At 60.3% G+C, this 56,856-nt stretch carries 55 protein-coding genes, 3 tRNA genes and 1 pseudogene (1 of these 59 only partly in view); 26 read left to right on the top strand and 33 right to left on the bottom strand.

Annotation, left to right across the window (positions count from 1 at the left end; genetic code table 11):
• Nucleotides 1–4: 4 nt before the first annotated feature.
• Nucleotides 5–412 carry a hypothetical protein gene (locus RH950_RS08200; protein WP_350055525.1) on the top strand — a complete coding sequence of 136 codons (408 nt, stop codon included), beginning with the start codon at nt 5–7 and terminating at the stop codon, nt 410–412.
• A gap of 16 nt (nt 413–428) precedes the next feature.
• Here the strand turns inward: RH950_RS08200 and RH950_RS08195 are convergent.
• The 9 genes from RH950_RS08195 to RH950_RS08155 form a co-directional block, all read right to left on the bottom strand.
• Nucleotides 429–504 (bottom strand) — tRNA-Val (locus tag RH950_RS08195).
• Nucleotides 505–594: 90 nt separating this feature from the next.
• The gene (gene hbs, locus RH950_RS08190; RefSeq protein ID WP_350055523.1) at nt 595–867 is read right to left on the bottom strand and encodes a non-specific DNA-binding protein Hbs; all 273 of its coding nucleotides are present in this window, start codon (nt 865–867) and stop codon (nt 595–597) included.
• Nucleotides 868–1,136: 269 nt separating this feature from the next.
• The gene (gene lon, locus RH950_RS08185) at nt 1,137–3,536 is read right to left on the bottom strand and encodes an endopeptidase La (protein ID WP_350055521.1); all 2,400 of its coding nucleotides are present in this window, start codon (nt 3,534–3,536) and stop codon (nt 1,137–1,139) included.
• Between the two features lie 112 nt (nt 3,537–3,648).
• A complete protein-coding gene (gene clpX, locus RH950_RS08180; protein ID WP_350055519.1) occupies nt 3,649–4,926 on the bottom strand; it encodes an ATP-dependent Clp protease ATP-binding subunit ClpX in 1,278 nt (425 codons plus the stop codon).
• Nucleotides 4,927–5,099: 173 nt separating this feature from the next.
• On the bottom strand, nt 5,100–5,741 hold the full coding sequence (clpP, locus tag RH950_RS08175; RefSeq protein ID WP_350055517.1) for an ATP-dependent Clp endopeptidase proteolytic subunit ClpP: 642 nt from the start codon (nt 5,739–5,741) through the stop codon (nt 5,100–5,102).
• A 71-nt stretch (nt 5,742–5,812) separates the two neighbouring features.
• A complete protein-coding gene (gene tig / locus RH950_RS08170; protein WP_350055515.1) occupies nt 5,813–7,279 on the bottom strand; it encodes a trigger factor in 1,467 nt (488 codons plus the stop codon).
• 64 nt (nt 7,280–7,343) lie between these two features.
• Nucleotides 7,344–7,428 (bottom strand) — tRNA-Leu (locus RH950_RS08165).
• A gap of 86 nt (nt 7,429–7,514) precedes the next feature.
• Nucleotides 7,515–8,933, bottom strand: coding sequence for a malonyl-CoA decarboxylase (locus RH950_RS08160; RefSeq protein ID WP_350055513.1), 1,419 nt, complete (start codon nt 8,931–8,933; stop codon nt 7,515–7,517).
• Between the two features lie 31 nt (nt 8,934–8,964).
• Nucleotides 8,965–10,473: an NAD(P)H-hydrate dehydratase gene (locus RH950_RS08155; RefSeq protein ID WP_350055511.1), complete on the bottom strand. Its 1,509-nt coding sequence runs from the start codon at nt 10,471–10,473 to the stop codon at nt 8,965–8,967.
• A 114-nt stretch (nt 10,474–10,587) separates the two neighbouring features.
• Here RH950_RS08155 and RH950_RS08150 point away from each other — a divergent pair, with 114 nt between their 5' ends.
• Nucleotides 10,588–10,998, top strand: a complete 411-nt coding sequence (locus RH950_RS08150; RefSeq protein WP_350055509.1) for a DUF423 domain-containing protein — start codon at nt 10,588–10,590, stop codon at nt 10,996–10,998.
• Here the strand turns inward: RH950_RS08150 and RH950_RS08145 are convergent.
• Both RH950_RS08145 and RH950_RS08140 read right to left on the bottom strand, forming a co-directional pair.
• Nucleotides 10,987–11,063: transfer RNA gene (locus RH950_RS08145), tRNA-His, on the bottom strand. The two genes, RH950_RS08150 and RH950_RS08145, sit on opposite strands and share 12 nt — an antisense overlap.
• Before the next feature lie 93 nt (nt 11,064–11,156).
• A complete protein-coding gene (locus RH950_RS08140) occupies nt 11,157–12,320 on the bottom strand; it encodes an aminotransferase (protein ID WP_350055507.1) in 1,164 nt (387 codons plus the stop codon).
• Between the two features lie 203 nt (nt 12,321–12,523).
• Between RH950_RS08140 and RH950_RS08135 the strand changes: the two genes are divergently transcribed.
• The 3 genes from RH950_RS08135 (at nt 12,524) to glnA (ending at nt 15,858) form a co-directional block, all read left to right on the top strand.
• Nucleotides 12,524–13,690 carry a pyridoxal phosphate-dependent aminotransferase gene (locus RH950_RS08135; protein ID WP_350055505.1) on the top strand — a complete coding sequence of 389 codons (1,167 nt, stop codon included), beginning with the start codon at nt 12,524–12,526 and terminating at the stop codon, nt 13,688–13,690.
• 213 nt (nt 13,691–13,903) lie between these two features.
• Nucleotides 13,904–14,242 (top strand): P-II family nitrogen regulator, encoded by a 339-nt coding sequence (locus tag RH950_RS08130; protein WP_350055503.1) that lies wholly within the window; start codon nt 13,904–13,906, stop codon nt 14,240–14,242.
• Between the two features lie 206 nt (nt 14,243–14,448).
• Nucleotides 14,449–15,858 (top strand): type I glutamate--ammonia ligase, encoded by a 1,410-nt coding sequence (gene glnA, locus RH950_RS08125; protein ID WP_350055501.1) that lies wholly within the window; start codon nt 14,449–14,451, stop codon nt 15,856–15,858.
• A gap of 137 nt (nt 15,859–15,995) precedes the next feature.
• Here glnA and RH950_RS08120 read toward each other — a convergent pair whose 3' ends face one another.
• From RH950_RS08120 to RH950_RS08105, 4 genes are all read right to left on the bottom strand, one after another.
• Nucleotides 15,996–16,871, bottom strand: coding sequence for a DMT family transporter (locus RH950_RS08120; protein ID WP_350055499.1), 876 nt, complete (start codon nt 16,869–16,871; stop codon nt 15,996–15,998).
• A gap of 119 nt (nt 16,872–16,990) precedes the next feature.
• Nucleotides 16,991–17,626 carry a nucleotide-binding protein gene (locus RH950_RS08115; protein ID WP_350055497.1) on the bottom strand — a complete coding sequence of 212 codons (636 nt, stop codon included), beginning with the start codon at nt 17,624–17,626 and terminating at the stop codon, nt 16,991–16,993.
• A gap of 57 nt (nt 17,627–17,683) precedes the next feature.
• Complete coding sequence (locus tag RH950_RS08110; RefSeq protein WP_350055495.1) at nt 17,684–18,076, bottom strand: hypothetical protein; 393 nt, start codon at nt 18,074–18,076, stop codon at nt 17,684–17,686.
• Nucleotides 18,077–18,125: 49 nt separating this feature from the next.
• Entirely contained in the window at nt 18,126–18,518 is a 393-nt protein-coding gene (locus RH950_RS08105; RefSeq protein ID WP_350055493.1) for an acyl-CoA thioesterase, read from the bottom strand.
• Between the two features lie 107 nt (nt 18,519–18,625).
• On the opposite strand from RH950_RS08105, the gene parE reads away from it, so the two are divergent.
• The 3 genes from parE (at nt 18,626) to RH950_RS08090 (ending at nt 22,738) form a co-directional block, all read left to right on the top strand.
• A complete protein-coding gene (parE, locus tag RH950_RS08100; protein ID WP_350055491.1) occupies nt 18,626–20,632 on the top strand; it encodes a DNA topoisomerase IV subunit B in 2,007 nt (668 codons plus the stop codon).
• A gap of 235 nt (nt 20,633–20,867) precedes the next feature.
• Nucleotides 20,868–22,403 carry a DEAD/DEAH box helicase gene (locus RH950_RS08095; RefSeq protein ID WP_350055489.1) on the top strand — a complete coding sequence of 512 codons (1,536 nt, stop codon included), beginning with the start codon at nt 20,868–20,870 and terminating at the stop codon, nt 22,401–22,403.
• 92 nt (nt 22,404–22,495) lie between these two features.
• Nucleotides 22,496–22,738, top strand: a complete 243-nt coding sequence (locus tag RH950_RS08090) for an Lrp/AsnC ligand binding domain-containing protein (RefSeq protein WP_350055487.1) — start codon at nt 22,496–22,498, stop codon at nt 22,736–22,738.
• A 6-nt stretch (nt 22,739–22,744) separates the two neighbouring features.
• Here the strand turns inward: RH950_RS08090 and RH950_RS08085 are convergent, their stop codons facing one another.
• The 5 genes and pseudogenes from RH950_RS08085 to RH950_RS08065 all read right to left on the bottom strand — a co-directional run bounded on the left by RH950_RS08085 (nt 22,745) and on the right by RH950_RS08065 (nt 28,225).
• Nucleotides 22,745–23,611: a pentapeptide repeat-containing protein gene (locus RH950_RS08085; RefSeq protein WP_350055563.1), complete on the bottom strand. Its 867-nt coding sequence runs from the start codon at nt 23,609–23,611 to the stop codon at nt 22,745–22,747.
• Between the two features lie 36 nt (nt 23,612–23,647).
• Nucleotides 23,648–23,962, bottom strand: a pseudogene (locus tag RH950_RS08080) (pentapeptide repeat-containing protein); the annotation flags it as partial.
• A 125-nt stretch (nt 23,963–24,087) separates the two neighbouring features.
• Nucleotides 24,088–24,750 (bottom strand): aspartate/glutamate racemase family protein, encoded by a 663-nt coding sequence (locus RH950_RS08075; RefSeq protein WP_350055485.1) that lies wholly within the window; start codon nt 24,748–24,750, stop codon nt 24,088–24,090.
• Nucleotides 24,751–24,762: 12 nt separating this feature from the next.
• Complete coding sequence (pepN, locus tag RH950_RS08070) at nt 24,763–27,444, bottom strand: aminopeptidase N (protein ID WP_350055483.1); 2,682 nt, start codon at nt 27,442–27,444, stop codon at nt 24,763–24,765.
• A gap of 10 nt (nt 27,445–27,454) precedes the next feature.
• Nucleotides 27,455–28,225 (bottom strand): SDR family NAD(P)-dependent oxidoreductase, encoded by a 771-nt coding sequence (locus tag RH950_RS08065; RefSeq protein ID WP_350055481.1) that lies wholly within the window; start codon nt 28,223–28,225, stop codon nt 27,455–27,457.
• Nucleotides 28,226–28,325: 100 nt separating this feature from the next.
• Between RH950_RS08065 and RH950_RS08060 the strand changes: the two genes are divergently transcribed.
• A complete protein-coding gene (locus RH950_RS08060; RefSeq protein ID WP_350055478.1) occupies nt 28,326–29,279 on the top strand; it encodes an NAD(P)H-dependent flavin oxidoreductase in 954 nt (317 codons plus the stop codon).
• A gap of 26 nt (nt 29,280–29,305) precedes the next feature.
• Here the strand turns inward: RH950_RS08060 and RH950_RS08055 are convergent, their stop codons facing one another.
• Nucleotides 29,306–29,689: a GcrA family cell cycle regulator gene (locus RH950_RS08055; protein ID WP_350055477.1), complete on the bottom strand. Its 384-nt coding sequence runs from the start codon at nt 29,687–29,689 to the stop codon at nt 29,306–29,308.
• A 304-nt stretch (nt 29,690–29,993) separates the two neighbouring features.
• On the opposite strand from RH950_RS08055, the gene RH950_RS08050 reads away from it, so the two are divergent.
• The 3 genes from RH950_RS08050 (at nt 29,994) to RH950_RS08040 (ending at nt 34,341) form a co-directional block, all read left to right on the top strand.
• Nucleotides 29,994–30,938 (top strand): UDP-glucuronic acid decarboxylase family protein, encoded by a 945-nt coding sequence (locus tag RH950_RS08050; protein WP_350055475.1) that lies wholly within the window; start codon nt 29,994–29,996, stop codon nt 30,936–30,938.
• Nucleotides 30,939–31,336: 398 nt separating this feature from the next.
• On the top strand, nt 31,337–32,296 hold the full coding sequence (locus tag RH950_RS08045) for an ABC transporter substrate-binding protein (protein ID WP_350055473.1): 960 nt from the start codon (nt 31,337–31,339) through the stop codon (nt 32,294–32,296).
• 74 nt (nt 32,297–32,370) lie between these two features.
• Nucleotides 32,371–34,341 (top strand): methyl-accepting chemotaxis protein, encoded by a 1,971-nt coding sequence (locus tag RH950_RS08040; protein ID WP_350055471.1) that lies wholly within the window; start codon nt 32,371–32,373, stop codon nt 34,339–34,341.
• 161 nt (nt 34,342–34,502) lie between these two features.
• Here the strand turns inward: RH950_RS08040 and RH950_RS08035 are convergent, their stop codons facing one another.
• The 3 genes from RH950_RS08035 to RH950_RS08025 all read right to left on the bottom strand — a co-directional run bounded on the left by RH950_RS08035 (nt 34,503) and on the right by RH950_RS08025 (nt 38,298).
• The gene (locus RH950_RS08035) at nt 34,503–36,257 is read right to left on the bottom strand and encodes an AAA family ATPase (protein WP_350055469.1); all 1,755 of its coding nucleotides are present in this window, start codon (nt 36,255–36,257) and stop codon (nt 34,503–34,505) included.
• Between the two features lie 125 nt (nt 36,258–36,382).
• Nucleotides 36,383–37,543: an acyl-CoA dehydrogenase family protein gene (locus RH950_RS08030; protein ID WP_350055467.1), complete on the bottom strand. Its 1,161-nt coding sequence runs from the start codon at nt 37,541–37,543 to the stop codon at nt 36,383–36,385.
• 47 nt (nt 37,544–37,590) lie between these two features.
• On the bottom strand, nt 37,591–38,298 hold the full coding sequence (locus RH950_RS08025; protein ID WP_350055465.1) for a nitroreductase: 708 nt from the start codon (nt 38,296–38,298) through the stop codon (nt 37,591–37,593).
• Between the two features lie 23 nt (nt 38,299–38,321).
• Here RH950_RS08025 and RH950_RS08020 point away from each other — a divergent pair, with 23 nt between their 5' ends.
• From RH950_RS08020 to RH950_RS07985, 8 genes are all read left to right on the top strand, one after another.
• Complete coding sequence (locus tag RH950_RS08020) at nt 38,322–39,551, top strand: CaiB/BaiF CoA transferase family protein (protein ID WP_350055463.1); 1,230 nt, start codon at nt 38,322–38,324, stop codon at nt 39,549–39,551.
• 140 nt (nt 39,552–39,691) lie between these two features.
• Complete coding sequence (locus tag RH950_RS08015) at nt 39,692–40,249, top strand: PAS domain-containing protein (RefSeq protein ID WP_350055461.1); 558 nt, start codon at nt 39,692–39,694, stop codon at nt 40,247–40,249.
• Between the two features lie 124 nt (nt 40,250–40,373).
• Nucleotides 40,374–41,291: an AAA family ATPase gene (locus tag RH950_RS08010; protein WP_350055459.1), complete on the top strand. Its 918-nt coding sequence runs from the start codon at nt 40,374–40,376 to the stop codon at nt 41,289–41,291.
• A 7-nt stretch (nt 41,292–41,298) separates the two neighbouring features.
• The gene (locus tag RH950_RS08005) at nt 41,299–42,615 is read left to right on the top strand and encodes a vWA domain-containing protein (RefSeq protein ID WP_350055457.1); all 1,317 of its coding nucleotides are present in this window, start codon (nt 41,299–41,301) and stop codon (nt 42,613–42,615) included.
• 58 nt (nt 42,616–42,673) lie between these two features.
• Nucleotides 42,674–43,015 carry an XdhC family protein gene (locus tag RH950_RS08000; protein WP_339849898.1) on the top strand — a complete coding sequence of 114 codons (342 nt, stop codon included), beginning with the start codon at nt 42,674–42,676 and terminating at the stop codon, nt 43,013–43,015.
• A gap of 1 nt (nt 43,016) precedes the next feature.
• Nucleotides 43,017–43,724, top strand: coding sequence for an XdhC family protein (locus RH950_RS07995; RefSeq protein WP_350055455.1), 708 nt, complete (start codon nt 43,017–43,019; stop codon nt 43,722–43,724).
• A 7-nt stretch (nt 43,725–43,731) separates the two neighbouring features.
• On the top strand, nt 43,732–45,387 hold the full coding sequence (locus RH950_RS07990) for an NTP transferase domain-containing protein (protein WP_350055453.1): 1,656 nt from the start codon (nt 43,732–43,734) through the stop codon (nt 45,385–45,387).
• Between the two features lies 1 nt (nt 45,388).
• Nucleotides 45,389–45,826, top strand: coding sequence for an iron-sulfur cluster assembly scaffold protein (locus RH950_RS07985; protein ID WP_350055451.1), 438 nt, complete (start codon nt 45,389–45,391; stop codon nt 45,824–45,826).
• On the opposite strand, the gene RH950_RS07980 is transcribed toward RH950_RS07985, so the two are convergent.
• Nucleotides 45,823–46,260, bottom strand: a complete 438-nt coding sequence (locus tag RH950_RS07980) for a flagellar basal body rod protein FlgC (protein WP_350055449.1) — start codon at nt 46,258–46,260, stop codon at nt 45,823–45,825. The genes RH950_RS07985 and RH950_RS07980 overlap by 4 nt on opposite strands.
• A 153-nt stretch (nt 46,261–46,413) precedes the next feature.
• Here RH950_RS07980 and RH950_RS07975 point away from each other — a divergent pair, with 153 nt between their 5' ends.
• Entirely contained in the window at nt 46,414–47,187 is a 774-nt protein-coding gene (locus tag RH950_RS07975; protein WP_350055447.1) for a hypothetical protein, read from the top strand.
• 11 nt (nt 47,188–47,198) lie between these two features.
• On the opposite strand, the gene RH950_RS07970 is transcribed toward RH950_RS07975, so the two are convergent.
• Nucleotides 47,199–48,134, bottom strand: a complete 936-nt coding sequence (locus RH950_RS07970; RefSeq protein ID WP_350055445.1) for a putative metalloprotease CJM1_0395 family protein — start codon at nt 48,132–48,134, stop codon at nt 47,199–47,201.
• Between the two features lie 366 nt (nt 48,135–48,500).
• On the opposite strand from RH950_RS07970, the gene RH950_RS07965 reads away from it, so the two are divergent.
• Both RH950_RS07965 and RH950_RS07960 read left to right on the top strand, forming a co-directional pair.
• Nucleotides 48,501–49,718 carry a multidrug effflux MFS transporter gene (locus RH950_RS07965; protein WP_350055443.1) on the top strand — a complete coding sequence of 406 codons (1,218 nt, stop codon included), beginning with the start codon at nt 48,501–48,503 and terminating at the stop codon, nt 49,716–49,718.
• Nucleotides 49,715–50,296 carry a pyridoxamine 5'-phosphate oxidase family protein gene (locus RH950_RS07960; RefSeq protein ID WP_350055441.1) on the top strand — a complete coding sequence of 194 codons (582 nt, stop codon included), beginning with the start codon at nt 49,715–49,717 and terminating at the stop codon, nt 50,294–50,296. The genes RH950_RS07965 and RH950_RS07960 overlap by 4 nt, the downstream gene beginning before the upstream one ends.
• A gap of 12 nt (nt 50,297–50,308) precedes the next feature.
• On the opposite strand, the gene RH950_RS07955 is transcribed toward RH950_RS07960, so the two are convergent.
• On the bottom strand, nt 50,309–50,653 hold the full coding sequence (locus tag RH950_RS07955; RefSeq protein ID WP_350055439.1) for a DOPA 4,5-dioxygenase family protein: 345 nt from the start codon (nt 50,651–50,653) through the stop codon (nt 50,309–50,311).
• Nucleotides 50,654–50,809: 156 nt separating this feature from the next.
• Between RH950_RS07955 and RH950_RS07950 the strand changes: the two genes are divergently transcribed.
• Together RH950_RS07950 and RH950_RS07945 are read left to right on the top strand one after the other, a co-directional pair.
• Complete coding sequence (locus tag RH950_RS07950) at nt 50,810–51,367, top strand: thioredoxin family protein (protein ID WP_350055437.1); 558 nt, start codon at nt 50,810–50,812, stop codon at nt 51,365–51,367.
• Nucleotides 51,368–51,489: 122 nt separating this feature from the next.
• Nucleotides 51,490–51,933 (top strand): PAS domain-containing protein, encoded by a 444-nt coding sequence (locus RH950_RS07945; protein WP_350055561.1) that lies wholly within the window; start codon nt 51,490–51,492, stop codon nt 51,931–51,933.
• Between the two features lie 28 nt (nt 51,934–51,961).
• On the opposite strand, the gene gcvA is transcribed toward RH950_RS07945, so the two are convergent.
• Nucleotides 51,962–52,876, bottom strand: coding sequence for a transcriptional regulator GcvA (gene gcvA, locus RH950_RS07940; RefSeq protein WP_350055435.1), 915 nt, complete (start codon nt 52,874–52,876; stop codon nt 51,962–51,964).
• A gap of 125 nt (nt 52,877–53,001) precedes the next feature.
• Between gcvA and RH950_RS07935 the strand changes: the two genes are divergently transcribed.
• Nucleotides 53,002–53,253 (top strand): DUF1127 domain-containing protein, encoded by a 252-nt coding sequence (locus RH950_RS07935; protein ID WP_350055433.1) that lies wholly within the window; start codon nt 53,002–53,004, stop codon nt 53,251–53,253.
• 53 nt (nt 53,254–53,306) lie between these two features.
• On the opposite strand, the gene paaE is transcribed toward RH950_RS07935, so the two are convergent.
• The 5 genes in view from paaE to paaA are tightly spaced (at most 55 nt apart) and all read right to left on the bottom strand, a layout consistent with a single transcriptional unit that may run on beyond the window.
• Entirely contained in the window at nt 53,307–54,401 is a 1,095-nt protein-coding gene (gene paaE / locus RH950_RS07930; protein WP_350055431.1) for a 1,2-phenylacetyl-CoA epoxidase subunit PaaE, read from the bottom strand.
• 11 nt (nt 54,402–54,412) lie between these two features.
• Complete coding sequence (paaD, locus tag RH950_RS07925; RefSeq protein ID WP_350055429.1) at nt 54,413–54,922, bottom strand: 1,2-phenylacetyl-CoA epoxidase subunit PaaD; 510 nt, start codon at nt 54,920–54,922, stop codon at nt 54,413–54,415.
• 9 nt (nt 54,923–54,931) lie between these two features.
• Nucleotides 54,932–55,699: a 1,2-phenylacetyl-CoA epoxidase subunit PaaC gene (gene paaC, locus RH950_RS07920; protein ID WP_350055427.1), complete on the bottom strand. Its 768-nt coding sequence runs from the start codon at nt 55,697–55,699 to the stop codon at nt 54,932–54,934.
• Between the two features lie 24 nt (nt 55,700–55,723).
• On the bottom strand, nt 55,724–56,014 hold the full coding sequence (paaB, locus tag RH950_RS07915) for a 1,2-phenylacetyl-CoA epoxidase subunit PaaB (RefSeq protein ID WP_350055425.1): 291 nt from the start codon (nt 56,012–56,014) through the stop codon (nt 55,724–55,726).
• A gap of 55 nt (nt 56,015–56,069) precedes the next feature.
• Nucleotides 56,070–56,856: the 3' portion of a 1,2-phenylacetyl-CoA epoxidase subunit PaaA gene (gene paaA / locus RH950_RS07910; RefSeq protein WP_350055423.1), read on the bottom strand. It continues 197 nt past the right edge of the window; 787 of the gene's 984 nt are visible here — the last part of the coding sequence; its start codon lies off the right edge, out of view; the stop codon is at nt 56,070–56,072.

Raw genomic sequence — 56,856 nt, 5'->3', positions numbered from 1 at the left:
CCCGATGATGACAGAACGCGATTACAGCCGACTCACAAAGCTCATCGCCATGCTCTCGAGCAAGAGCGATGGAGAGGTGCTGAACGCGGTCGATGCGATCAGCAACACCCTGAACCAGTACGGGCTCTCCTGGACCGACCTGCTGCTGCCCAGGAAGTTCCTCAAGGTGCGCAGCACACAGGAAGACGATCTCCCTGCGCAGCAGACGAGCAGCGAGCCCCTGGACCCCACACAGGCATCACCGAAGCAGATGTACGACGCGCTGATGGCGAGTCCCCGAGTCTCTATCGAGACCAAGCGGGATATCCGTGACTACGCCAAGGAGATTGCAGAAAATCGGGTGAGTCCGAAAACCAGGGCCGATGTGCAGGCCATGTACCGGTATGCCATCATGCAGGGGCGGCACATATAGCGTACCGGATCGGGAATGGTGGGCGCTGACGGGATCGAACCGCCGACCCTCTCGGTGTAAACGAGATGCTCTGCCAGCTGAGCTAAGCGCCCTTCCCGTCTGAAAGGGATATCCCTTTCAGACGAAACGCCGCCCCTTCTATCAGGGACGGCGTCACGCGAAAAGACAAGAAATCTATAGCGTCAGTTCAGGGCGTCTTTCAGCCCCTTGCCTGCCTTGAATTTCGGCTGCTTCGAAGCAGCAATTTTAATTTTCTCTCCGGTCCGAGGATTGCGGCCCTCACTCGCGGCACGCGATGCCACACTGAAAGTACCGAATCCAACCAGCCGAACCTCGTCACCGGATTTCAGCGCCGTGGTAACGGATTCGAGGACAGCATCGACAGCGGACGCCGCATCAGCTTTCGTCATGTCAGCAGAACCGGCAACAGCCGCTACGAGCTCATTCTTATTCACGTTATAGCCCCCCCTATCAAGAGATAGAATCACCCAGGAATTGGCCGGATTACCGACCCAATTGGTTTTCTACTCTAGATCGCAGGAAACGCAGGCGTCAATCTCACAACCGGCGGGTTTCCGCAGAATTACGGGGATCTTTTCACATTCATTCAATAATTTACCGACAATTTACCAGAAAATTTTACTGATTAGCGCAAAAAACCCCGGCTCTTGAGCCGGGGTTTTTCTGTTTTAGTGGTGACCGGTCGGTATCTTGGCCATTCAACCTAATGTGTTGTCAGTATTTTCTCGTTCTTCCCGTCCGGTGCAGCCACCGGCTCGATGACGGTCTCCTCCGGCTCAATCGGCACCAGAGGCTTCGTCAGCGCGGCCGCGAGCACCTCATCGACAGACGAGACCGGGATGATTTCCAGCCCCTGCTTGACGTTGTCCGGAATTTCAACGAGGTCCTTCTCGTTGTCCTTCGGGATCAGGACAACCTTCAAGCCGCCGCGCAAGGCCGCAAGGAGCTTCTCTTTCAAGCCGCCGATCGGCAGCACCCGCCCGCGCAATGTGACCTCACCGGTCATCGCAACGTCACGTCGGACCGGGATACCGGTCAGTACAGATACGATCGACGTCACCATGCCAACGCCGGCCGAGGGGCCGTCCTTCGGCGTCGCGCCTTCCGGTACATGCACGTGGATATCCCGGTTTTCGATGCTTTTCAGAGGAATGCCGAACATGAAGGAGCGGGATTTCACGAAGCTTTCGGCCGCCTGGATCGATTCGCGCATGACATCGCCGAGCTTGCCGGTCGAAATCACCTTCCCCTTTCCGGGCACAGTCACCGATTCGATGGACAGCAATTCGCCACCAACTTCGGTCCAGGCCAGACCGGTGGTCACGCCCACCATGTCGATTTCCTCGGCCTCGCCATACCGGTACTTCCGCACGCCGGCGTATTTTTCCAGATTCTCCGGTGTCACCTCGACGAGCTTGACCCCGTCCATGAGGATTTCCTTGACCGACTTGCGCGCAAGATTGGCCAGCTCGCGCTCAAGGTTCCGCACACCGGCTTCCCGCGTGTAATAGCGGATCAGGTCACGGAGACCGTCGTCGGTGATCGACCATTCGCCTTTCTTGAGACCATGCTGCTCGACCTGCTTGTTGATCAGGTGGCGCTTGCAGATCTCCAGCTTCTCATCTTCGGTATAGCCGGAGATCCGGATGATCTCCATCCGGTCGAGAAGCGGCTGCGGCATCCGAAGTGTGTTGGCCGTGGTTACGAACATCACGTCGGACAAGTCGTAGTCGACTTCCAGATAATGGTCCTGGAAGGACGTGTTCTGCTCAGGGTCGAGTACCTCCAGCAAGGCAGAGGACGGGTCGCCCCGATAGTCGTTGCCAAGCTTGTCGATCTCATCGAGCAGGAACAGCGGATTGGAAGTCTTTGCCTTCTTCATCCCCTGAATGACCTTGCCCGGCAATGAGCCGATATAGGTCCTGCGGTGCCCGCGGATCTCCGCCTCGTCACGGACGCCGCCAAGCGACATGCGGACAAAGTTGCGACCGGTCGCTTCCGCCATGGACTTGCCAAGCGAGGTCTTGCCGACACCGGGAGGGCCCACGAGACACAGAATCGGACCCTTCACCTTGCCGGTACGCAGTTGCACGGCGAGATATTCCAGGATCCGTTCCTTGACCTTCTCGAGTCCGTAATGGTCCCGATCAAGAACCGACTGGGCCAGCTTGATGTCTTTCTTGACCCGCGAGCGCTTCTTCCACGGAATGGAAAGCATCCAGTCAAGATAATTGCGCACCACGGTCGCTTCGGCGGACATCTGGCTCATGTTGCGCAGCTTCTTCAGCTCCGCATCGGCCTTCTCGCGTGCTTCCTTGCTGAGCTTGGTCTTGCGAATGCGCTCTTCAAGCTCGACCAGTTCATCGCGGCTGTCGTCGGTTTCGCCAAGTTCCTTCTGAATGGCCTTCATCTGCTCATTCAGATAATACTCGCGCTGGGTCTTCTCCATCTGCCGCTTGACGCGGTTGCGGATGCGCTTCTCGACCTGAAGAACGCCGATCTCGCCTTCCATGAAGCCATAGACCCGCTCGAGCCGCTCGTTGACCGTCTCGCTTTCGAGCAATTCCTGCTTCTCGGCGATCTTCAGCGCCAGGTGAGAGGCAATGGTGTCCGTCAGCTTGGCCGGGTCTTCGATCTGATTGACCGAAACCAGAACCTCCGGCGGGATCTTCTTGTTCAGCTTGATATATTGCTCGAACTGGGAGACCACGGCGCGGGCAAGCGCCTCCTGCTCCGGCTCTTCGCTCTCTTCGTCGACCATCGGTTCGGCGAAAGCTTCGAAGAAATCTTCATTTTCCTTGAACGCTGTAATGCGCGCGCGCTGAACTCCCTCGACCAGAACCTTCACGGTTCCGTCCGGGAGTTTCAGGAGCTGCAGCACGGTTCCGACCGTGCCGACGGTATAGATGTCATCCGGAGACGGATCGTCGTCCGCTGCATTCTTCTGAGTCACCAGAAGGATCTGCTTGTCGTCCTTCATCACGTCTTCGAGGGCGCGCACCGATTTGTCGCGGCCGACGAAAAGCGGGACGATCATATGCGGAAAGACAACGATGTCACGCAGCGGAAGGACGGGGAAACTCGAGGTGCCTGTCTCTTGCATCAGTCTTTCAATTCTCTCCCCTGTGCAAAAACGGTTGCCCGGATGGGGAAAGTGCCCGGCAAACCTCTATTCAGATGGCCCCGCCCCCGACACCGTTCAAGTCGGGAGTGGTTCAGGCACTGGTGCCGACATCCTCGCGCTTGTCCGAATGGACCATGATCGGCGCGGCGCCGCTATCGACCACCTCGCCATTGATAATGATCTCTTCGACATCATCCATGCCGGGCAGATCGAACATCGAATCCAGCAGGATGCCTTCCATGATGGAACGCAGGCCACGTGCCCCGGTCTTGCGCTCAATGGCCTTCTGCGCGATCGACTGCAGGGCCTCCTCGCGGAATTCCAGATTGACGTTCTCCATCTCGAACAGCCGCTGGTACTGCTTGACCAGCGCGTTCTTCGGCTTGGTCAGGATGTCGACCAGGGCGTCGTTGTCGAGATCCTCAAGCGTCGCGACAACCGGCAGCCGGCCGACGAACTCGGGAATCAGGCCGAATTTCAGCAGATCCTCGGGCTCGACCTCGCGCAGAACCTCACCGGTCCGGCGATCGTCCGGTGACTGTACATCAGCACCGAAGCCAATGGAGGAGCCCTGCGAGCGGTTCGAGATGATCTTCTCGAGCCCGGCAAAGGCACCACCACAGATGAACAGGATGTTTGTCGTGTCGACCTGCAGGAACTCCTGCTGCGGATGCTTCCGGCCGCCCTGCGGCGGAACCGATGCGACAGTGCCTTCCATGATCTTCAGCAAGGCCTGCTGCACGCCCTCGCCCGACACATCGCGGGTGATCGACGGGTTGTCCGACTTGCGGCTGATCTTGTCGACCTCGTCGATATAGACGATGCCGCGCTGGGCCCGCTCGACATTGTAGTCGGCCGCCTGCAGCAGCTTCAGGATGATGTTCTCGACATCCTCGCCGACATAGCCGGCTTCGGTCAGGGTCGTGGCGTCCGCCATGGTGAACGGGACATCGATGATCCGGGCCAGTGTCTGGGCCAGCAACGTCTTGCCGCAACCGGTCGGACCGACCAGCAGGATGTTGGACTTCGCCAGCTCGACATCGTTGTTCTTGCTGGAATGCGAGAGGCGCTTGTAGTGATTGTGCACCGCGACGGACAGGATCCGTTTCGCATAGGGCTGGCCGATCACATAATCGTCCAGCACCTCCATGATATCGCGCGGAGTCGGAACCCCGTCGCGCGACTTCACCAGCGTGGTCTTGTGCTCTTCACGGATGATGTCCATGCAGAGCTCGACGCATTCGTCGCAAATAAAGACCGTGGGGCCCGCGATCAGTTTGCGGACCTCGTGCTGACTCTTGCCGCAGAACGAGCAGTACAAGGTGTTCTTCGAATCACCACCGTTCGTGCTTCCGCCGGATTTGCTCATCTTATCCACATTCGTTACGGGACGGCTGATTGGTCATGTTAGCCAAAGGCGCCGAAGCCGCACAACGTCAAAAAATCACGCGATGTCAGGCAACGGAAATATGGCTTGGTGCGAACTGGCCGCTTAGTGGCCCCGTCAGCCGTCACCGGCGGGGCCATTTACCTCGGATCGGATCAGCTTTTAGCGCCGTCTTTTTTCTCGTCGAGCGGCCGCTTATCAACGACTTCATCGATCAGGCCGAACGCTTTTGCTTCCTCGGGAACCATGAAATTATCGCGTTCCATGCCGGCTTCAACCTCTTCGATCGAACGGCCGGTATGTTTCACATAAATCTCGTTCAGACGCGCACGCGTCTTCAGGATTTCCCGGGCGTGAATCTCGATATCGCTCGCCTGCCCCTGGAATCCGCCGGACGGTTGGTGGATCATGATCTTTGCCTGCGGCAGACTGTAGCGCTTGCCCTTGGCTCCCGCGGTCAACAGCAGGGAGCCCATGGACGCGGCCTGCCCCATGCAGACGGTCGAGACGTCGGGGCGGATATATTCCATCGTGTCATACATCGCCAGGCCCGAGGTCACGACCCCTCCCGGCGAATTGATGTACATGGCGATGTCCTTCGTCGGATTCTCGGCTTCAAGGAAAAGAAGCTGAGCGCATACGACACTGGAAATGGCATCATTGATCGGGCCGACAACAAAGATGATCCGCTCTTTCAGCAAGCGGGAATAGATATCGTAGGCCCGCTCACCACGGTTGGTCTGTTCGACCACCATGGGGACCAAGGAGTTCATATAGATCTCTGCGGGATCATGCATTGTGTCGGCCTTCATCGGGTTACGTCGCAATCGGTTGGAAACCAGCATATGGGGATTGCATCCCCATACGGCTAGCCTTCCGCAGCGTCGTCTGTTTTTTTGCTTTTTGCAGCAGGCTTTTTCGCCGGCGCCTTCTTTTTCGCGGCCGGCTTCTTGGCTGCGGCCTTCTTCGCCGGTTTTTCCTCGGCAGCCTCTTCGTCGTCGTCCTTGAAGAGCTCTTCCGCGGTCACTGTCTTCTCGGTGACCTTGGCCATCTCGACAATGAAATCGACAATCTTGTCCTCAAGCAGCGGTGCCCGGATGTTGGCCTGGGCCTGGGCGTTCTGCTGGTAGAACTGCACGACCTGCTGTTCCTGGCCCGGATACTTCGTGGCTTCCTGATAGATCGCCCGGGCGACTTCCTCGTCACCGATCGAAATATTGTTCAGGCGGCCGACTTCCTGCAGCAGGAGGCCGAGGCGGACCCGGCGCTCGGCGATGCCGCGATATTCGGCCTTGTCCTCATCGCTGAGGGCCTCGTCGGCGGCGTGCTGGTGCGCATGATCGTGGTCGTGATCATGGTCGTGATCATGCTGCTGCGGATTTACCGCCTGGCAGATCGCGTCATATTCCGCCTGCACCATGCCATCCGGCACTTCGAAGGAATGCTTCTTCTCAAGCGTGTCGAGCAGCGTCCGCTTCAGCTTGTTCCGGGCGGCACCAACATATTCCTGGGCCAGCTGGCCCTTGATGGCTTCCTTCAGGCTGTCGAGATCGTCCATGCCGAACAGCTTGGCGAACTCGTCATCGATCTTCGGATCGGACGTCTCGCGGATTTCCGTGACTTCGGTTTCGAAGATCGCTTCCTTACCGGCAAGGCTGGCCTGACCGTAATCTTCCGGAAAGGTGACCTTGACGTCGACCTTGTCGCCGGCATTCACGCCGACCAACTGCTCCTCGAAGCCCGGGATGAAGGTGCCGGAACCGAGCTCGAGCTGGTGACCTTCAGCGCTGCCGCCGTCGAATGCCTCACCATCCACCATGCCCTTGAAGTTGATGACGACGATGTCACCGGACTTGGACTTCCGCTTGCCCTTGATCGGCTCGGAGCTCTTGTGCTGGGAGGCCAGCTTGCCAATCGCCTCGTCCAGATCTGCTTCGCCCGGCTCTGCGGTCAGGCGCTCGATCTCGAGAGTCGAGAAATCGATCGGGGTGATTTCCGGCATGATGTCGACCACCATGCTGAATTCGAGATCACCGCCTTCTTCGAATTTGGTGATTTCGATCTGCGGCTGCGTCGCGGCGCGCAGTTCCCGTTCCTCGAGCGTCTTCTGGGACGTCTCGTTTACGGTTTTCTCCAGCACTTCGCCCATGACCGACGGGCCGTAGCGCTTCTTCAGGAGCGCGACCGGAACCTTGCCCGGTCGGAAACCGGGCATGTTGATGGTCGGGGCTAGCTGCGTCAGACGCGCATCGACCTCGCCGTTAATGGTATCGGCGGGAATCAGGACCTGGAATTCGCGCTTCAGGCCTTCGGAGGAAGTTTCGGTAACCTGCATTGGTTTTCGCTCAATCTGCTTCGTCTGCGTACGCCCACGATACTCGCGCCATGGCCTAATCCGATGGTGCGGGTGAAGGGACTTGAACCCCCACGGCTTTCGCCACCAGAACCTAAATCTGGCGTGTCTACCAATTCCACCACACCCGCGAGCCTCTTGGCGTCCATGGAGGCGCCATGTCATATAGGACCGGCATGGCTATCCGAACCGGCCCGGCGCGTCAACAGTTATGGCGTCAGTCGCGAAGCAGCGGTTTCACAGAGGAAGAGACCGCTATTTTCCCGGAGGAGGAATAGGCACCGCTATTACTCTCGATGTCGCTCACACGGTAAAGATAATTGATCATCATCCCGTGCGCCTGGGCCAGGCCTTTCTCGGATGTGTCCCCGAGCCAGTTGAGCCGCTCCATGCGGGCGCCGTTGGACAGGTGGAAATGCGCGACCGGGTCCCTGGCCTTGCCGTCCGGACGGCGCTCCCCGTGGACATATTGCGCCGCCAGCCGGCTCACAGGGCCTTTCAAGGCCGCTGCAAGCTGCTCGTCCCTGAACCAGCCCGGGCGCCCCAGCGCGGACTTCAGCCGTTCGCCATCACTCTCGCCATCGACAAGCGGCGACAGGGCCTTGCGCTCCGTGTTGGTCAGCTCGAACGCATCTTCGTCCAGGATCTTCGCCGACCATTTTCCGAAACCGGGGATTGGCGACAGGGTGGCGAATTTCTTCAGGTTAGGCACGTCGTGCTTCAGCAGATCGACGACTCGCTTGATCAGGAAGTTGCCGAAACTGATACCGACCAGCCCCTTTTGCGCATTGGAGATCGAATAGAAGATCGCCGTGGTCGCCGCCGCGACATCCCCCATGGGCGCGTCGGCATCAAGAATGTCGTGCACATTGGCCGCCATCTCGGGCACCAGCGCAACTTCGACGAAAATAAGCGGCTCCTGCGGCATGGCCGGGTGAAAATAGGCAAAGCAGCGGCGATCGGAATCAAGCCGGTTCTTCAGGTCATCCCAGGAGCGGATTTCATGCACCGCCTCGTAAGCGATCAGCTTCTCGAGGATTGACGCAGAACTCTCCCAGGTGATCTGGGTCAACTCCAGCAGCCCGACATCGAACCAGGCACTCAACATCTCGCGCAGATCGTCGGAAAGCGCCTTTATCGCCGGCTCGGCACGGGCGTATTCCAGCATCACGACCCGCATGTCGACGAGGAACTTCACCCCTTCCGGCAGCGTCGTGAAACGCTTCAGGAGCCGGCGCCAGCGCGGCTCGAGCGCGCGCCGCAGGGTGGCTTCCGCCTTCGCCCGCGCCTCATCGCTTTTCGCGGCCCTGAGCCCGTCGACAGCCGCATCGACGGCCTCGCGGTCAATTCCGTAATTTTCGGCCAGCAGCTTGAGAAAGCGCAGCTGCCCGGCCGGCTCAAGCTCCAGATACATCCGTCCGAGATCCGCAGCACGGGCGCGGGCAGAAACCTCGTCCGCCCGCACCGTCAGGCAATTTTCCATCTGCTGACGGACGCGCTCCAGATCCTCATCCGGAAGATCGGGACGCGGCAGGTCGGAGAACATATGGCGCGTGGAATCCGAAAGCCCCGACCATGCCTGGCGCAGGTTGCTGAGGGTTCGGTCGATAAGACTGGTCGGTTGATCGTTTGGCATGATTTAAAGATGGCCCAGCTACGCGTTGCCTTCAACGCTCTCTTGATGAAGAATTTCTGGATATCGCCGACCATCCAAGATCGTCGACGAAAATCTTCGGAAAAATCTCTGGCAGGTCCTCGGCTATCAGGCCCGGCCCGAAGCGCGCGGCCGCAGCGCCATTCATCCAGACCGCGGCGGCGGCGGCTTCGAATGCCGGAATCCCCTGTGCCAGAAAGCCGAGAATGGTGCCGGCCAGGACGTCCCCGGTTCCGCCGGTCGCAAGCCACGGCGGTGCGTTCGCATTGATTGCCGCCCGGCCATCCGGTCCGGCAATCACCGTATCCGGCCCCTTCAGAACGACCACAGCCCCGACAAGGCTGGCGGCGGCGCGGGCCCGCTCCAGCTTACTGCCGGAGAAACCGGGAAACAGTCTGGCAAACTCTCCCTGATGCGGGGTCATAACGACCGGCCCTTCGATCACTCGGGAAAGCGTTTCTGCCTCCCCTGCGAAGACAGTCAGGGCGTCAGCATCCAGAACGACGGCTTTTCCCGACCGCAGAACCATTTCCGCAATCCATCGCGTGCGGTCCGAGATGCCGTGTCCCGGTCCAACGAGAACCGCATTCTTTCGCGAATCTTCAAGAAGTGCCGCGAACAGGTCCGGCGAATCAGCGGGGGTTGTGATGATGCCCGGCGCGTCGGCCGCAAATAACGGGCACAGGGATTCCGGCGCGGCAACGGTCAGCAACCCTGCCCCCGCCCGGCGTGCGGCCCTCGCCGCCAGACGACCGGCCCCCGTCATGGGGCCGCCGCTGATCACGGCATGGCCGCGCGTGTATTTGTGACTGTCGGCACCGGGACGCGCCAGACTTGCCGACCAGAGGTCCGGTGCGTTCTCGAAGGTTTTTGGCTCGATCTCGGCAAGAACGTCAGCGTGAATGCCGATATCGGAAACGACAAGCTCACCCGCCAGTGCGCGCCCGGGATACAGCAGATGTCCCGGCTTCTTGCGGAAGAAGGTCACGGTCAATGCGGCAGGAGCGGCAATGCCCCGGACGGCACCACTATTGCCGTCCACACCGCTCGGCATGTCGACTGCGACCGACGCCAGTCGCCCTGTCTTCACTGCGGCCTCTGCGTGCGAAAGGAAATCAAGGGCATCGCCCTCGATATTTCGGGTCAGTCCGGCTCCGAACAGCGCATCGACCAGCAATGCCGCGCCCTCCAGCAGATCAGGCTGCAGCGATTCGACCGGCCCGTTCCAATTGGCGAAAGCCAGCGCTGCGTCATCGCTCAGACGGTCGCTTGCGCCCAGCAGCGCCAGCGAGATGTCCCAGCCCCTGTCCCTCAACACGCGGGCGACCACGAATCCGTCGCCGCCATTGTTACCCGGCCCGCAGGCGACCAGTGTCCGGCGCGGCGCAAATCGGGCGGCGATCGCGTCGGCAATGGCCAGACCGGCATTCTCCATCAGCGCAATGCCGGGCACACCGTTCCGGATGGTGATCCGGTCCGCTTCCGCCATTTCCGCGACGCTCAGCAGCGTCAGATCGTCCACATGCGCCTCCCGACCTTGAGTCGGGCGGAGGATAGGGCGAGAGTGCCGGTCGTGAAATGCGATAAATCAGTACCGCCAGAAACCTGCACGCCGAAACACGTCCGGAAACGCGCGATGATCCTCCTGAACCGTGGTCTCTGGATCGCTCTTGGCCTGGCCGGTCTCGTTGCCGTCGGCATCGGCGCCTACGGCGCGCATGCCGCCGGATTCGACGCGGTCGCGCATGAACGATTCGCCAGTGCCCTGCTTTATCACCTGGTGCATCTCGCCGGTATTGCCGCAGCGCTCGTCATCAGCGGACGCCGACACGCAAGGCTGGCGACGGCAAGCGCTATTCTGTTTCTGACCGGGATAATGCTGTTCTCGGGGTCGCTCTATGCCAGCGCGTTCACCGCCGGGGCGACGCCGACCCTGCTCGCCCCCTATGGCGGCATGAGCTTCATGCTCGGCTGGCTGGCGCTCGGCATTGCCGGTGCCCGGTCAGTTGGTCGACGGAATCAGGAAGAGGGGGAGTGGGGCGAGTGATGGGTCTTGAACCCACGACCTCCAGATCCACAATCTGGCGCTCTAACCAGCTGAGCTACACCCGCCACAAGTCCGCTCGCACATTCGCGAGGGCCGTTTACCTACTGTAACATTGCAGGCCCGTCAACCGGTTTACCGTGCCGCAATGCCGGTTCTTTTCAGCCGCCGAAATGGGCAGCCAGACGGGCGACGGCTTCGTCCAGAACGGCATCTTGCTTGGCAAAGCAAAAACGAATGAAGTTCTTGGACGCCGCGCCGGAATAAAAGCCGCTGACCGGCAGGGCAGTTACTCCTGCTTCGGTCGTGATATGGCGGCAGAAGGCGGCGTCATCGCCGTCAAATCCCAGCCCTGAGATATCGACAAACTGGAAATATGTGCCTTCACACTCAACGCACTCGACCCCTTTGATACGGCTCAGCCCGTCCGCCAGGCGATCACGCTTGGCCTGCATCGTATCCCGGAGTCCGGTGAAATAACTGTCCTCCTGGCCCAGTCCGAAGGCAACCGCGCGCTGCAGGTTCGGCGCCGTTGTGAACACCAGGAACTGGTGCGCCTTTGAAATCGGCTGCAGCAAGTCCGCCGGCGCGGTGACATACCCGACCTTCCAGCCGGTCACCGAAAAGGTCTTGCCGGCAGAACCGATCCGGACCGACCGCTCGCGCATGCCCGCCAGGGTCATCAGCGGGTGGTGCCGCCGGCCGTCGAAGGCCATGTGCTCGTAAACCTCATCGCATACCGCGTAGCAATCGAACTCGATCACAAGTTCGGCGATCGCTTTCAACTCCGCCTCGGTGAAGACCTTCGATGCCGGGTTCATCGGCGAGTTCAGCACCAGCAGCTTGGTTTTCTCGCTGAAGGCCGCCCTCAGGGCGGCGATGTCGAGCTTCCATTCCGGCGGGCGCAGGGTCACGATCTTCGGGATTCCCCCTGCCCGCCTGATGATCGGCTGATAGCAGTCATATGTGGGCTCGATCAGCACCACTTCGTCGCCCGGCTCGATCAGGCCGAAGAAGCATGCGGCCAGACCTTCCGTCGCCCCGGTCGTGACCATCACCTCGGATTGCCAGTCCACATCCAGATCGTAGAACCGCTTGTTATGGGTGGCGACCGCCTGCCGCAGTTCCGGCACACCGAGCATCGGCGGATACTGGTTCGGCCGGTCGAACAGGAAGTTCGAGGCCTGTTGCAGAACCGCGTCGGGGCCGCTGTCGTCGGGGAACCCCTGGCCCAGATTGATGGAGCCGTGCTCGATCGCCAGACGCGACATGACCTCGAACACGGTTGTTCCGAACGAGGACAAGAGGCTGTTTGCAGGCTTCATCGGCGCGGCTCCGAGGGATTCCGGGAAAAGAGTGGCATCGCGCTTAGCCTAAGGTTGCGGCCAATGCAAGGCTCCCGCGACAGTGCTGCAGCGCAGCACACTTTGCGCGCGGCGAAACTGCCAATTGAGCGTCCCATTTAGCACCGCTATAAGGACGGCACGGAAATTAATAAATTCCCGATAAAATCGGAAGGAACAGGGTGATGACCAGGCTCGCGGAACGACTGAACCATCTCGGCACGGAAACGGCTTTCTCCGTTCTGGCGCGGGCCAACAAGCTGGCCGCCGAAGGCCGCAGCATCATCAATCTCGGCATCGGTCAGCCCGACTTCCGGACCCCGGACAACATCGTCGAGGCGGCGGTCAAGGCGCTGCATGACGGGCATCACGGCTACACCCCGGCAAACGGTATTCCGGCCCTGCGCGAGGCCGTCGCCGCCAATCTTGAGAAACGGCACGGGGTTGCCGTCGATCCGGGCCGGGTTCTGGTTGTTCCGGGCGGCAAGGTGACCATGTTCCTCGCCATGATGATTTTCGGCGAACCGGGCGCGGAGATCATGTTCCCGGATCCCGGCTTTCCGATCTATCAGTCCGCTATCGAGTTTTCCGGCGCGAAAGCTGTTTCAATCCAGTTGCGCGAGGAGAATGGCTTTGCCTTTTCAGCCGAAGAGGTGCTGGCAGGCATCACCGAGCGGACCCGGCTGATCATCGTCAACAGCCCGGCCAACCCGACCGGCGGAGTCGTGCCCCGGGCCGAGTTCGACAAATTGGTGGCCGGACTTCAGGCCTGGCCGGATGTCGCCATCATGAGCGACGAGATCTACAGCGAGATGCTTTATGACGGCCGCGAGCATGTCAGCCTGCTGCAATATCCCGAAATCGCGGATCGCCTGATCCTGCTCGACGGCTGGTCCAAGACCTATGCGATGACCGGCTGGCGCCTCGGTTTCAGCGTCTGGCCAAAAGATGTCTTCCCGCACGCCGAGAAGCTCTGCGTGAACATCCATTCCTGCGTCAACGCGGCGGCCCAGTTCGCCGGACTTGAGGCCCTTACCGGGCCCCAGGACGCCGTGTCGGAAATGCTCACGGCGTTCGACGCGCGCCGCAAGGTCATCGTCAAGGAACTGAATGACGTCCCCGGCTTCCGCTGCATCGAGCCGGGCGGCGCCTTCTACACGTTCCCCAATATCGAAGGCACGGGCATGAAGGCCCAGGCGCTGCAGGAGAAGCTTCTGGAGGAAGCCGGTGTGGCGGTAATCGCCGGTACCAGCTTCGGTGGATTTGGTGAAGGCTACCTGCGCTTTTCATATGCCAATTCGACTGAAAACATCATCGAGGCCATCGCCCGCATTCGAAACTGCCTCGCCTGATCCGGGAGGGGCGATCGACTGCCTGTTTTTTGCTGCCTGTTTTTTAATCAGATGCGTTAAATTGGAGCAGAAAAGAGGCCCCCACGTCCCGATACCGCCCCTCTCTATTGTTTTTTTTCAAAGAGTTACGATTTATTTCGAAGTTGGCATGCGGAATGCTCTTAGTGGGCATGACCCGCAATCAGGGACATCAACAAGAAGAGCACAGGCGCAATGAAAAAAATCGAAGCCATAATCAAGCCCTTCAAGCTGGACGAGGTAAAGGAAGCGTTACACGAGGTCGGGATCCAGGGGATCACCGTGACCGAAGCCAAGGGGTTCGGTCGCCAGAAAGGGCATACCGAGCTCTATCGCGGGGCCGAGTACGTCGTCGATTTTCTCCCCAAGGTGAAAATCGAGGTCGTTATGGAGGACTCGCTGGTCGAACGGGCCGTGGACGCCATACAGTCCGCCGCCCGCACGGGGCGTATCGGAGACGGGAAGATCTTCGTCTCCAATATCGATGACGTGATCCGCATCCGAACCGGTGAATCCGGCGGGGATGCCCTCTAGCAACCTATGAACCCGTTTCTCCCGCCGGGAGAAACGAAACCCGTCCGACCCGACCCGGTCGGACAGAATCAATCGGCGGTGCCGGCACAATGTCCGGAACACCGTCAAACCAGGGACGCCCGGCCAGAAAGGCTTTCGGACAAGCCGCCAACGGTTGCTCCGAACGCCCGGAGAGGCATCGACCCATCAAGTCAGGAAGGAAGACTATGTCTGATGTGAACACCGTCTTGAGCATGATCAAGGAACATGATTGCAAGTTCGTTGATCTCCGTTTCACGGATCCGCGCGGCAAGATGCAGCACGTGACGCAGGCCATCGAGACGATCGACGAAGAAAGCCTCGTTGAAGGCTTCATGTTCGACGGTTCCTCCATTGCCGGCTGGAAAGCCATCAACGAATCCGACATGAGCCTCAAGCTGGATCTGTCCACGGCGCGCGTCGATCCGTTTTTCGCACAGCCGACCCTGATGATCCTGTGCGACGTCATAGATCCAATTACCGGCCAGCCCTACGAGCGGGATCCGCGTTCCACGGCGAAAGCTGCGCTGAACCACCTGAACAGCCTCGGTATCGGCGATACCGCTTTCTTCGGCCCGGAAGCAGAGTTCTTCGTGTTCGAGGACGTGAAGATCAAGACCGGCTCCAACATCGGCTATTACGAAGTCGATCACCCGGAAAGCCCACACAACTCGGCCCGCGCCTACGATGAAGGCAACATGGGTCACCGTCCGGGCGTCAAGGGCGGCTACTTCCCGGTGCCGCCGGTGGACAGCGAGCAGGACCTGCGCAGCGAGATGCTGGCGGTCATGGGCGAAATGGGTGTGGAAATCGAGAAGCACCATCACGAAGTCGCTCCGGCCCAGCACGAACTCGGCATGAAATTCGGCACGCTGATCGAGACCGCCGATGCCCTGCAGATGTACAAGTACGTCGTGCATAACGTCGCGCATGCCTATGGCAAGACCGCGACCTTCATGCCGAAGCCGATCGCCGGCGACAACGGCTCGGGCATGCACGTTCACCAGTCCATCTGGAAGGACGGCAAGCCGCTCTTCGCGGGTAACGGCTATGCCGATCTCTCCGAGATGTGCCTCTATTATATCGGCGGCATCATCAAGCACGCGAAAGCCATCAATGCCTTCTCGAACCCGACGACCAACAGCTACAAGCGCCTGGTCCCTGGCTTCGAAGCACCGGTCCTGCTCGCATATTCCGCGCGCAACCGTTCCGCTTCCTGCCGTATCCCGTTCGTGAACAGCCCGAAGGGCAAGCGCGTCGAGGTCCGGTTCCCGGATCCGGCCGGCAACCCGTACCTGACCTTCTCCGCCATGCTGATGGCCGGCCTCGACGGTATCCAGAACAAGATCCATCCGGGCGACCCGATGGACAAGGATCTGTACGACCTGCCGCCGGAAGAACTGGCCGATATCCCGACCGTCTGCGGCAGCCTGCGCGAAGCCCTCGAATCCCTCGATGCAGACCGTTCGTTCCTGACCCAGGGCGATGTCTTCACCAACGACCAGATCGATGCCTATATCGAGCTGAAGATGGATGAGGTCATTCGCTTCGAACAGACCCCGCATCCGGTTGAATTCGAGATGTACTACTCCGTCTAAGGCAACGGGTGGCCGGGTCTCCCGGCCGCTTCGTGTTTGACGATTTCAAGTCCTGTCGCCGGTGCGCACTATCCGGCGGCAGGCTTCCTCCCAAAACTCCGGCCGCTTCGCGCGGCCCTTTTTTTGTGGCAGACAGATCAGACCACGGGGCGTGGACGGATCAGCGCGATGAGCAGCCCGCTGGCCACGATGAGACCGCCCCCGGCAAACAGATGCAGTCCCGGGACCTCGCCGAAGAACAGCAGGCCGAAGATTCCGGCATAGATCAGGGTGCTGTAATAGAACGGCGCGATGAAACTCGCCTCGCCGATCGCGGCCGCACGAATGAACAGCAACTGCCCACACACCATGATTGACCCGACCCCGACCAGATAGGGCAACTGCGCCGGATCAGGCATCTGGAACACCGGAATGGCGGCAAGTCCCGAAAGCACGGCGCCGGACAGGTTGTTGATCGCCAGAATGGTGAGCGGCTTGTCAGACTGCGCGAGAAGCCGGATCGTCACCACCTCGGCCCCAACCAGAACTGCTGACAGGAGCGCTATCAGCGCCCCTGCCTGAAGCACGCCTGCCCCGGGGTGGTTCATGATCACCACGCCGGCGAGCCCGAGCGCTGCCCCGAACCAGCGGAGAGGCACCAGCCGTTCATGCAGGAAAAGAATGGCAAACAGCATGGCGAAGATCGGGCTGGTCCAGGCGATCGCCAGGGCATCTGCCAGGGGCATCATCCCGACGGCGGCGAAGGACGCCGTGACGCCCGCGGCCCCCAGGACAATCCGCAGGCCGTGCTTGGCCGGAACCTGAGTGCGAAAGACGTTGCGGCCGCGGCGCAGGATGAACGGCAGCAGGGTCAGAAACCCGAATCCGAAGCGCGCGAAGGTAATCTGCAGAGGATGAAGATGAGGTCCGGCATCGAGGATCTGCACGCCTTTGGCGCACGCATTCGCCCCGGCGAAAAAGGCACAGGCCACGACCACAAGCAATGCGGTCTTTAACGCAGATCCCGCTGGCATTTTTTGAGTCCCGTCAGATTTTCGACCGGCGGATCATCGGCAGCGGATGGAGCAGCCGCAACCGACATTGTTACAGCCCACACTGAATAAAAATGTACAACTGAATTAAAATTTACATTTTAGGAGGACAAACGTGATTCCTCGATAAAATCGATGAGCGGCTGGAAATCCATCACATGATCAAACGTACGACGGCTCTGGAGTTCCATGATGGCCAGGCCTTCCTGTGCCGCCTGGGCGAACAGCTGCGTGTCACGCAGTGTTGCTACCTTGGGAAACCCGAGCTCCTTTAGATACAGCTCCAATCGCTCAGCCGCCCTGGTGCGCAGCCGCACCCGGTTGCCAACAAAAGCGACCGCCCGCTTGTTCTTTCGGATCGGCTTCAGATCCGAAAGCTGGTCAATGAAATGCCGCGTTCCGTCCTCGTCAAAAGCCGAAGGAAGAACCGGAATGACGATGACGTCGGCCCGCTTCACGATGTCCTTCACCACGTCGCGGCTCATGGCCGCGACACAGTCCACGACAAGAATATCGGTTTTCTTGCGCGGCTTCGCACCATCTTCCTCAAGGTCGACACCGCTGATCTTCGGAACATCCGACGGGCGCCTGCGCAGCCAGCCGAGCGCGCTTTGCTGCACATCCAGATCGCCCAGTGCGGTTTGCAGCCCGCGTCCCGCATAGTGCGCCGCCAAGGTAGTGGCCAGCGTCGTCTTGCCGGCGCCGCCTTTGGTGTTCGCCACCGCGATGGTAAACATGCTCTCTCCGTCTGGTTGCCGCGGCTCCCGCCCCGAATGGTTCCGTCTCGATCACACTCACGGCAATTCGACTTCGAGGCTGCGCCCTCCCTCGCCATGCCGGCTGTCGCGCGCCTTCACGATTACCTTGCTGATGCCATCCGGAATCGCGACGCCGGAAAGCGACCGGGTGAATGGTTGCTCGTTGACATGCGGGTGATACAGCACGCGTGTCGCAAGCAGCGATCCATCGGGTGCCAAGACCGACCAGGCATTCGCATAGTGATCCCACCCTGTATCGGCGTGCCGCACAGTCACATGAAAGCTGTAGGAGCCGTCAGCCGCCCGTTCGATCTCCACCTTTTCAACATCAGCCTGTCCGGCGGACGCACCGTCGATCGGGCAAACGGCGAGACCTGCGACAATCAGCCAAAGCCCCATGCGCAAAAGTGGAATACGGTCAATCAACACGCCAATATGCGCACACAGTACGCCCTCGATGATTTTTTGACAACCCGTGTCACAGACTTTCCAGCTTTCGCTTTCTGCCGTTCACGTCAAGTGCAACGAACGTGAAATGCCCTTCTGTCACGAGAACTTCATCACCCTGGTAGGTCCCGGCGCGTATGACCCAGGCCTCGATACGGAAGGTCAGGGACGTGGTGCCCTGCCTTTCCAGGCTGGCATAGCAGCTGAGGACGTCGCCGACACGGACCGGTTTATGGAACGACATGGCTTCGACACCAACCGTTGCCACCCGGCTTTTTGCTCGTTGCGCTGCGGCCGTGCCACCGGCAATATCCATTTGACTGAGGACCCAACCGCCGAAAATATCGCCGCTCGGGTTCGTATCCGCCGGCATCGCGATCGTCCGCACTTGCAGCGTCCCGACCGGCTGACGAGCATCCTGCATCGTAACCACTCCTGATTGCTTGGCGACCAACGCCTATATCTTGTAGTATCGACCTGACTGACTACAGGATAAACCGTTTTTCTGGCCTCTGAGGACGCACCCCATCCATGTCGGACCTGTTCCAAAGCAACGCCGCCCGCAGCGATGACGACTATTCGGCCAAGGACATCGAGGTCCTTGAAGGCCTGGAGCCTGTGCGCCGGCGCCCTGGCATGTATATCGGCGGGACGGACGAGCGGGCGATGCATCATCTCGTGGCCGAAGTCCTGGACAATTCCATGGATGAGGCAGTCGCGGGATTCGCCAGCCGGATCGAGATCGACCTCAGCGCCGACATGACCGTGACCGTGCGGGACAATGGGCGCGGTATCCCGGTCGATCCGCATCCCAAGTTCAAGGACAAGTCCGCCCTGGAAGTCATCCTCTCGACGCTGCATGCGGGCGGCAAGTTTTCCGACAAGGTCTACAGCACATCGGGCGGCCTGCACGGCGTCGGCATCTCGGTGGTGAACGCGCTTTCCGACGTGATGGAAGTCGAGGTCGCGCGGGACAAGCAGCTTTACGCCCAGCGCTTCAGCCGCGGCATCACGCAAGGCCCGCTGGAAACCAGGGGGCCGGTACAGAACCGGCGCGGCACCACGGTGCGCTTTCACCCGGACGAGGAAATTTTCGGCAAGGCCCGGTTCCGCCCGGCTCATCTGTACAGGCTGGCCCGGTCCAAGGCCTATCTTTTCAAGGGCGTCGAGATCCGCTGGTCCTGCGACACAGTCCTGATCGGCGACGGGGACGAGACACCGGCCGCAGCCACCCTGCACTATCCGGGTGGCCTGGCAGACTTCCTGAACAGCACGCTCGGCGACCGCATGCTGATCGGCGAGGCCTTTGCCGGTGACAAGGAGGAAAGCGCGACGCGCGAGCGCGTCGAATGGGCGGTTACCTGGCCCGACGACCGCGACGACGGCTTCATGAACGCCTATTGCAACACCATTCCGACACCCAGCGGCGGCACGCACGAGGCTGGCCTGAGGAACGCGCTGCTGCGCGGTATCCGCGCCTATGCCGAAATGGTCGGCGGCCAGAAGAAGGCTGCGCAGATCACCGCCGAGGATGTCATGGGCGGCGCCTGCATCATGTTGTCTGTCTTCGTCAGGGACCCGCAGTTCCAGGGACAAACAAAGGAACGTCTGGTCAGCGCCCACGCCACCAAGCTGGTCGAGCAGGCGGTCAAGGACCATTTCGACCACTGGCTTTCGGCCAGTCCGGAAACATCGAACCAGCTTCTCGAACGGATCACCGAGCGGGCCGAGGACCGTCAGCGCCGCCGCCAGCAGAAAGAAGTCTCCCGCAAGACCGCGACGCGGAAGCTCCGCCTGCCGGGCAAACTCGCCGACTGCAGCAAGTCGGAACAGGAAAGCACGGAAATTTTCCTGGTCGAGGGCGACAGCGCCGGCGGCTCTGCCAAGCAGGCCCGCGATCGCGCCACCCAGGCGATCCTGCCGCTCCGCGGCAAGATCCTGAACGTAGCCAGCGCCTCGAACGAAAAGCTCCGCGGCAACCAGGAACTGTCGGATATCTCCCTCGCCCTCGGCTGCGGCACCGGGGATCGCTACGATGAAGACCAGTTACGCTACGGCAAGGTCATCATCATGACCGATGCCGATGTCGACGGCGCCCATATCGCGGCGCTGCTGATGACCTATTTCTTCCGCGAAATGCCCAAGCTGGTCGAGCGGGGCCATCTCTATCTCGCCCTGCCGCCGCTTTACCGGCTGACCCAGGGCACAAAATCGGTTTATGCCCGGGATGACGCCCATCGCGAGGAACTGATCCGGACCGAACTGACCGGACGGGCAAAAATCGAGGTCTCGCGCTTCAAGGGTCTCGGTGAAATGCCGCCAAAGCAACTCAAGGACACCACCATGGACCCGGCAAAACGGATCCTGCTGCGGGTTTCCGTGCCGCCGTCTCTGAAGGGACTTGATCCGGAAAGCGCGGACGCGGAAGCGCGCCGGGTCCTCGAACAAACCGTTGAAACGTTGATGGGACGGAAGCCGGAACTTCGCTTCCAGTTCATCCAGGACAATGCGAAATTCGTCACGGATATCGACATCTGATGCCGGCCGGGAAACGCATTTCCAGAAAAACCGACCGCTGATATCGTTTCATAATTATTACAAAAGTATGGTACGGATACTACACACACCACCAAAACATGGCTGGTGCGCGCGAATTTGGCGATCTCTTTGTTGACAGCGGCCACGCTAGACATAAAATCCGCTTCATCTTCGCGCCGAGCATTTTACAGACAACCTGTAACTCCTCAGCCAACGCGATAAAATAGGCGGTACCTTGACGTTTTCAGACCTTGGACTTAGCGACGCAGTCGTTTCTGCGGTAACCGATGCTGGTTACACAATACCCACTCCTATCCAGGAGCAGGCGATCCCCCACGTACTGATGGGACGAGACATTCTCGGCTGTGCACAAACCGGGACCGGCAAAACCGCGTCCTTCACACTGCCGATGATCGACATCCTGGCGGCCGGACGGGCCAAGGCGCGCATGCCGCGCTCCCTGATCCTCTGTCCGACGCGGGAACTTGCGGCGCAGGTCGCCGACAATTTCGTCAAGTACGGCAAATACAACCAGCTCAACATGGCTCTTCTCATCGGCGGCGTTGCCTTTGCCGAGCAGGAACGGAAGCTCGACCGAGGCGTTGACGTGCTGATCGCGACACCGGGCCGCCTGCTCGACCATTTCGGGCGCGGCCGGATCCTGATGACCGACGTCAAGGTACTGGTGATCGACGAAGCCGACCGCATGCTCGATATGGGCTTCATCCCCGATGTCGAAAAGATCGTCGGACTTCTGCCGCGGATCAGGCAGACCCTGTTCTTCTCCGCAACCCTGTCCAAGGAAATCCGCAAGCTGGCGGATGCCTTCCTGATCAATCCGCGCGAGATTACAGTCGCCTCCTCCTCCTCTGCTGCCGATACCGTCAGCCAGTGGCGCATCCATGTGAATGCGAAAGACAAGCGCGACGCTCTGCGCAATCTGATTGAAGCCGAGAAGCCGGCGAACGCGATCATCTTCTGCAACCGGAAGCGCGATGTCGGTGTCGTGCATCGGTCCCTGAAGAAATCCGGCTACAATGCCGTCGAGTTGCATGGCGACATGTCCCAGCCGGACCGGACAAAGACTCTGCAGCGCTTCAAGGACGGCGATGCGGACCTGCTCTGCGCCAGTGACGTCGCCGCGCGCGGTCTGGATATCGCCGGCCTCAGCCACGTGTTCAATTACGATGTACCGACCAATGCGGAAGACTATATTCATCGCATCGGCCGGACCGGACGTGCCGGAAAAGAAGGCCGTGCCTTTACATTGACCACGCCGGAAGACGAGAAATATCTCCAGGCCATCATCAAGCTGATCGGCAAGGATATCACGGTCTTCAAGATTGCCGGAAAACCGGCGGCTGATCTACCGAGCGCCGAAAGCGCAAAGACGGAAACCAGCAGCGCCAAAAGTTCTCGTGCCAAAAGCGCCAGCACGGAAGGTGCCCACACTGAGCCTTCCGTTGCAGAAGCGGCAACCGCCGAAGCACCTGCGTCAGACAGCGCAGAGGCAGAAAGCGCCGCAAACGCTGACGAAAAGCGCAGCGGCCGGAGCACCAACGGCCGGAAAAAGCCGCGCGCCCGCGGTGGTCGCGACCGGGAACGCGCCTATCCGGGAGAGCGGACCCCAGGTCCAGGCAACGTGACCGAGTTCCCGGCGAAGGAATCTCGCGGGCGAGGCCGTCAGCGGGACCGGGACGAGGAGTCGGGCAGCAACGAAAAGATTGTCGGCCTCGGTGACCACGTTCCTGCGTTCCTTCTCCGCAAGTAAGGCAGTCGAAATCGTTCGGCGGCGCCGCTTGATTTCGGCGCCCGTTTCGGAAACCATCGGAGGCTCATTGCTTCCAGATACCGGGTTCCTCGATGCAGACCATCTTTGTTCAGGTTAAGTGCGAGCTCAGCGAAGCCTACAATGTCGCCGATTCAGCGATCATGGATTTCGAGGAAGTCTCGGAGGTGCATTCCACCTCTGGTCAGTACGACCTTATGATGAAATGCTACCTGCCTGACGATACCGATATCGGCCGGTTCGTCACCGAAAAGATCCACAGTATCAAGGGCGTGAAAGATACTTTCACGATCATCACCTTCAAGGCATTCGGGTAAAGCTGGTCAGGCGTCGGCAGACGCGCTCGGTTCTTCGGTTTCGGCCGAAGTAAAGATTGCACCGTCCGTAGCTGCTGTCTCGAAGGACACGCCCTCAAGCCGTGCCCCTTCGAAGTTTGTTTGCGTGCAGATCGCTCTGTCCAGAGTTGCTCCGGTCAGCGTGGCGGGAAAGCGAACCATACGGCGGTCGCCGCGTGTGCTCAGGACATTCACATAGCCCAGATCCGCGTCGGCCAGGTTGGCCGCCGTCAGATCAGCGTTCATCAGGATGACGCCGCGCATGTCGGCGCCCATCAGATTGGCGCCGGCGAAATTCGCTCCCGTGAAATCAGCCATGGTGAGGAACGATTTCCCGAGATTGCATTTCTCCAGATTCGCGCCGGTGAACTTTGCGACGCTCAGATCAGCATACTTGAAATCAATTCCCGCCAGGTTGGCTCCGGAGAAATCCGCCTGCTCGCCGTCCTTACCGTCGGTCGCCAGCCATTTCATGTGGCGCTGAACCTTCAGCTTGAGGTCGTCTTTGAGTTCCCGAATACCGAGGAACACCCGGCAATTGTCGAGACGCGCGCCTTTCATGTCGCAGACCGAGACATCGACATTGCGGAGTACCGCTCCTTCCAGGTCAGCGCCGCGCAGGCTCGCCCCCTTCAGGTTTGTACCGGCCATCACCGCATTCTTCATTCGGGCCAGCTCGAGATTTGCCCCCTCAAGATCGGCGCCGGAAAGATTGACCGCGACGAGTTCCGCTTCCGAGAGATTGCTGTTCCGAAGCGATGCCCCCTGGAGATTGCTCTCTGTCATGTTCGCACGCGAGAAATTCGACTTGTCGAGCACGGCATCGGACAGGTCGACGCTTTGCGTCCGCTTCATTCCGGCGTCCCTGATATCTCCAGGGCGCATGTCAGCTTCCCTGAAATCCGCTCCGCCGAGACGCGCACCGGTAAATTTCGTTCCTCGCAAATCAGCCCGAAAGAAATTGCAGCCTGCCATATTGGCCCGCCGCATGACGGCGCCGAACATGTCGGATCCGGAAAAATCACCTCGAACAAAGGCAGCACCGGTCAGGTCCGCGCCGGACAGAAGCGCATTATGTAACTTGGCGTTGGGCGCGCGCAGCCCCTTCAGACTTGCGTTTCTTAAATCTGCGCGCTTGCATCCAGGGACCCCATCGAGATACCCCCGATGGAGCACAATAACTTCTTTTAGTGTTGCTTCATCCATTGAAAGAATTGCCCGCCCCAGACACGCAACGACTACATCATAAGGTTATAGAACGATCGTTACCTTAACTTATCAAGCACTAAAAACTATAGCAGTGCTTGAATTTATATCGAATTGTATTGATTTCATGTAGATTTTAGCAGGGAATTGGTTAACGCATTACTAACTGCAGCTTGTGTTGGATCGATGACCGGGACCGATAACTCGTCCTCGAGCCTCTTTCGGTAGCGCGCCATGCCCGCACACCCCAGAACAATCGCCTGCGCGCCGTCAAGATCCCGCAATTTCGTACCCGTCTCCAATAACCTTGCGTAGGCAACGGCCTCATTCGAGAGTTCGACCACCCCCAGCCCCATGGCCCGTTCACCGACCAATCGCGACTCGAGACCAAGGACGCGCACATACCGGAGATGGCGCGGAATAGATTTGTCGAGAATGGCAACGACGCCGAACTTCTCGACCCGGCTCATGGCGCTGAGCATTCCAGATTCAGCAATCCCGTAAACCGGCTTTTCCGTTGCCTCCCGGCAGGAATAGATCCCCGGATCGGAATAGCAGGCAATGACAAAGGCCGACGCATTGTTCGCGCGGCGATCAACCATCGCCCGCAATTGCACGGCCACCTGGTCAACATCCGCCTGGCTTTCGATGCCAGCCGGTCCATCCGGGTTCGTAAGACATTCGATTTCAGGCCCTCCCGGCAGACGAAGACCGTCAAGCGCGGCACTCATTGCTTCGGTCACGGCTTCGGTACTGTTCGGATTGATGACAATGATCGGATCGATCATGTGTGAGGCCTCCTATGCCAGCCCTTTGGTTACCAGTTCGGTGACGTCCGGCGACAGGCCGGGACGCCGGAGAATGCGCGCGAGACATTCCCGCATCAGCCCCTGCCGATGCTCATCGTATCGCTTCCAGCGCGTCAGCGGCGACACCAGACGGGCCGCGATCTGCGGATTGATCTCGTCGAGCTTAATGATCTGATCCGCGAGGAAGCTGTATCCCATTCCGTCCGCCGCATGAAACCGGACCGGGTTTCCGCTTGCAAATGCACCGATCACGGCTCGGACCCGGTTCGGCGTCTTCAGATCGAATTTGGGATGCTCCAGCAATGCCTTTACATCATCGAGCGTGCCGTCGAGGCCGCTTGTCGCGCGCAAGGTGAACCACTTGTCCAGAACCAGCGGCTGCTCGATCCAGCGATCATGAAAGGCCGCGAGCGCCACGGTTCGCTCAATACAATCCGTATTGTTGAGTGCCTGCAGCGCCGCCATGGACTCCGTCATGGTCGTCGCTCCCGCCGCCTGCCTGGCGGCAAGAGCACGCGCCTCCGCGCCTCCCCCGGCAACCAGATAGCCGAGAATCACCGCTTTCAGACTGCGTGCCCCCATGGCCTCGGTCGACATGTCATCCGCAGAGAACGCGCCGCTCAGCTTCCCGTAGAGGGCCTTGAATGCCGCATCATGACGAAGGCCTATTTCCCGGCGCGCCAAGGTCCGGACAGTGTGGATGGCATCAGGATCGGCCGGGCTCATCGCTTCAGCCAGCACGCCTTCGCCAGGCAGCATCAGCAGCTCGGCCACGAATGCGGGATCGAGCGTTCCATCGGAGAGAATTTCTTCGACCGCATCATGGAAAGCATTCTCCAGCACAACATCGCGGCTGTCAGACGCGGCACGCAGCAGCATCCTCGTCAGATAGCTTTGCCCGGAGTCCCAGCGGGCGAACGGATCATTGTCATGCTTGAACAGGAAAAGCTGCTCCGTTCCCGTCAAGCTTGTCCGCAGTTTCACCGGGGCGGAGAATCCCCTGAGCAGTGACGGCACCGTCCCGCTCTCGACATTCTCGAAGACAAACTCCTGTTCCACTGCGGTCACCGGAAGGACCCGCTCGGTCGGCGGTATATCCGCGTTGTCACCGCGCAACTTCAGCGGTTGTTCCTTGCCGGACGGATCAAGCAGCGCAACGCAGAGAGGGATCAGCATCGGCTGCTTGTCAGCCTGCCCCGGCGTCGGCGGCACTGTCTGGCACACCTTCAGGGTGGCCGTCTTCTCCACGGCGTCATGGAGAAGCGACACATCAAGCATCGGAGTCCCCGCCTGGCTGTACCAGAGCCGGAACTGGCCAAGATCGACCCCGCTCGCATCCTCCATGGCCGCGACGAAATCCTCGCAGCGAACGGCCTGGCCGTCATGCCGTTCGAAATAGAGATCCATCCCCCCGCGGAAGCCCTCGGGACCCAGCAGGTTGTAGATCATGCGGATAACCTCGGCGCCTTTCTCGTAGATCGTGACAGTGTAGAAATTGTTGATCTCGGCGTAGCTCTCCGGCCGGATCGGATGGGCGGTCGGACCGGAATCTTCCGGAAACTGGGCGGCGCGCAGCAGCCGCGCATCGGCAACCCGCTTGACCCCGCGTGAATGGGTGTCCGAGGTGAATTCCTGGTCCCGAAACACCGTCAGGCCTTCCTTCAGGCTGAGCTGGAACCAGTCCCGGCAGGTCACCCTGTTGCCGGTCCAGTTGTGGAAATATTCGTGCGCGACAATACCCTCCAGCCGTTCGTAATCCGCATCCGTGGCGGTTTCCGGGTCGGCCAGCACGAACTTGCTGTTGAAGATGTTGAGGCCCTTGTTCTCCATCGCCCCCATGTTGAAATGGCTGACAGCGACGATCATGAAGAGATCCAGGTCGTATTCGAGCCCGAACACCTCCTCGTCCCATTTCATCGAACGCTTCAGACTGTCCATGGTGTGGCCGCAGAGATGCTCGTTGCCGTGCTCGACATAGATCCTGAGCGCCACATCCCGCCCGGAAGCTGTGCGGAAACTGTCGGAGACACAGGCGAGATCGCCGGCGACGGCGGCGAAGAGATAGGAGGGTTTCGGGAACGGGTCATTCCAGACCGCGTAATGACGTCCGTCGCCGGCCTCGCCGGTCCCGACCAGGTTCCCGTTCGACAACAGAATTGGGAACCGCGCCGCATCCGCCTCGAGCCGCGTCGTATAGACCGCCATCACGTCGGGCCGATCCGGGAAGTAGGTAATGCGCCGGAAGCCTTCCGCCTCGCATTGGGTGCAGTACATGCCCTCGGACATGTAGAGCCCCTCAAGTGCCGTGTTCATTTCCGGCACGATCGCCGTCACCACCTCAAGCGTGAAAACGTCCGGTACCGCCCTGAGGGACAGACGGTCCCCGGCCACCTCATATCGACTGTCATCGACTGCGGCACCCTCGAGGGTCAGGGAGACCAGGCGGAGATCCTGCCCGTCCAGCTCCAGGATGTCGGACGCCGAGGCCGCATCGGGATTGCGGCGTCCCTTCAGGACGGCCGTGACCACGGTCTCTCCGTCGCGGAGATCGAAATCGAGATCGACCGTGTCGATCAGGAAAACCGGCGGCATGTAGTCCGCAAGGTTCTTCACTTTCGCTCCGGGGGTATTCTCGACGCGTTCCATTTCAGCTCCGCAAGTCAGTGTGCTCATTCGAGGCAGCTCAATTCGCCATCCAGCCGCCATCGACCATCAGGTTTTCCCCCGTAATGTAGGTAGCCTCGTCGCTGGCGAGAAACAGAACCGCGTTGGCGACATCACGGGGTAGGCCCAGCCGTGGCCAGGGCGTGCGTGTATGCGAATAGGCCAGGATATCGGGATCGACGGCCGGGCCGCTCTTGCCGGTCAGGATCTTGCCGGGCGCGACCGCGTTGCAGACGATCCCGTCGGCCGCGTAATCCCCGGCAATCTGGCGGGTCATATAGACGACGGCGGCCTTGCCCGTGCCGTAGGCGAAATCGTTTGGCGAGCGGACCATGCCGTGCTGCGAGGAGATATTGACGATCCGGCCGCGCACGCCGTCCCGCTCCGGCTGGGTCAGCATCTGCTGGATCGCCCGCTTGCAGCCAAAGAACACGCCCCGCGCATTCACCCCCATGACCCGCTCCCAGTCTTCCTCTGTGGTCTCCAGGATCGGCTTGCTGACCCCGATGGCGGCATTGTTGACAATGATATCAAGCGCGCCGAAGCGTGTGACGGCGAGCGAAACGGCTGCGTCGACCGACGCCCAGTCAGCCACGTCCATTTCCGTGAAGACAGCGTCGCCTCCCATCGCCTCGATCTGATCCAGCGTCTTCGGCCCGCCCTCTCGCGGCAGGTCGGTGCGATCGGCGATCACGACTCGCGCACCTTCTTCGGCGAATCTGAGGGCAATGGCCTTGCCGATGCCAGAGGCGGCACCGGTGACGAGCGCGGTTCTGTCCTTGAGACGCATGATATCTCCGGGGTCCGGGGCGCGCTGGAGGGCGGGGAAGGATTGCGGCGCGCCTGTGAGGTGACTAGGGTTCCGGTCAACAATAAATGGGGAGGGTGATTTGGCAATAAATACAGCGCTGACGGAGCGGCTCGGCATAGACCATCCGGTGCTCTGCGCTCCGATGGCACGGGTTTCCGGGGGCCGGCTGGCCGCTGCCGTATCGCAGGCTGGCGGCCTTGGCCTGATCGGCGGTGGTTATGGCGACCAGGACTGGATCGACACGGAACTGGCCGCGGCGGGCAATGCCAGAATCGGCATCGGTTTCATCACCTGGCGTCTCGAACATTTCCCGGACGTTCTTGACCGTGCCCTCGAGCGGCAACCGGCCGCCGTAATGCTTTCCTTCGGGGACGAACGGCCTTTCGCCGACCGGATCAAGGCGGCAGGGGCCGTTCTTATCGCCCAGGTGCAAAGCCTTGGCCAGGCGAAACGCGCAGCCGACGCCGGCGCCGATATCGTCATCGCCCAGGGCGGCGAAGCAGGCGGGCACGGTGCTCATCGGGGAACATTCTCGCTGGTCGCGGAAGTGGTCGACGCCCTGCCCGGCATCCCCGTCGTCGCGGCGGGCGGCATCGCCGACGGACGCGGCCTGGCCGCGGCCCTGATGCTGGGAGCGAGCGGCGTGCTGCTCGGCACGCGTTTTGTCGCGACGGAAGAATCCCTTGCACCGGACCCCGCGAAGCGCGCGGTCGCCAGGGAAAGCGGCGATGTCACGGTGAAAGGCAGCACTTTCGACAAGGCGCGCGGCTTCACCTGGCCGGAGCCCTACGCGCTGCGCACGTTCAGCAACAGTTTTTCGGAACGCTGGGAAGGCAAGGATCTGCCCGAGACAGCCATTGCCGAGTTCGAGGCCGCTGCGGCCAGGGCCGATATGGAAATCGCTCCCGTGGTGGCCGGTGAAGCCGCCGGCATCATCAGCGATGTGCCCTCGGCCATCGACCTGGTGCCCCGCATCGTGGCCGAGGCCGAGCAAAAATTAAGGGGCGCCGCAGCATTCTGCGACACCCCCTAACGGATGATATGTTGAGGGCGCGCCGGTCAGGCCGCCTTGGTGTCCCGCATGCTGGTATAGGCCAGTGCACAATGCTTTGCGCAGTATGGCCGTCCGGGCGAAATGCTGTCACCGCAGAACTTGAAGTCCGGAGACTTCGGGTCACCCGTGGGCCAGGAGCATTTGCTCCGGTCCCATTCCTGCGCCGCCAGCGGAGAGACTTTCCGCTTCTTCGGCTCGACCGGCTTGTCGGAGCGAACGATCGGTGACTGCCGCTTCGGCAGGCCCATACGGTGAACCTTGCCCACCACGGCATTCCGCGAAACCCCGAGCTCATTTCCGATCTGTGTGATCGACAATCCGTCGGCCCAAAGCTGCGTGAGCTTGGTCAAACGGTCCTCGGTCCATGCGCTGGCTGCGATGTCAGCCATAGTGCCCTCCAAGTATAATTCCACTGCCGGCCAACCCCGGCTTGGCCGGGTATGCGTTGCCTCAAAAGACGCAACATGTTGTGCCGATACGGACGAAGCCTACTCTTTCTTGTGGTCCAGACACAAGCCGAATCCGAATGATCGATACGATTCGCGCTGATTCAAGGACTTACGGCAATGAGTTCCGACCGCACTCAAACAGACTCCAAAACCGCACACGGCACCTGCCCCGTTTGCACCCGGTCCCGGATGGGGTATGGAAACCCTAGAGATTTGCATTCGCAGAAGAGTTCGGCGGCACGACATGAAATCAGTACCGAAACGCGTCCTCGTCACCGGCGGTGCCGGCTTTGTCGGCTCTCATCTGTGCGAGCGCCTGCTGGCGCGAGGAGACGACGTGCTCTGCGTCGATAATTTCTACACCGGCATGCGGCGCAACGTGGCCCATCTGCTCGAGAATCCGAACTTCGAGCTGATGCGGCACGACATCACCTTCCCGCTCTATGTCGAGGTGGACGAGATCTATAATCTCGCCTGCCCGGCCTCGCCGATCCACTATCAGCGCGATCCGGTGCAGACCACCAAAACCAGCGTCATTGGCGCCATCAATGTCCTCGGCCTGGCGAAACGGGTGAAAGCCAAGGTGCTGCAGGCCTCGACTTCGGAAGTCTATGGCGACCCGACGGTGCATCCGCAGACCGAGGAATATTGGGGCAACGTGAACACAACCGGCATCCGGGCCTGCTATGACGAAGGCAAGCGCTGCGCCGAAACTCTGTTTTTCGACTATCTGCGCCAGCACAAGCTGCGCATCAAGGTGGCCCGGATTTTCAATACCTACGGCCCGCGCATGCACCCGAATGACGGCCGCGTGGTCTCCAACTTCGTACTCTCCGCCCTGCGCGGCGACGATCTGACGCTTTATGGCGACGGCAGCCAGACCCGCTCGTTCTGTTATGTCGACGATCTGGTCGAGGGTCTGATCCGTCTGATGGACAGCGAAGACAGCGTGACCGGCCCGATCAATCTCGGCAATCCGTCGGAAATGACGGTGAAACAGCTCGCCGAGACCGTGACGGATCTGGTCGGCGGCAAGAACGGAATCACCTACCACCCGCTGCCCCAGGACGATCCGATGCAGCGTCAGCCTGACATCACGAAGGCGACGAACCTGCTCGGCTGGGAGCCCAAGGTGAGTCTGCGGACTGGGTTGGAACAAACAATAACCTATTTCCGGGATTTTGCCTGAGCTGTTTACCACTCTCCCCTTTTTCGCTGCGATAACTCTTGCCGGATCTTTGAGATTGCCCCGAAACGGCAGAATATCCTTGTCCGCCTGCATCTCCAGCCAATCGGCGGAGCATCGGACCTCGGACGGGAATTGAAGATTTTTTTAGGATACGTATAGCAATAGTAATAAACGCCTTCGAATCAGAAAAGTAGAAGTAGCTTTGAGTTAATAAATTATTAACCAAAAAACGAACATACATAAAAATTCACTAATTAGATCATTAACAGGTGATTAATTTTTCGATTCAATCGAAATCGATGAATTTGAAAAACACCCCCCGGAATTTACTTTTTTTTAATACGGATCGATGAAAAACGGGTCATTCGTTCCCCGAAACCACCTTACATGGAGACCCTATGTTTCTGAAACGACTCGCAGCTACCACCGCTGCAATCCTCATGGCATCTACCGCCTATGCCACCGACTTCGCTGGCAAGAAGGTCCTTTTCATCGATTCCTATCATGAGGGCTACCCGTGGAGCGACGGCATCACGACAGGAATTCAGAATGTGATAGGCAAGAGCGGCGCCGAACTGAAGATCCATCGCATGGACACCAAGCGGAACGGGTCGGACGATTTCAAGAAGCAGGCCGCCCTCGACTCAAAAGCGCTGATCGAAGAGTGGAACCCGGACGTTGTGATCGCAACAGATGACAACGCCTCCAAATATCTCATCGTTCCCTTCTACAAAGGCTCTGACCTACCGTTCGTGTTCGGCGGTGTTAACTGGGACGCAAGCGAATACGGCTTCCCAACAAGCAACGTCACCGGCATCGTTGAAGTGGATTCCATGGACGAAACCGCTGAGCTGTTGCGTCCGCTGGCCAAGGGTGACCGTCTCGCAATGCTTGCGACCGACAATCTAACCAATCGCAAGACAGCCAAGTATGCGGTCGAACAAATGGGCCTGAAGCTGGATGCCTTCTTCCCGAAGAACTATGAAGAGTGGAAACGGGACTTCCTGAAGATCCAGGACAATTACGACATGGTCCTGTTCCGCTCGCCTGCCGGCCTGGAAGGATACGAAACCGATGCCGCCAAGGCTTTTGTTCTCGAGAACAGCCAGATCCCCGGCGGCGCCAATCAAATGATCACTGCAAACTTCGCCGTTGTGACCTATGCCAAGGTCGCCGAAGAGCAGGGCGAGTGGGCGGCAAACGCGGCTCTGGAAATTCTTGGCGGCAAATCACCGGCTGATATTCCGGTTGGCCGCAACGAGCAGGGCCGGTTGGTCCTTAATGGACCGCTAATCGAGAAGCTGCAGCTTGAAATCGGCGCCGATCTGATCTCTTCCGCCGAACAGATTATCGAATAATACCAATCTGCCTATAAGGCCCGTGGAGAGTAGTACCTCTTACGAGTGTCGATAGATTAAAAAGGACGCTAACCGTGAAGCTCAAACAGCAATTCCTGATCCCGAGCACGATCGTACTACTCTTAGGCATGGGGGCCCTTAGCTGGGTCAGCTATGTGACCACCAAGGCTGCAATAACCAACCAAACGATGAAGCAGATGGATCAGGCTGCTTCATCTGTCGCCCAGGCAGCCGATGTCTGGTTTCTCGATCGGCGGCGCGATCTCGCCGGCTGGGCCCAGGATTCGATCTACGGGAAAGCCACAGAATCCGGCTTTCTTGCCAAGCAGATGCTGCGCAAGGCAGGCGAAACGCTGGAGAACATCAAGCATAGCTACAACTACTATGAAGCGATCAGCCTTACGGATCTCGAAGGCAAGGTGATCGCCTCCTCGTTGCCGGAGACAGTCGGCTCGTCAATTGCAGGGACCGACTTCCTGAACGCGGCCCTCGCCGGCGATATCGTGCTCTACGATTCCCATCGCAGTGAACTGAGTGGTGAGCCGGTCATCGTCACCGCGGCGCCGGTCAGCACTGTCGATAAGAGAACCAAGGAAGCAACGGTTACGGGCGTGCTTTTCAGCATTATTTCTCTGTCCGACTTCACGGAAAGATTCGTCGCTCCGGCGGTATCGAGCGAATCCGGGCGGGTGATGATCTTCAACTCGAAGGGTCAGGCGATCGTCCACCCGCAGGCAGAAAAAGCGCTTGCGTTGAAACTCGATGAACTTGTTCCAAGTGTGGGCGCCAACGACACCTCTGTCGAATTTGACGAACTTGGCACCAAGCGTCTCGGGACGATCCAGAATGCAGCTGAATTAAGCTGGCGGGTTCTTGCCGACGAAGCGGAAAGCATGCTGCTGAAACCAGCCAACGACCAGGGCCTCATCACCCTGGGCATTTCCCTCATCGTACTCCTCGTTGTTGGCGGAACGATTTACATTATTGTTTCGCGGACTATTTCTCCGCTGCGGCAGTTGACCACCACCATGGGCGTGCTTGCTGGTGGCGATACCGAAGTCGTCATTCCGTCCACAGACCGGAAGGACGAACTTGGAGAGATGGCGCAGGCCGTCGGTGTTTTCAAAAACAACGCCATTGAAGTTGCCCGGCTCGAAATCGAACAGCGCGCTGCAAAAGAGCGGGCAGAAGCCGACCGAATTAGAAGCATGAACGAACTGGCGGACCGTTTCGAAACAAGTATCGGCCACGTTGTCGAAACCGTATCCAGCGAGGCTGCCTCCGTTGAGCAAACGGCGCAAAGCATGACCGTACTTGCCGGTCAGGCCATGCAGCAGAGCGAAACCGTGGCCCATTCGGCGCAAAGCGCAACAGAGAACGTTCAGAACGTTGCGGCTTCGACAGAAGAGCTCTCGAGTTCGATATCGGAAATTAGCCGACAGGTCGCGCAATCGAACTCGCTCTCAAGCGAAGCCGTGGTCCAGGCCGACCAGACAAACACAAGAGTCGAAAGCCTCGCCACAGCGGCCGCCGAAATCGGCGAAGTCGTGATGCTGATCCAGGGGATTGCCGAGCAGACCAACCTATTGGCACTCAACGCGACGATCGAAGCAGCCCGTGCGGGCGAGGCCGGCAAAGGGTTCGCCGTTGTCGCTTCGGAAGTGAAAAGCCTCGCCAACCAGACAGCAAAGGCAACCGAGGACATTGGTTCCAAGATTTCCGATATCCAGTCTGCGACCACGGAAGCGGTCACAGACATTAAAAAAATAGGTCAGATGATCTCCAACCTGAACGAAATCGCAAATGGGGTGGCCGCCGCGGTCGAGGAACAATCGGCAGCCACACAGGAAATCGCCGGGAACATTCAGCAGGCATCCGCCGGCACACAGGAAGTCTCCGGCGCCATTGCCCAGGTCACCGACGCAACCGGGCAGACAGGAACCTCCTCATCCGAGGTTCTGGTGGCTTCAGAGAAACTTAGAGGCGAAGCTGATAAACTGAACAAAGAAATCTCCCAGTTCCTGACCAGCATTCGGGCCGGCTGATTTCTTGCCGAACGGACAAAGGGAGGCTAGGGAGGTGACATCCATTCTACTTTTTTTTCAGGTCCAATAGTGACTATCTGACGGCGCAACAGGATATCGACGAAACAGCCCCAGGATCATGTGGAGTGCCGTATGCAAACCGGTCTTGCGAAGTCACTCACCTAATTCCGTGGTGTTGCCTTGTTGGTATCGGTTGTGGGCTTTTCTTGTCGGCCCGACTGCAGGATATCCATGAGCTTTTCCTCGAAGGGAAAAGGCAATGGAGGTTCAACAAGAGACCCTGTCGCGGGGACAGCGCGCTGCTCCGACCAGCGCCTGAGTTCGGCAATCTCCTCGGCTCTGGTAACAGAAAGGGGCCGTGTCGCCAGCACCGCCATTTCGAGGTGCTTCTGTTCCAAGCGCGGATCCCGGTCCAGTTCATCTGCCTCTGAAAACGCGGCGATCAGGGCTTCCCGCACCAGAGCTTCGATTTCGGCGCCGCTGAAGCCGCCTTCACCGGAAGCTTCATCCTTCCCGGTCAACGCAGTCAGCTTTTCGATATCGTAGCCATCCGGATCGTGCCCCATCCTTGTCAGGTGAATTTTAAAGATCTCCATACGCTCCTCGGCGTTGGGAAGATCGATGAAGAACACCTCGTCAAACCGCCCCTTGCGCAGGATTTCAGGCGGCAGCAGGACGGTCTCGTTGGCCGTCGCAATCACGAATACGGGTGCGGTCTTCTCCTGCAGCCAGGTCAGGAAGGTTGCCAGGACTCTCAGGGACACACCGCTATCCCCGACATGCCCTCTATTACGCGGCAATCCCTTCTCGATCTCATCGATCCACAAAACGCAGGGCGCGACCGCCTCACAGATCGATATCGCATGCCGGATATGCTGCTCCGAAGCACCGACGAGAGATGCATAGACGCGTCCCATATCGAGTTTGATAAGCGGGATTCCCCAGGACGTTGCCGTACATTTCGCCGCCAGCGACTTGCCACAGCCGGGAACGCCGGTCAGCAAGACACCCTTCGGCGCGGAGATTCCGAAAGCATGCCCTCTCTCGCTCGACGCAAGGGCGCGCTTCCGCAGCCACTCCTTCAGATTGTCGAGGCCTCCGACATCGTCCATCGACCAATCCGTGGTATCGATATATTCGAGGATACCGCTTTTTTTCACGACATCCTGCTTGAGCCGGTAGATCCCGCGGATATCGTCTTTCGTCAGCTTTCTGTCATCCACAAGGGCATCGGAAAGTGCATTGCGGATTTCGTACATCGTCAGGCCGCTGGCGGCGTTCACGACGGCTTCCTTCAGATAATCGACATCCTCATCAAGCTTGATGGCCTCCGAGGCTTCCAGGCGCTCCAGGATGTCGTCCACCCAGACCTTGATTTCCTCCTTGGTGGGCAGCGGAAAGTCCAGATGCAGGATCTCCTTTTCGAGATCCTGTGTCAGCTCCCCATCGGGCGACACTAGCAGGATGACCCCGTTCTTAGCGGAAATCCGGCTTTGCAATGCGAAATCACGCAGCCTCCTCCGGTGCACCGGGTTGTTGTGGCGCTCGATCAGATAGGGGGAGGCATCGAGCAGAACGAGAAACGTCTTGCGGCGATCAACTCCCTTTTTCTCCCGCTCATGATCAAGTTTCCGTTCAAACACCTCAATCGCCGTTATCACATCCGCGTTCTGACCGGATTTCGGCAGAAACGGGGGCGATTTCTCCGGTCGGTCCAGAATTGTCCCGATCCGCTCCATGTGAACACCACGGGTGCAGGACCAGAAAATGATGTCGCATTTCTCATTGATGGCGACCCGCTCGATACTGTCAATCACACGGTTCTCTTCGAAAGAGCGGATCGCGATTATCGGATGAAGAGACGCAATGGCGTTCGTCAGTGTCTGCTCGAAGTTTTTTTGGCTGCTGATTTTCACTGCAATATTCTCCTCACCTGACGATGGTCTCTCCACCAGACGAGGCAATGCAAGAATGCCCAGCGAAACGGCGAGATTGTAAGAATAACAGTCAGAAAGTCAGTCGCAATTGACCTAAATCAGCATCACGCCCGCTGGTTAAATCTTCGCCCGACCAAGGCAGCCGCGATATTCACCTTCTGGATATCGATCGCGCCACCGGCAATGCCCCAACCCCAGCCGTCCCGCAGTCGCTGTTCCATGCCGTAGGACTTGGAATAGCCATAGGCCCCCATGACCTGCAGTGCGGAGCCGGTGACATCGCGGACGATCTCATTGGCGAAGCATTTGGCGAGGCTGGAATCCAGCACGGACGGCAGGCCGTCCTCGGCGTTCTTGGCGGCACGGTAGATCAGCAGGCGGGATGCCTCGACCCGCATGGCCATCTCGGCGAGCTTCATCTGCACCGCCTGGAACTCCACCAGCTCCTTGCCGAAAGCCTTGCGCTCCTGGGTATAGGCAAGCGCGGTCTCGAAGGCGGCCGACGCGATGCCGAGGCACATGGTGGCGTTGCCGCAACGCTCCAGATCGAACGCTTCCATAAGCTGACGGAAGCCGCCCGCCGGAACGATGACGTTCTCTTTCGGGATCTCGACAGTGTCGAAGAAGATGTCCGCGCTCGGAATCCCCCGGAATCCCATCAGGCGCTCCCGTTCCCCGAAGCTGACGCCCTGCATGCCCTTCTCGACATAGACGGCGCCGATCCCCTTGGCGCCCGGCGCATCGGACATCTTGCAATAGACCACATAGGCCTCCGCATGCCCGCCACCGGAGCACCAGCGTTTCTGGCCATTCAGGATCAGCTTGCCGCCCTCTTCCGTCACCCGGGTCTTCAGGTCTGTCAAAGCCGAGCCGGCATCCGGCTCCGACATGGCGACAGCGACGGTCAGCTCACCGGCGCAGACCTTGGGCAGCACCTGTCTGGCCAGCTCCGAGGAGGCGAAATGCTCGACCGCGCGGCAGGGGCCGACGGAAGATTCGAAGATCGGAAAGGCGACGGCCGGAGAGACCTTGGCGAATTCCTCCAGAACGATCAGGGCCTCGAGATTGCCGAGACCGAGCCCGCCATATTCCTCCGCCACATTGATCCCGAGAAAGCCCATCTCCGCATAGCGTTTGATGTGCTCCCGGGACAGCGCCTCGTCCTTTTCCTCAAGCTCGCGGGCGACTTCCGTCATTTCCTGCGTCGCGAAGCTGCGCGCCGTCTCCTGCAAATCGCGCTGCTCGCTGGTCAGCTGGAAATCCATGGGTGTTCCTCCGGGTCTTTTTTATATTCGTTTCAGTTGAAATGAGTTTAGCCGCGATGAAAGCGGACGTAATCCTCAAGCGGCACCCGCTCCGTAATGAGTGTGTTCTCGATCTTCGACCAATCCGCCTTGCCGAGCGCCATGCCGGCGACGACAACATCTTCTTCGCCAATCGGAACATGGTTCCGGATCACCTTGTGGAAGGTGGCGAAGGCGGCCTGCGGGCAGGTTTCCAGCCCGTGGCTGCGGGCCAGCACCATGACGTTCTGCATGAACATGCCGAAATCGAGCCAGCTGCCGATTTCCAGGCCCCGGTTGATGGTGAAGATCAGGCCGACAGGGGCATCGAAGAAGGTAAAGTTCCGGGCGTGCTGCGCCTTTGTCTTCTCGAAGTCGCCCTTCTTGATATCCAGCAACCCGTAAAGCGCCCAGCCGACCGCGCGGCGGCGCCCCTTGAAGGGCTCGAAAAACTCTTTCGGGTAATACTGATACTCGCCGCTATGCCCGCCCTCATGGTGGGCCTCCACCAGGTCCGCACAGAGCGCGTCGCGGGCATTGCCGGTCACGACCTCGACCTTCCAGGGCTGCATGTTCGTCCCGCTCGGCGCCCGTCCCGCCAGGAAGAGGATGCGGGCAATAGTTTCCTCGGATACCGGGTCGGGAAGGAAGGCCCGGACGGAGCGGCGCTGCGAGACGGCCTCCTCGACGGGGTTCAGGTTTTCGTATCCGGTCTCTATGATCGGTGCGTCTGTCACGGTTCTTCTCGGGAAATTTTCAAATGGCTGGTGAAACTGCCGCCGGGCCCCTTGCGGGACTCAGGGTGCTGGATATGACATCGGTCCTGCTCGGACCCTATGCGACGCAGATCATGGGCGACATGGGCGCCGATGTCATCAAGGTCGAGTCTCTCGATGGGGACGTCACGCGCAACGTGACGCCCTTCAGGACACCCGGAATGGGTGCGGTCTTCATGAATGTGAACCGCAACAAGCGCTCCCTCAGCATCGATCTGAAGAATGCCGCCGCGCGGGACGCATTCCTCAAACTGGTGCCGGAAGCAGATGTGCTGGTCTGCTCGATCAGGCCCAATGCCATGCGCCGTCTCGGCCTCTCGTACGAAGACCTGAAGCCGCTCAATCCGGGGCTGATCTATTGCGGCGCCTACGGCTTCAGCGAGAACGGCCCCTATGCCGGCCGCCCCGCCTATGACGACATCATCCAGGCCGCCTGCGGCCTTGCCGCCCTGCATGAGCGGGCGGACGGCGCCCCGGCCTACAGTCGCACCGTGCTGGCCGACAAGGTCACCGGCCTGATGTGCCTCTCGGCAGTCACCATGGCGCTGGTGGCCCGGGGCCGGAGTGGCAAGGGGCAGTTTGTCGAAGTCCCCATGTTCGAAAGCCTCGTCGCCTTCATGCATGTCGAGCATCTTCAGGGCGCGAGCTTCGAGCCACCCCGCGGCACGACCGGTTATGAAAGGGTGCTCGCCCCGCACCGCAAGCCGTACCGCACCAGTGACGGGCATGTCGCCCTGCTCCCCTATACGACACGGCACTGGACGTCCTACCTCGACGCCATCGGGCGAAATGACATCACATCCGAAATCTGGGTCACCGATCCGGCCGAACGATCGCGCAATATCGCCAGGCTCTATAAGATCGTCGCGGAGACCACGCCAACCCGCAGCTCGACCGAATGGCTCACCCTGTTCAGCGAGATCGACGTCCCGGCCATGCCTGTACTCGGCACCGAGGACCTGCTGCAGGACCCGCATCTCGATGAAATCGGCTTCTGGCCTTTGTTCCAGCACCCGAGCGAGGGGCTGATCCGTATGGTTGGTCAGCCGATACGGTTCGAAGAGACACCTGCAAGCTATCGTATCGGTGCCCCGCGTCTTGGAGAACACAGTGTGGACATATTACGCGAAGCGGATTTGGACGAAACCGAGATTAATGAACTTTTGTCAGCCGGTTCGATTCGACAGGCTTGCCTCGATCACGACACACCATAATAAAATCTTCTTAACAAACCAAACGGTTTACCGAGTTAATACAATTATAAATTGCTCTCTTGATTGACTTTATTGCTGGACTGCCTAACCTTTGACCCTCAGCTCACTACTCGTGTAGAGGGCATCGTCGGTATTTATTCATGGCAGATTTCGAAAAAACGTCGCTCGCCACGTACGAAGCGCAATGGTTTCTCGAATTCTACAATTCGCTCCGATCAAATGCGGGAGTTATTCCGTTTAAAGACGCCCTAAAGCCACACGCTCTGGCGCCGATACTGGGGTTTGTCTTCATACTGGAGAAACTACCCGGCGGGTTCTTCTTTCGACTTTTCGGTAGCAAAATCGCGGAAATCGTCGGTCGCGAAAACACGAGAAAATATATGCACGAAATACTGAATGGAGATGATCTGGATCACGTAAACAATCTGTTGATACGCTGCCTTAGTATGCCGGTAATCGTTGCAACAACAGAACGTCTGCTTTCGCCGGGAAAAGAATGGGTTGAAGTTGAAATCATACGTTGCCCATTCAGAGACGAGCATGGAGACGCGCGTTTTATCGCGGGAACATTCAATAAGACCGGCGTCGCGGAGAAATTCTCCGGCCCCAAGATCATCGACTGGCACGATATCAAAATCGAAAAGAAGAGCATTTCACGGGTTGATATCCCTCTGCAAACGCGCTCCCTTTATCCTTAGATCATTCCAACCTGCCCCGTTAGAGCCCGTGCGATGCGGCCTGGTGTAAGGCCCGGCGCTCTTTAAACCGTCCAGACCACATGCTATCTGAAGACCATCATCGATCAAAGATCCGGACCAGTTTATGACCGTTTCCCTTCCCGCTTCCGTGGCCGACACGCTTTCCCTGCTTGCAGACGGTCAGTATGTCGCCGACACGCCGCTTGCCACCGCATTGCATCTTGCGCTGCAACTGAAGCGGCCGCTGTTTCTCGAAGGCGAGGCCGGTGTCGGCAAAACCGAGATTGCGAAGGTGCTGGCGGAAACCCTGGGGCGGAAACTGATCCGGCTGCAATGCTATGAGGGGCTCGACGTCTCCTCCGCCGTCTATGAGTGGAACTACTCCCGGCAGATGCTGGAAATCCGCATGGCCGAGGCCGAGGGCGGCACCGATCGGAAAGCACTGGCGGCCGATCTGTTCTCCGACGACTTCCTGATCAAGCGGCCGATCCTGCAGGCGCTGGAGAAAACCGAGGGCGGCGCACCGGTGCTGCTGATCGACGAGTTGGACCGGACCGATGAGCCTTTCGAGGCCTTCCTGCTGGAGGTGCTGTCGGACTATCAGGTGACCATTCCCGAAATCGGTCCCTTCAAGGCGGAAGAGCCGCCGATCGTCATCATCACCTCGAACCGGACCCGCGAGATCCACGACGCCCTGAAACGGCGCTGTTTCTATTACTGGGTCGACTATCCGAATGCCGAGCGCGAGCTGGAAATCCTGCGCAAGAAAGCGCCCGGCGCCCCCGAGGCTCTGAGCGCCCAGGTCGTTTCCTTCGTGCAGGAACTGCGCAAGATGGACCTGTTCAAGCAGCCTGGTGTGGCCGAGACCATCGACTGGACACATGCGCTGGTGCAGCTCGATTATCTGGCGCTCGATCCGGCGGCGATCGACAATACGCTCGGCGTGCTGCTGAAATACCAGGACGACATCCAGAAAATCCAGGGCAGCGAGGCGAACCGCATCCTGACACAGGTGCGCAGCGAGCTGGCCATGGCCGGTTAGGACGCCCATGGCGCCGCTCGACGAAAAAGAACCGCCCGAAGATCGCTCGTCCCTGCCGGAAACACCGGAAGGGCCCGGCGGCAAGCTGGTGGACAATATCCTGTTTTTTGCCCGCGTCCTCCGCGCGGCCGGGCTGCCTGTCGGCCCAGGCAAGGTGCTCGACGGCATCGAGGCGGTGCGCACGGTCGGCATCACTGACCGGACGGTTTTCTACTGGGCTCTGCATGCCGTCTTCGTGAACCGGCGGGACCAGCGCGAGATCTTCGATCAGGCGTTCCACATCTTCTGGCGCAACCCGCGCATCCTCGAGAAGATGATGCAGATGGTGTTGCCGGAGATGAAACTGGCAACCGACGGCAGCGAGGACGAGGCTGAGCAGATCAGCCGCCGCGTCGCCGAGGCGCTGAGCCAGCAGCAGGAAACCGGCACCGAGAGCAGTGCGCCGGACGAGGACAGCGAACAGGAAATCCAGCTCGACGCGGTGATGACCTATTCCGAGCAGGAACTGCTGCAGGGCATGGATTTCGAGAAGATGAGCACGGAGGAAATCCGCGCCGCGCACCGGGCCATCGAGAAGATGCACCTGCCGCTGGCGGACATTCCCACCCGCCGCTTCTCGCCCAGCCGCTACGGCGACAAGGTCGATCTGCGCGCCACCCTGCGCCAGGCGCTGCGCTCGGGCGGGGACAGCATTCCGCTGCAGCTGAAGAAACGCCGGACGCGGCCGCCGCCGCTGGTTGTCCTGTGCGACATTTCCGGCTCGATGACACGCTATTCGCGCATGCTGCTGCATTTCATGCATGCCGTGACGAACGACCGGGACCGGGTGCACACCTTCCTGTTCGGCACCCGCCTGACAAACGTCACCCGCTACCTGCGGCACAAGGACGTGGACGAGGCACTGGACAAGATCAGCGGTGCGGTGGAGGATTGGTCCGGCGGTACCCGGATCGGGCATAGCCTTCAGGAGTTCAACCGTGACTGGTCCCGCCGGGTTCTGACCCAGGGAGCGGTCGTTCTGCTCATCACCGACGGTCTCGATCGGGAAGCCGGCAAGGGCCTCGGTGCCGAAATGGAACGACTGCATAAGTCCTGTCGCAGGCTGATCTGGCTGAACCCGCTGTTGCGGTACGATGGCTTCGCCCCCAAATCATTGGGGGTGCGGGCCTTGTTGCCGCATGTGGACGAATTCCGGCCGGTACATTCGCTCGACAGCCTTGAGGATCTCGCAGAGCTGTTGGGAAAACCCGCCGGGATTAGACGGAACGGCATGTCGGGCTGGCTCGAAAAACTGGCCGAGATCGAAGCGGCGGAGGTGGCATAGGCAGCCCCCTCTCTCGTGACTGGGCCCGCAGGGCCCGTGGATGGGAAGGAGACCGGCTATGGACAGATATGATCCCGCGCAACAGGACGACATTCTCGGACGGATCGCCGAATGGCGGCGCGACGGACGCCGCATCGCGGTGGCAACGGTTATCAAGACTTGGGGCAGCTCCCCGCGCCCGGTGGGCAGCCAACTCGCCATCGACGATAGCGGGGCCATGATCGGCTCGGTTTCCGGCGGTTGTATCGAAGGTGCCGTGGTGCGCGAGGCCATGCAGTCCATTCAGGACGGCAAGCCCCGCACGCTGGATTTCGGCGTCAGCGACGAGCAGGCCTGGGATGTCGGCCTCGCCTGTGGCGGCGAAGTGAAGGTTTACGTGGAACGGATCGAAGGACAATAAGATGCAAGTCGAGCTGTTCGATGCCCTGATGGCGTACCGGGAGCAAAAACTGCCGGTGGCCATGGTCACGCGTCTCGAAGATGGCGCGCAGGCACTGGTCACGCCGTCCGGCACCGAAGGCGCGCTCGATCTCTCGAACGCACAGATCGACGAGACACGCACCCGCATGCGGGACGACCGCAGCGGGATCAATGTGGACGGCACCCACTTCACCCACGTCCATAATCCGCCGCTGCGCATGATCATTGTCGGCGCGGTTCATATCAGCCAGTTGCTGGCACCCATGGCCACGCTCTCCGGCTATGCGGTTTCGATCGTCGATCCGCGCGCCTCCTTTGCGACCGAGGACCGGTTCCCCGGCGTCGATCTCAGCGACGACTGGCCGGACGAGGCAATGGAAGCCCTCAAGCCGGACAGCCGGACCGCCATCATCACGCTGACCCACGATCCGAAGCTGGACGATCCGGCCCTGCATGTGGCGCTGAAAAGCGATGCCTTCTACATCGCCTGCCTCGGCAGCAAGCGGACCCATGCACGGCGCCTGGAAAGGCTCCGCGAGGAAGGTTTCACCGATGCCGACTTCCGACGCATCCATGGTCCGGCAGGTCTGCCGATCGGCGCCGTCTCGCCGGCCGAGATCGCGATTTCGATACTGGCGGAGATGACCGCCGTGAAGCACGGCTCCGAGCCGCTTCGAGCGGCGGCCTGAGACGCACATGTATTTCGGCGAACTGCCGGTCGCGAAGGCCGAAGGCGCTATCCTTGCCCATAGCCGCCGGCTGGACGGCCGGGCCCTCAAGAAAGGCCGCGTACTGGATACGGACGATCTTGCCGCGCTGAAAGCGGCCGGGATCGAGCATGTCGTCTGTGCCCGCCTGGATGACGGCGACATTCCCGAGGACCGGGCGGCCGACCAATTGGCAACGGCGTGCAGCGGCGCGCATATCCGCGTCGGACCGGCCTTCACCGGGCGGGCAAACCTGTTTGCCGAAACAGGCGGAATCGTGCTGTACGATCCGGAAAGGCTCGACGGGCTCAACCTGGTTGACGAAACCATCACGCTCGGACTGGTGCCGCCCTATCAGGCCGTAACGCAGGGCCAGATGATCGGCACGCTGAAAATCATCCCCTTCGCCGTCCCCGAGAGCCCCGTGCGGATTGCCGAGGCACTGGCGTCCCAGGAAGGCCCGCTGCTGCGGGTCGCGCCATTCGAGTCCCGCGAGACGGTTCTGATCCAGTCGCGCCTGCCCGGCACCAAGGAAACCGTGCTCGACAGCACGCTCCGCGTCACCACGGACCGGCTCAATGCCCTGGGCTCACAGCTGGCATCGGAGGCACGCTGCGATCACGATCACGCCTCCCTCACGAATACACTGCACCGTGCCATTGCCGCCAACCCGGGTCTGATCCTGATCTCCGGCGCGTCCGCCGTGGTCGATCGGCGCGATGTCATCCCGAGCGCGATCGAGAGTGTCGGCGGTACGATCCTGCATTTCGGCATGCCCGTCGATCCCGGCAATCTGATGCTGATCGGACGCGTCGGGAAAATTCCGGTCATCGGCATGCCCGGCTGCGCCCGTTCCCCAAAACTGAACGGCTTCGACTGGGTTCTGCAGCGGATCTGCGCCGGACTGGACATTTCCCCCCGCGACATCATGCGCATGGGCGTCGGCGGGTTGCTGAAGGATGTGCCGCATCGCCCCCTGCCGCGGGCCAGCGCCAAACCCGCCGCAGCATCAACCTCCGCAAAGCCGGAAACGGGCCGTCCGGAAATCGCCGGCATTCTGCTCGCCGCCGGTCAATCCTCGCGCATGGGCGCGACCAACAAGCTGCTCAGCACGCTGCACGGCAAGCCGCTGGTCAGATGGGTGGCCGAGGCCATCCTCAAGTCCGCAGCCGGACGGCTGGTTGTCGTCACCGGGCATGAAGTTGAGAAGGTCACGGCGGCGCTCTCGGATCTGGACGCCGCGTTTGTGCACAACCCGGACTATGCGCTTGGCATGAGCACCAGTGTGCGGGCGGGGTTTTCCGCTCTGGGCGAAGGCACTGCTGCCGCCCTTGTCTGTCTCGGAGACATGCCGCAGATCACGGCCGCGCTGCTCGATACAATGATCGCGGCCTATGATCCGGTCGAGGGGCGCGCCATTGTCGTTCCGGTACATGCCGGCCGGCGCGGCAACCCCATATTGTGGGATCACCGTTTCTTTGAGGAAATGCAGGAGCTGAAGGGTGACACGGGCGCCCGGGCCCTGCTTGCCGAGTTCGCCGACCTGGTCGTCGAGGTCGACACTCCCAGCAATGCTGTTCACCTCGATATAGACACCCCCGAGATGCTGTCGGAAGCCGGCGGCATGCTGGAAAAGGCAGAGTGATATGAGCGACGCTCTCTATCGGGCCGAAATTCTGCGCCTGGCCAAGGAAGGCCGTGGCAATCAGCGGCTCGAGGATGCCGATGGCAGCGCGCGGGTCGACAATCCGCTTTGCGGCGACCGGGTGACTGTCGACCTGAAACTGAAAGGCGGGAAGATCACCGCGGTCGGGCACCGGGTTCAGGGCTGTGCATTGTGCGAGGCATCCGCCGCCCTGATCAGGCAGCATGCAACGGGTCAGAGCCTTGCCGGGCTTGAGACCGTTCGCCGGCAGTTGCTGGATTACCTTGCGGGCGCGCGCGACGGTGATCTGGACTGGCCGGAGCTTGAGAGTTTTGCACCGGTCCGGGATTTCAAATCCCGGCACGAATGCGTGCGCCTGCCGTTCGATGCGGCGCTCAATGCCCTGAAAGACGCGCTGGAGAAGAACCCGGCGTTCTAGGCGAGGATGTCGATGGCCTCTTCGAGGAGTTCGTCGCCCGTCTGCAGCACCGCGACATTCGCTTCGAGCTGACGCTGGGCCTGGATCAGATTCACCGTTTCGTCGGCGATCGACACATTGGCAACCGATGAAATGCCTTCGGCGTTCGCATCCGGAGCACTCGGGTCGTAGATCGGGAAGGATGCGGGATCGACCAGCGAGGTCTGGGTCCGCACACCGGCAGCACCAGCCGTGGTGGACTGGATCTCCGTCGGACGGAAGATGGTCTCGCCAATTGCATTGGTTTCGGGTGCCGGCTGGCCCGGGCGCAGAACCTCGTCCGCTGGCGCCGCGACGCTGGAGATGTTCGCGAGATTGCTTGCCGCGTTACGGGTCTGGTTGCCCGCCGCCTGGATCCCGCTCACCGCGATATTCAATGCACCTGAAATGCTCATACGCTTACCAATAAACCCGTTATCTTAAAAAATAGTTTCCAAAGCAGCGTTTTACAAGCGTTGAACGGGTCGGCCCTGCCGCGTGACGCCATCTGCCGTAACGTGTTATGTGAGAAAACGCAGTCTGACGAAACGAAGGGATCGCAAACCGGGATGAAACAACGGCGTCTTCAGACCGGTCGGCTTCACAGCCGCCTGTATTCCCTGATTCTCGTCGTCCTGATGGTGATGCTTGTCTTTTCGACGCCGGCACGGACGCAGACGATCCAGTGGTATATCGAGGTCCTGACGGACCCGATTACCAAAGCCCCTATTCTCGAAGCCCGCATCCTGAGCAACCGTGGTTATCGCTTTCATATCATGAAGCGGGACGACAATTCGCTCTGGGCAGAGTTCAGGATGCCACGCCATGTCGAGAAAACGATCAGCCGCAAGCGGCTTCCGACCTACTGGATTGACGGCAACGATCCGATCAATCTCGAAGCTCTGAAAGAGCTGGAGGTCGGCTTCAAACCCACTCTGTATGCGATTGATGAGAAGGGGGTTCAGTTTATCCTCTGGGGTGCCTTCAAGCGTGGCCAGGTCCCGCCCCCGCTGCGTGACTTCATGCTCGGAGAGACTCTGAATGTGCGCTATTGGACATCGAGTGGTGAAATGGAGCAGGCCGAGATACCGCTGAAGCGCGCGAACGAGGCGATTTCCCAGATGCTGAACATCCCACCGCTGACCCGCGCCCCGGACGTGGCCCAGCAGCGCCGAAGCGAGACCTTCGAAACACTTGCACGGCACTATCTCGATTTTTGCGAGGAACTCAGGTTTGTCGGCAACGACACGGATTACGGTGCCTGCCGGAACCGCTTCGTCAGCTGCAGCGAAAGCCCGGATCAGTCAGAAGAATCTTTCAAGGAATGCCTGACCAAAGAATAGTAACTATCTGATTATATTGAAATATCAAGAGTAGATCGACCACTTAGCACCGGTACGAGATCAAACGGTGATTGTCCGCTCCCGCCGAAAGAGCCTCCCCCGGAACCACCGGCTGAATTCGTCGGGTCATTGTCACCGCCTGTTCCAGTAACCGAGAAAGCACCGGCATCACGGTCCGGACCGGCAACTGAATTCGACGGACGGCCGTTCGCAACCGCGCCATTGCCAGGATCATTCTCCGTCGCACCGGAAATTCCCGCCCCCCGGTCCTGGCCGCTCCCGGAAACGATCTCGGCGCCTGGCTCACCCGTCGGCGCATTTTCGGCGTCGCTGGTCCCTTCGTCACCGCCACCCGTCAACGCCTCAAGCTCTTCAGCGCTTTGCTGGGCCTTTTCCACACTGGCTTGCTGAATGCCCTGGCTTGCCCGGGCGGCAATTGCCTGATCCGCAGCAGAAGGCGATGCCGGCGCCAGTGCGGCGCTGCGGACCTGCTGCAGTTTCTGGATCGTGGCCTCCGGGTCTCCGGCAATCGGGCTGGTATCGATCGGCACTTCGCCCCCAACCGCGTAGCGCCGGCCGTCCGGTCCGGAATCGTAGGTGTAGGAGATCGCTCCGGCATACTGGCCGCCGACGGCCTTGTGCGCCTGTTCGTGACGGCGGACTTCTGCATCGCGCTGTTTCAGCTCGGCTACCTGTTCCCGCTCGCCCTCGGTCAGGCCGTCCGGGCCTACTTCATCCTCCGAACCGGCTCCTTCGACGGGTGCGCCATTGATCGCTGCAGCATCCCCGGAAGAGTCGTCATCCGCTGAATCGGGCTCTTCGGAATCGCCTCTGTCTTCCTGAACTGCCGTGATGCTCGGCGGCGCCAGCAGACCGTTCAAGCCGGTAACCGAGCGCGAGGCGTCATCAGAGTCGCTGTTTCCAGCGCCTTGTCCAAATGGCGTCAAGCCGGACGCTCCCGTCAGCCCTGTCGCTGTCGACGCACCTGTCCTGCCGATGGTGGTTTGAGTGTCGTCTTCATCATTTTGGGGAAACAAACCAGTCACTTGTATCGCGCTGCTTGTTCGGATGACGAGACTGCTTTCGACGCCAGAGACCATTCTTATCCCTAGTTTCCGGAAATTCTGCCCGGGACATTTCGAAACTATAAAGTAAGTCTTTGCTTCAGATCAGTCAACCAGGGCGATATCGCCTCCAGGTGCCGTTTAGCACATATAGAGAATTGTAAACGGCTTTATTTGCACTATTTTTGCCCGGCGCTTGGACTAGTTTAAACGTCATCCAACAAGCTCCCAAAACAGAACAGGCATTCCGTGACCGCTCAGACCAAGGCCCCGCCAATTCTCGTCCTCATCGTCGCCACCGCGACAGGGCCGCTCGCGCTGAATCTCTTCGTACCGTCGATGCCAGGCCTCGTCCCCGTCTTCGGAACGGATTACGGAACGGTGCAGCTGACCCTGACGCTCTATCTCGCGGGCATCGCCATCGGTCAGCTCCTTTATGGTCCCATCTCCGATCGGATCGGACGACGGCCGACCCTGCTGACCGGGCTGACGGTGTTTACGCTTGCCAGCCTGCTCTGCGCCTTCGCAAGTTCGATCGAGTGGCTTATCGCCGGGCGAATCTTCCAGGCCCTCGGGGGCTGCGCCGGAATGGTCCTCGGGCGCGCTATCGTGCGGGATGTGTATGAACGCGAAGAGGCCGCGCCGGTTATTGCCTTCATTACCATGGCCATGGCCGTTGCTCCGATGATCGGCCCGGCCATCGGGGGCTTCCTGGACAGCGCGTTCGGCTGGTTTGCCGGCTTCTATGTCGTGGCCGCCATGGGTGGCGCAACACTGCTCTACGCCGTGCCAACGCTTCACGAAACGCACCATGCGCGCTCCGAACGGATCGATGTGTTCAGCATCGGTCGCAGCTACCACTCTCTGCTGAGATCGCGCGCCTTTCTCGGCTACACCCTGAACACCTCCTTCTCGATCGGCTGCTTCTTCGCCTTCCTGACCTCGGCCCCCTACGTCACCATCGAAATCCTGAAGATTCCGCCGCAGGTCTACGGGTTCCTCTTCGTGATCGTCTCGCTTGCCTATATTTCCGGGAATTTCGTGGCCACACGGATTTCCAGGCGGCTCGGCATCGACCGTATGATCCTGCTGGGCTGCTGCTTCTCCCTGACGGGGGCAACGGTCCTGACCACGCTTTCGCTGCTCGGTTTCATGTCGGCCCTCTCGATCTTCCTGCCTTTTTCGCTGATCGCCTTCGGTAACGGCATGAGCCAGCCCAATGCCATAGCCGGCTCGGTCAGCGTCAATCCGGCGATTGCCGGCGCGGCATCCGGCCTGATGGGATTTCTGCAGATGGTCTTCGGCGGCCTCGCCACCGTGATTGTCGGCTATTTTCAAACCGATTCTGATTTCAAGGCACTCGCCATAACTGTCGTGGTCGGGGCGTCATGCGCCCTGCTCAGCCTGATACTCGTGCGCAATCAGACACCGGTTGCGCCGCGGAAACAGGAAGCCGCCGCCGAATGAGCGAACCGCCGAAAAGGGATGTTGATGCAGCCGCCCTGATCGACCGGGCGTCCGCGCTCTTCTCCACAGCGCCGCAAGATCCCCAGGCATCGTTCCGGTACCCCGTGCTGGCGACAATCGGGCGCGACGGCACGCCGAATGGCCGTGTCCTGGTGCTCCGCACCGCCGATCCTGGTACCTGGCAGGCGACGCTGCATACGGACGGCAGGGCCGAAAAGCTTGCCGAACTGGCTGCGCACAACGCCGCAATGCTGGTCTTCTATGACCATGCGGCGGGTCTGCAACTCCGGCTGAAAGGCGCGATGGCAACACTCACTGACACTGCCGCACGGAAAGCCATCTGGGATACACTCGCCGACAGCAACCGGCCGAACTATCGGGCGGACCCGCCCACCGGCTCCGTCCTCGGCGCGGCCGGTGACGGCATCGGGCCGGACGACGACCAGACCGGGTTCGAGAATTTTACTGTGCTGACATTTTCCGCGGCGACGGTGGATGTCCTGAAACTCGCGCGTACAGGTAACCGGCGTTATCGCCTGGATCTATCGAAAGGTACCGGTACCTGGCTGGTCCCCTGACCCGGCAAACCGCTACTCTTCGAATATGCTGACCTTCAGGGTCTCCGACGGGCCGAGCCAGATCACGTGTTTTGTATGGTCCGCCAAAGCGTCGCCGGTCTCGGCATGCACGAAGACAGTCAGATATCCCCGGTTGAGGGCTAGCCACGGCATGACGTCCGCAAACTGGTCCGGTCTGAACGCAACCTGATAGCTGCCGCGCGGGTGCGGGCCTACAGGCTTCTCGTGAAACCGTCCCATCTCGATATCGAACTGGCGCTCAATCGCTTCGCGAAGCGCCCGCGCATCCTGTGCGCTCTCTGCGTCGAAATAGACATGGGCATGGTATCCGAGGATATCGGACGTGTCTCTGATCATTCGCGGTCCCCTACCGGCATCCTGTCGTCAGCATACATATGCCATCGGCACACTGCATTTCACCAGTGTTGTGCTATGGTTAACGAACTTTGACTGAGGCTCTTCTTCTTAATGGACCAAGGGAAAGCGGAGCAGCGCAAAGACGGGGAAATCGTCATGGCTCTTCAAACGACCGGGATCTGCGGCTTCGGCTGGACCGCACCGGATTTCCGTCTGACCGGCACCGATGGCGCCGAACACAGCCTTTCGGATATCCGCGGCGCGAAGGGCACGCTTGTCATGTTTATCTGCAACCATTGCCCCTATGTGAAGGCTATCGCCGGAAAGATCGCACGCGACGCCGCTGAACTGGCGGGGCACGGCATCTCGACCGTCGCCATCATGTCGAACGATACGGACGCTTATCCCGCCGACTCCTTCGACAACATGATCCGGTTCGCCGCCAAGCATAAGTTCAGCTTCCCCTATCTGATCGATGAGACCCAGCAGGTGGCGCGTGCCTACGACGCGGTCTGTACACCGGATTTCTTCGGGTTCGATTCGGATCTTGGTCTGCAGTATCGCGGACGCCTCGACGCAAGCGGGGCATCTCCGGTCGAGGGCGCCCGGCGCGATCTGTTCGAGGCCATGAAACGGGTGGCGGAGACCGGCCGCGGTCCGGAGGAGCAGGTCGCCAGCATGGGCTGCTCGATCAAGTGGAAAGAGACCGATTGAAAATGACAGCGCCAGATGCGATCGACCTTGCTCGGCCGCCATCGCTCACACCCGTGGGCAGGGATTTTGTCGCATACTGGCACTCACTGCGCGCCGGCCAGTTTCTTCCCGACCGCTAGGATATCGATCCAGGCGCGATCAAGCACCTGCTTCCCTTCATCGTTATCCATGACCTCGTTGCGCCGGATCGCATCGAACTTCGGCTGGTCGGCACTGCGGTCGCTGAAGATTACGGAACGGACATCACCGGCTGGAACTATCTCGACATGGTCGAAACGGGTCGCCGGGGCAGAGCATCTGACTCCTTTTTCATGCTGCATAGCCATCCGGTCGGCATGGCGGTGACGTTGCGCGCGACAGCCCGGTCGGGCCGATCCTGGCTCCGTCAGACCGTCGATCTGCCGATTTCCGATATCAGGCACAATCGCAAACTGGTCATTTCGTGCAGCCTGCCCGCCGATCAGGGCAGGCTGGCCGAAACAGTCAATGCCTCACTCCAGGTCCAGTCAGTCGCGCACCGGGAACTGATCGATATCGGCGCCGGGATTCCTGACACCGTCAACTGAACGGACGGTTGATCGAGGTTTTCACTTATCAGGCCGTTTCGGTGGAATCGCGGTCCCGCCGCACCTCGTCCAGAACCCAGTCCCTGAACACGGCAACCTTGTTCGAGCGGAGGGATTCCTCGCGGCACACGAAGTAGTAGGCGAGCGGCGCCGGTGTCTCGACCTCGAATGGCCTGATCAGGCGCCCGGCACGCAGGTCGTCAGTCACCAGCTGGGAGCGGGCAAGCGCGACACCCTGCCCTTCGATGGCGGCCTGCAGGACCATGTCCATTTGCGTGAAGAAGGCGCCGCGCCTGACATCCACACCCTCGATGCCGAATTGCTCCAGAAAGTGCGCCCAGGTTTCACCGGCAAAGCTGTTCACGTCATGCAGCAACGGATAGTACTTCAGGTCTTCCGGCCGCTTCAGCCCCGGCGGACGGGCCGCGATGTCCGGACTGCACACGGGATAGATACACTCGGTCATGATCTGCTGGACGTGAACCCCTTCCTCCTTGCCCTCGCCAAGACGCAGCGCCACGTCGACGCCATCGGTCACGAAATCCGCCCGGCGATCCTCAGCCGCGATCCGGACATCGATCTCGGGATACCGCATACGAAACCGGGACAGTCTGGGAATAAGCCATTTCACGGCAAAAGACGGCAGCACGCTCACCGTTAGCGGCCGCCCCTCTTCCTGTTCCTTCAGGTCATTGACCGCCGCCTGCAGGCGGGAGAAGGCCTCGCGCACCGCGGGGGCGAGCCGTGCCCCTTCCGGAGTCAATTCAAGCGCCCTGGGACGCCGCAGAAACAAGGAACAGCCAAGTTCGGCTTCCAGCGCCTTGATCTGCTGGCTCACGGCCGCCGGCGTCACGAACAGCTCGCCAGCCGCGAGCTTGAAACTCATATGCCGCGCTGCGGCTTCAAAACAGCGCAATCCATTCAGGGGCAAACGGCTCAACATGATTTAGCTAAACTAATCCATATGGCAGATTAACTCGTTTGATGAATGGCCATTTATAGCCCAAATACCCAATCATCGACAGACACGAATGAGCGTGTGTGACGAAATGATTAAGGAGAACTTTCATGTTCAAGAACGAAACCCTGAATGTCGCTCCTGCCGCATGCATGCCCGCAGGAACCAACGGAACCATCTTCACGCATCCGCGTGGTCGCGGCGGTGTTGTGCAGGCATTCGTCACGACCCTGCTTACCTGGCAGGACCGGCTGCGTCAGCGCCAGTTGCTTCGGGAGCTCGGCGACCGCGAACTGTCCGATATGGGCATCAGCCGGTCAGAAGCTGAATACGAGATCAACAAGCCTTTCTGGGCTGCCTGATCCTCAAGGGACGTCGCGGCCGGATGGCCGCGACAACTTCCTCTGTCTCCCGCCTATCGGGCGTCAAAGTCCAGTACGACCTTTTCGCTTGCCGGATGGGACTGACAGGCCAGGACGAAGCCCCTCTCCACCTCCTCCTCGGCAAGCGTGTAATTCAGATCCATCTCGACGCGGCCTTCCAGGACCTTTGCCCTGCATGTGCAGCACATCCCACCCTTGCAGGCGTAGGGCAAATCCGGTCTTGCCCCCAGGGCCGCGTCGAGAATGGAGACATCGTCGGCACCAAGCGCGAAATCGGTGCGAATCCCGTCGAGAATGATCGAGACGTCCGATCCCGAGCGCTCCGCTTCAGGCGTCTTCGCCAGGCGGCTGCGCCGGGCCTCGGCCGCTTTCGCCGCCGCATCATTTGCCGGGGCGAAAAGCTCGAAATGCACCCTTCCCTCCGCGACGCCGTGCGCTGCCAGGGCCTCTTTCACATCCCCGATCATCCCTTCCGGGCCGCACAGGAAAAACTCGTCCACTGCATGCACGTTCAGGATAGATCGGAAGAAGCTCTCGCATTTCTCCCTGTCAATCCGTCCGTTCAGCAGCGCTGCTTCCTGCGGCTCGCGGCTCAGCACGTGCAGCACACTGAAACGGGACGGATAACGGTTCTTCAGGTCGAGCAGGGTCTCGCGGAACATGATCTCCCGCACCGACCTGTTGCCGTAGAATAATGTGAACCGGCTCTCAGGCTCCACCGCCAGGACCGACTTTGCAATGGACAGGACGGGCGTGATGCCGCTGCCGGCGGCGAACGCCACATAGGTCTGGGCCGTCGCCGGGTTCGGCTGCAGGGTGAAACGGCCTTCCGGCACCATGACATCAAGCACATCACCCGGTTTCAGCGCGTCATTGGCAAAGCTGGAGAAGGCCCCGCCCTCAACCCGTTTCACCGCCACGCGGATCTCGCCCTCGTCCAGACCGCTGCAGATCGAATAGGACCGGCGCACGTCGTGGCCGTCGATCTCGTGGCGCAGCGTCACATATTGCCCCGGCAAATACCGGAACGCGGCGCGCTGCTCTTCCGGCACGTCGAACGCAATCGACACGCTGTCGGACGTCTCGGGGCGCACGTCGCGCACAGTCAGACTGGTGAAACGCGCCATGGCCGCTCTCCCTAGTGACACTTGAAATAATCAAATGGCTCGGCGCAGTCCGCACACCGGTAGAGCGCCTTGCAGGCGGTCGATCCGAACTGGCTGAGAATCTCCGTATGCCCGGATCCGCACCGCGGGCAGGCAACAACCGGATCGATTCCGAGCAACGATTTCCTGGAGGTCGACTGCTCTGCCGGCGGCGCGATGCCGATAGCCCGGAGCTTCTCCCGGCCCGCATCGCTCAGCCAGTCCGTCGTCCAGGCCGGCGCCAGGACCGTCCTGACTTCGGCGCTGTCGAAACCGGCACCAAGCACTGCGTCGCGCACCATCATCTCGATATAGGCCATGGCCGGGCAGCCGGAATAGGTCGGGGTAATCGTCACGACGGCAGAACCTTCGACGACATCGACATCCCGGATCACGCCGAGATCGACCACCGACAGGACCGGGATTTCAGGATCGCACACCGTCTCGAGCGCCCGCCAGAGCCGGGCGATGGGGTCTTCAGGGACAGCGGCGCGCTCGGTCATGACGGCATCTCACCACTTCGCATCCGGATAGGCCCGCGGCAGGAACTGCATTTCCGCCAGCAGGAGGCCCAGATGCTCTGAATGGATGCCCTTCTTGCCGCCGCCGATGGACCAGGAGGCTTCCGGCAGCGTGAGTGTGGCTTCCTCGATTACCGCCGCAACCGCGAGACGCCAGTTCTCGTGGAAGTCGCCGGGGTCGACCGCGATGCCGGCCTGCATCATCATCTCGTCGATGGCATCGCCCTCGAACAGTTCCCGTGTATAGCCCCAGAGCGCGTCGAGCGCTGTCTGCGCCCGCATCCGGCTTTCTTCCGTGCCGTCGCCGAGGCGGATGACCCACTGACCGCTGTGGCGGCGGTGATAGACAGCTTCCTTGATCGCCTTGGCCGCGATGTTGGCCATTTCCTGGTTGGCCGACCTTGTCAGCGCCTGCAGCAGTTCGACATGGAAGCAGTCGAACAGGAACTGGCGGACGATAGTATGGGCGAAATCGCCGTTCGGCTGCTCCACCAGCAGGAAATTCCGCCAGTCCAGAACATCGCGCTTGAAGGCCAGCGCATCGGCATCCCGGCCAGCACCTTCCACCGTCCCGGCCAGATCGAGCCAAAGCGTGGACTGGCCGACGAGATCGAGCGCGATGTTGGAAAGGGCGATGTCCTCTTCCAGCACGGGGCCCTTGCCGCACCACTCGGACAGCCGGTGTCCGAGGATCAGGCATGTGTCCCCGAGGCGGAGCAGGTACTCGAAGAGCGCTTCGCGTTGCGCGGCGGCTGTCATGTCATGGTCTCCGTCGGCTCCGGGTCACAGGCATTCCACCTCATCCGGCACGTCGTAGAAGGTCGGGTGACGGTAGATCTTGGCGTCCGCCGGGTCGAACAGGGATTCCTTGTCCGCCGGCGCGGAGGCCACGATATCAGTCGATTGCACCACCCAGATGCTCTCACCCTCGCGCCGCCGTGTATAAACATCGCGAGCGTGCTGCAGGGCCATTTCAGCGTCACAGGCATGTAATGAGCCGACATGCTTGTGCGACAGGCCCTCACGCGCGCGGATGAAAACTTCCCAGAGCGGCCAGTCATTTCCGGCAGTCATGATTGCTCTCCCGATCGGTCCGGAGCCAGCGCTCCGAAAAGACGTATTGTACGGTTTATTCGGCGGCGATACGTGCCGCACTCTCGCGCTGACGCTTCTTTTCCGCGTAGGCAACAGCGGCCTCGCGGACCCAGGTCCCGTCTTCATGCGCCTTGATCCTGGCCGCCATGCGTTCCTTGTTGCAGGGTCCGTCGCCGGAAACGACGCGTTTCAGCTCGGCCCAATCGATTTCACCAAAATCATAATGGCCGCGCTCCTCGTTCCACTTCAGATCCGGATCCGGCATCTTGAGCCCCAGGTAATCGGCCTGTGGAACCGTCATATCGATGAATTGCTGCCGAAGATCGTCATTGGAGACGCGCTTGATCTTCCAGGCCACGGATTGCGAGGAATGCACGGTGTCCCGGTCGCTCGGCCCGAACATCATCAGCGACGGCCACCACCAGCGGTCCAGCGCGCTCTGCGCCATGCGCTTCTGCGCTGCGGTCCCGAAGGCCATGGACATCATGATTTCATAGCCCTGGCGCTGGTGGAAACTCTCTTCCCGGCAGATCCGCTCCATCGCCCGGGCATAGGGCCCGTAGGAGCAGCGGCAGAGCGCGATCTGGTTGATGATCGCTGCACCGTCCACCAGCCAGCCGATCGCCCCGATATCCGCCCAGGAAAGCACCGGGTAATTGAAAATGTTCGAATATTTGGCCCGACCGCTATGCAGCGCGTCGATCATCTCCGCGCGCGGCGTGCCGAGGGTTTCGGCCGCGCTGTAGAGATAGAGGCCGTGCCCGGCCTCGTCCTGGATCTTGGCCAGCAGCTGCACCTTCCGGCGCAGCGACGGCGCCCGG

This window comes from Nisaea sp. (assembly GCF_040217065.1).
Classification (GTDB): domain Bacteria; phylum Pseudomonadota; class Alphaproteobacteria; order Thalassobaculales; family Thalassobaculaceae; genus Nisaea.
Note: the sequence above shows the minus strand (reverse complement) of the source record. Positions and strands in the feature narration are given on the sequence as shown.

Coding starts and splice junctions, on each gene's coding strand:
- RH950_RS08200 (WP_350055525.1), top strand. CDS start 5: ATGATGACAGAACGCGATTACAGCCGACTCACAAAGCTCATCGCCATG.
- lon (WP_350055521.1), bottom strand. CDS start 3,536: ATGCAAGAGACAGGCACCTCGAGTTTCCCCGTCCTTCCGCTGCGTGAC.
- clpX (WP_350055519.1), bottom strand. CDS start 4,926: ATGAGCAAATCCGGCGGAAGCACGAACGGTGGTGATTCGAAGAACACC.
- clpP (WP_350055517.1), bottom strand. CDS start 5,741: ATGCATGATCCCGCAGAGATCTATATGAACTCCTTGGTCCCCATGGTG.
- tig (WP_350055515.1), bottom strand. CDS start 7,279: ATGCAGGTTACCGAAACTTCCTCCGAAGGCCTGAAGCGCGAATTCCAG.
- RH950_RS08160 (WP_350055513.1), bottom strand. CDS start 8,933: ATGCCAAACGATCAACCGACCAGTCTTATCGACCGAACCCTCAGCAAC.
- RH950_RS08150 (WP_350055509.1), top strand. CDS start 10,588: ATGATCCTCCTGAACCGTGGTCTCTGGATCGCTCTTGGCCTGGCCGGT.
- RH950_RS08140 (WP_350055507.1), bottom strand. CDS start 12,320: ATGAAGCCTGCAAACAGCCTCTTGTCCTCGTTCGGAACAACCGTGTTC.
- RH950_RS08135 (WP_350055505.1), top strand. CDS start 12,524: ATGACCAGGCTCGCGGAACGACTGAACCATCTCGGCACGGAAACGGCT.
- RH950_RS08130 (WP_350055503.1), top strand. CDS start 13,904: ATGAAAAAAATCGAAGCCATAATCAAGCCCTTCAAGCTGGACGAGGTA.
- glnA (WP_350055501.1), top strand. CDS start 14,449: ATGTCTGATGTGAACACCGTCTTGAGCATGATCAAGGAACATGATTGC.
- RH950_RS08120 (WP_350055499.1), bottom strand. CDS start 16,871: ATGCCAGCGGGATCTGCGTTAAAGACCGCATTGCTTGTGGTCGTGGCC.
- RH950_RS08115 (WP_350055497.1), bottom strand. CDS start 17,626: ATGTTTACCATCGCGGTGGCGAACACCAAAGGCGGCGCCGGCAAGACG.
- RH950_RS08105 (WP_350055493.1), bottom strand. CDS start 18,518: ATGCAGGATGCTCGTCAGCCGGTCGGGACGCTGCAAGTGCGGACGATC.
- parE (WP_350055491.1), top strand. CDS start 18,626: ATGTCGGACCTGTTCCAAAGCAACGCCGCCCGCAGCGATGACGACTAT.
- RH950_RS08090 (WP_350055487.1), top strand. CDS start 22,496: ATGCAGACCATCTTTGTTCAGGTTAAGTGCGAGCTCAGCGAAGCCTAC.
- RH950_RS08085 (WP_350055563.1), bottom strand. CDS start 23,611: ATGAAGCGGACGCAAAGCGTCGACCTGTCCGATGCCGTGCTCGACAAG.
- RH950_RS08075 (WP_350055485.1), bottom strand. CDS start 24,750: ATGATCGATCCGATCATTGTCATCAATCCGAACAGTACCGAAGCCGTG.
- pepN (WP_350055483.1), bottom strand. CDS start 27,444: ATGAGCACACTGACTTGCGGAGCTGAAATGGAACGCGTCGAGAATACC.
- RH950_RS08065 (WP_350055481.1), bottom strand. CDS start 28,225: ATGCGTCTCAAGGACAGAACCGCGCTCGTCACCGGTGCCGCCTCTGGC.
- RH950_RS08055 (WP_350055477.1), bottom strand. CDS start 29,689: ATGGCTGACATCGCAGCCAGCGCATGGACCGAGGACCGTTTGACCAAG.
- RH950_RS08050 (WP_350055475.1), top strand. CDS start 29,994: ATGAAATCAGTACCGAAACGCGTCCTCGTCACCGGCGGTGCCGGCTTT.
- RH950_RS08045 (WP_350055473.1), top strand. CDS start 31,337: ATGTTTCTGAAACGACTCGCAGCTACCACCGCTGCAATCCTCATGGCA.
- RH950_RS08030 (WP_350055467.1), bottom strand. CDS start 37,543: ATGGATTTCCAGCTGACCAGCGAGCAGCGCGATTTGCAGGAGACGGCG.
- RH950_RS08020 (WP_350055463.1), top strand. CDS start 38,322: ATGGCTGGTGAAACTGCCGCCGGGCCCCTTGCGGGACTCAGGGTGCTG.
- RH950_RS08015 (WP_350055461.1), top strand. CDS start 39,692: ATGGCAGATTTCGAAAAAACGTCGCTCGCCACGTACGAAGCGCAATGG.
- RH950_RS08010 (WP_350055459.1), top strand. CDS start 40,374: ATGACCGTTTCCCTTCCCGCTTCCGTGGCCGACACGCTTTCCCTGCTT.
- RH950_RS08005 (WP_350055457.1), top strand. CDS start 41,299: ATGGCGCCGCTCGACGAAAAAGAACCGCCCGAAGATCGCTCGTCCCTG.
- RH950_RS08000 (WP_339849898.1), top strand. CDS start 42,674: ATGGACAGATATGATCCCGCGCAACAGGACGACATTCTCGGACGGATC.
- RH950_RS07995 (WP_350055455.1), top strand. CDS start 43,017: ATGCAAGTCGAGCTGTTCGATGCCCTGATGGCGTACCGGGAGCAAAAA.
- RH950_RS07990 (WP_350055453.1), top strand. CDS start 43,732: ATGTATTTCGGCGAACTGCCGGTCGCGAAGGCCGAAGGCGCTATCCTT.
- RH950_RS07985 (WP_350055451.1), top strand. CDS start 45,389: ATGAGCGACGCTCTCTATCGGGCCGAAATTCTGCGCCTGGCCAAGGAA.
- RH950_RS07980 (WP_350055449.1), bottom strand. CDS start 46,260: ATGAGCATTTCAGGTGCATTGAATATCGCGGTGAGCGGGATCCAGGCG.
- RH950_RS07975 (WP_350055447.1), top strand. CDS start 46,414: ATGAAACAACGGCGTCTTCAGACCGGTCGGCTTCACAGCCGCCTGTAT.
- RH950_RS07960 (WP_350055441.1), top strand. CDS start 49,715: ATGAGCGAACCGCCGAAAAGGGATGTTGATGCAGCCGCCCTGATCGAC.
- RH950_RS07955 (WP_350055439.1), bottom strand. CDS start 50,653: ATGATCAGAGACACGTCCGATATCCTCGGATACCATGCCCATGTCTAT.
- RH950_RS07950 (WP_350055437.1), top strand. CDS start 50,810: ATGGCTCTTCAAACGACCGGGATCTGCGGCTTCGGCTGGACCGCACCG.
- gcvA (WP_350055435.1), bottom strand. CDS start 52,876: ATGTTGAGCCGTTTGCCCCTGAATGGATTGCGCTGTTTTGAAGCCGCA.
- RH950_RS07935 (WP_350055433.1), top strand. CDS start 53,002: ATGTTCAAGAACGAAACCCTGAATGTCGCTCCTGCCGCATGCATGCCC.
- paaE (WP_350055431.1), bottom strand. CDS start 54,401: ATGGCGCGTTTCACCAGTCTGACTGTGCGCGACGTGCGCCCCGAGACG.
- paaD (WP_350055429.1), bottom strand. CDS start 54,922: ATGACCGAGCGCGCCGCTGTCCCTGAAGACCCCATCGCCCGGCTCTGG.
- paaC (WP_350055427.1), bottom strand. CDS start 55,699: ATGACAGCCGCCGCGCAACGCGAAGCGCTCTTCGAGTACCTGCTCCGC.
- paaB (WP_350055425.1), bottom strand. CDS start 56,014: ATGACTGCCGGAAATGACTGGCCGCTCTGGGAAGTTTTCATCCGCGCG.